General features: G+C 59.7%; 50 protein-coding genes, 1 tRNA gene and 7 pseudogenes (1 of these 58 only partly in view). 27 read left to right on the plus strand and 31 right to left on the minus strand.

Annotation, left to right across the window (positions count from 1 at the left end):
- The first annotated feature begins 154 nt into the window (after positions 1-154).
- The 3 genes from WG907_RS16400 (at position 155) to WG907_RS16410 (ending at position 3,592) form a co-directional block, all read left to right on the plus strand.
- Positions 155-937, plus strand: a complete 783-nt coding sequence (locus WG907_RS16400; RefSeq protein ID WP_340234489.1) for an SDR family NAD(P)-dependent oxidoreductase — start codon at positions 155-157, stop codon at positions 935-937.
- A 229-nt stretch (positions 938-1,166) separates the two neighbouring features.
- Positions 1,167-2,159, plus strand: a complete 993-nt coding sequence (locus WG907_RS16405) for a DUF7064 domain-containing protein (RefSeq protein ID WP_340234491.1) — start codon at positions 1,167-1,169, stop codon at positions 2,157-2,159.
- On the plus strand, positions 2,156-3,592 hold the full coding sequence (locus WG907_RS16410) for a phosphotransferase family protein (RefSeq protein WP_340234493.1): 1,437 nt from the start codon (positions 2,156-2,158) through the stop codon (positions 3,590-3,592). The genes WG907_RS16405 and WG907_RS16410 overlap by 4 nt, the downstream gene beginning before the upstream one ends.
- 435 nt (positions 3,593-4,027) lie before the next feature.
- Here WG907_RS16410 and WG907_RS16415 read toward each other — a convergent pair whose 3' ends face one another.
- Both WG907_RS16415 and WG907_RS16420 read right to left on the minus strand, forming a co-directional pair.
- Positions 4,028-4,636 carry a nuclear transport factor 2 family protein gene (locus WG907_RS16415; RefSeq protein ID WP_340234495.1) on the minus strand — a complete coding sequence of 203 codons (609 nt, stop codon included), beginning with the start codon at positions 4,634-4,636 and terminating at the stop codon, positions 4,028-4,030.
- Between the two features lie 18 nt (positions 4,637-4,654).
- Complete coding sequence (locus tag WG907_RS16420; RefSeq protein ID WP_340234497.1) at positions 4,655-6,328, minus strand: FAD-binding protein; 1,674 nt, start codon at positions 6,326-6,328, stop codon at positions 4,655-4,657.
- Positions 6,329-6,403: 75 nt separating this feature from the next.
- Between WG907_RS16420 and WG907_RS16425 the strand changes: the two genes are divergently transcribed.
- Positions 6,404-7,345: a tyrosine-protein phosphatase gene (locus tag WG907_RS16425; RefSeq protein WP_340234499.1), complete on the plus strand. Its 942-nt coding sequence runs from the start codon at positions 6,404-6,406 to the stop codon at positions 7,343-7,345.
- A gap of 559 nt (positions 7,346-7,904) precedes the next feature.
- On the opposite strand, the gene WG907_RS16430 is transcribed toward WG907_RS16425, so the two are convergent.
- Positions 7,905-8,639 carry an NADPH-dependent F420 reductase gene (locus tag WG907_RS16430; RefSeq protein WP_445326833.1) on the minus strand — a complete coding sequence of 245 codons (735 nt, stop codon included), beginning with the start codon at positions 8,637-8,639 and terminating at the stop codon, positions 7,905-7,907.
- A 190-nt stretch (positions 8,640-8,829) separates the two neighbouring features.
- Positions 8,830-9,843 (minus strand): LLM class flavin-dependent oxidoreductase, encoded by a 1,014-nt coding sequence (locus WG907_RS16435; protein ID WP_340234501.1) that lies wholly within the window; start codon positions 9,841-9,843, stop codon positions 8,830-8,832.
- 124 nt (positions 9,844-9,967) lie between these two features.
- Between WG907_RS16435 and WG907_RS16440 the strand changes: the two are divergent.
- A pseudogene (locus WG907_RS16440) lies at positions 9,968-10,273 on the plus strand (hypothetical protein); the annotation flags it as partial.
- Between the two features lie 185 nt (positions 10,274-10,458).
- Here WG907_RS16440 and WG907_RS16445 read toward each other — a convergent pair.
- From WG907_RS16445 to WG907_RS16455, 3 genes are all read right to left on the minus strand, one after another.
- Entirely contained in the window at positions 10,459-11,484 is a 1,026-nt protein-coding gene (locus WG907_RS16445; protein WP_340234503.1) for a DUF7064 domain-containing protein, read from the minus strand.
- A 343-nt stretch (positions 11,485-11,827) separates the two neighbouring features.
- Positions 11,828-12,943 carry an Rv3169 family protein gene (locus WG907_RS16450; RefSeq protein ID WP_340234505.1) on the minus strand — a complete coding sequence of 372 codons (1,116 nt, stop codon included), beginning with the start codon at positions 12,941-12,943 and terminating at the stop codon, positions 11,828-11,830.
- A 56-nt stretch (positions 12,944-12,999) separates the two neighbouring features.
- Positions 13,000-14,457: a phosphotransferase family protein gene (locus WG907_RS16455; protein ID WP_340234507.1), complete on the minus strand. Its 1,458-nt coding sequence runs from the start codon at positions 14,455-14,457 to the stop codon at positions 13,000-13,002.
- Between the two features lie 121 nt (positions 14,458-14,578).
- Between WG907_RS16455 and WG907_RS16460 the strand changes: the two genes are divergently transcribed.
- Positions 14,579-15,700 (plus strand): Lrp/AsnC family transcriptional regulator, encoded by a 1,122-nt coding sequence (locus WG907_RS16460; protein WP_340234509.1) that lies wholly within the window; start codon positions 14,579-14,581, stop codon positions 15,698-15,700.
- Positions 15,701-15,926: 226 nt separating this feature from the next.
- Here the strand turns inward: WG907_RS16460 and WG907_RS16465 are convergent.
- A pseudogene (locus WG907_RS16465) lies at positions 15,927-16,087 on the minus strand (integrase); the annotation flags it as partial.
- A 230-nt stretch (positions 16,088-16,317) separates the two neighbouring features.
- Positions 16,318-17,412 (minus strand): aromatic ring-hydroxylating oxygenase subunit alpha, encoded by a 1,095-nt coding sequence (locus tag WG907_RS16470; RefSeq protein WP_340234510.1) that lies wholly within the window; start codon positions 17,410-17,412, stop codon positions 16,318-16,320.
- Positions 17,413-17,805: 393 nt separating this feature from the next.
- On the opposite strand from WG907_RS16470, the pseudogene WG907_RS16475 reads away from it, so the two are divergent.
- Together WG907_RS16475 and WG907_RS16480 are read left to right on the plus strand one after the other, a co-directional pair.
- Positions 17,806-17,997 (plus strand): annotated as a pseudogene (locus WG907_RS16475) (TetR/AcrR family transcriptional regulator); the annotation flags it as partial.
- Between the two features lie 456 nt (positions 17,998-18,453).
- Positions 18,454-18,572: pseudogene (locus WG907_RS16480) on the plus strand (IS3 family transposase); the annotation flags it as partial.
- A 288-nt stretch (positions 18,573-18,860) separates the two neighbouring features.
- Here WG907_RS16480 and WG907_RS16485 read toward each other — a convergent pair.
- Together WG907_RS16485 and WG907_RS16490 are read right to left on the minus strand one after the other, a co-directional pair.
- A pseudogene (locus tag WG907_RS16485) lies at positions 18,861-18,998 on the minus strand (IS3 family transposase); the annotation flags it as partial.
- Between the two features lie 33 nt (positions 18,999-19,031).
- A pseudogene (locus WG907_RS16490) lies at positions 19,032-19,277 on the minus strand (transposase); the annotation flags it as partial.
- A gap of 297 nt (positions 19,278-19,574) precedes the next feature.
- Between WG907_RS16490 and WG907_RS16495 the strand changes: the two are divergent.
- The 9 genes from WG907_RS16495 (at position 19,575) to WG907_RS16535 (ending at position 28,479) form a co-directional block, all read left to right on the plus strand.
- Entirely contained in the window at positions 19,575-20,084 is a 510-nt protein-coding gene (locus tag WG907_RS16495) for an RNA polymerase sigma factor (protein ID WP_340234512.1), read from the plus strand.
- On the plus strand, positions 20,081-21,082 hold the full coding sequence (locus WG907_RS16500; protein WP_340234514.1) for a FecR family protein: 1,002 nt from the start codon (positions 20,081-20,083) through the stop codon (positions 21,080-21,082). Before WG907_RS16495 ends, WG907_RS16500 begins: the two co-directional genes overlap by 4 nt.
- A 247-nt stretch (positions 21,083-21,329) precedes the next feature.
- The gene (locus tag WG907_RS16505) at positions 21,330-23,801 is read left to right on the plus strand and encodes a TonB-dependent receptor (protein ID WP_340234515.1); all 2,472 of its coding nucleotides are present in this window, start codon (positions 21,330-21,332) and stop codon (positions 23,799-23,801) included.
- Positions 23,802-24,031: 230 nt separating this feature from the next.
- Positions 24,032-25,258, plus strand: a complete 1,227-nt coding sequence (locus tag WG907_RS16510; RefSeq protein ID WP_340234516.1) for an MFS transporter — start codon at positions 24,032-24,034, stop codon at positions 25,256-25,258.
- A gap of 46 nt (positions 25,259-25,304) precedes the next feature.
- On the plus strand, positions 25,305-26,216 hold the full coding sequence (locus WG907_RS16515) for an SMP-30/gluconolactonase/LRE family protein (RefSeq protein WP_340234517.1): 912 nt from the start codon (positions 25,305-25,307) through the stop codon (positions 26,214-26,216).
- 109 nt (positions 26,217-26,325) lie between these two features.
- Positions 26,326-27,483 carry a sulfotransferase family protein gene (locus WG907_RS16520; RefSeq protein WP_340234519.1) on the plus strand — a complete coding sequence of 386 codons (1,158 nt, stop codon included), beginning with the start codon at positions 26,326-26,328 and terminating at the stop codon, positions 27,481-27,483.
- Positions 27,484-27,597: 114 nt separating this feature from the next.
- Positions 27,598-27,735: a hypothetical protein gene (locus WG907_RS16525; RefSeq protein WP_340234521.1), complete on the plus strand. Its 138-nt coding sequence runs from the start codon at positions 27,598-27,600 to the stop codon at positions 27,733-27,735.
- A complete protein-coding gene (locus WG907_RS16530; protein ID WP_340234523.1) occupies positions 27,689-28,147 on the plus strand; it encodes an LLM class flavin-dependent oxidoreductase in 459 nt (152 codons plus the stop codon). Before WG907_RS16525 ends, WG907_RS16530 begins: the two co-directional genes overlap by 47 nt.
- A complete protein-coding gene (locus tag WG907_RS16535) occupies positions 28,105-28,479 on the plus strand; it encodes an LLM class oxidoreductase (RefSeq protein WP_340234525.1) in 375 nt (124 codons plus the stop codon). Before WG907_RS16530 ends, WG907_RS16535 begins: the two co-directional genes overlap by 43 nt.
- A gap of 65 nt (positions 28,480-28,544) precedes the next feature.
- Here WG907_RS16535 and WG907_RS16540 read toward each other — a convergent pair whose 3' ends face one another.
- From WG907_RS16540 to WG907_RS16595, 11 genes and pseudogenes are all read right to left on the minus strand, one after another.
- A complete protein-coding gene (locus tag WG907_RS16540) occupies positions 28,545-29,528 on the minus strand; it encodes an aldo/keto reductase (RefSeq protein ID WP_340234527.1) in 984 nt (327 codons plus the stop codon).
- A gap of 135 nt (positions 29,529-29,663) precedes the next feature.
- Positions 29,664-30,686 (minus strand): zinc-dependent alcohol dehydrogenase family protein, encoded by a 1,023-nt coding sequence (locus WG907_RS16545; RefSeq protein WP_340234528.1) that lies wholly within the window; start codon positions 30,684-30,686, stop codon positions 29,664-29,666.
- Positions 30,574-31,347: a glutathione S-transferase family protein gene (locus WG907_RS16550; RefSeq protein WP_340234529.1), complete on the minus strand. Its 774-nt coding sequence runs from the start codon at positions 31,345-31,347 to the stop codon at positions 30,574-30,576. Before WG907_RS16550 ends, WG907_RS16545 begins: the two co-directional genes overlap by 113 nt.
- 40 nt (positions 31,348-31,387) lie before the next feature.
- Positions 31,388-32,500, minus strand: a complete 1,113-nt coding sequence (locus WG907_RS16555; RefSeq protein WP_340234531.1) for an Rv3169 family protein — start codon at positions 32,498-32,500, stop codon at positions 31,388-31,390.
- Between the two features lie 53 nt (positions 32,501-32,553).
- Positions 32,554-34,032, minus strand: a complete 1,479-nt coding sequence (locus WG907_RS16560) for a phosphotransferase family protein (protein ID WP_340234533.1) — start codon at positions 34,030-34,032, stop codon at positions 32,554-32,556.
- Between the two features lie 74 nt (positions 34,033-34,106).
- Complete coding sequence (gene yghU, locus WG907_RS16565; protein WP_340234535.1) at positions 34,107-35,000, minus strand: glutathione-dependent disulfide-bond oxidoreductase; 894 nt, start codon at positions 34,998-35,000, stop codon at positions 34,107-34,109.
- Between the two features lie 475 nt (positions 35,001-35,475).
- Positions 35,476-36,019, minus strand: a pseudogene (locus WG907_RS18265) (tyrosine-type recombinase/integrase); the annotation flags it as partial.
- A 632-nt stretch (positions 36,020-36,651) separates the two neighbouring features.
- Positions 36,652-37,821 (minus strand): Fic family protein, encoded by a 1,170-nt coding sequence (locus WG907_RS16580; RefSeq protein ID WP_340234539.1) that lies wholly within the window; start codon positions 37,819-37,821, stop codon positions 36,652-36,654.
- 175 nt (positions 37,822-37,996) lie between these two features.
- On the minus strand, positions 37,997-38,353 hold the full coding sequence (locus WG907_RS16585) for a hypothetical protein (protein WP_340234540.1): 357 nt from the start codon (positions 38,351-38,353) through the stop codon (positions 37,997-37,999).
- Between the two features lie 153 nt (positions 38,354-38,506).
- The gene (locus WG907_RS16590) at positions 38,507-40,327 is read right to left on the minus strand and encodes a site-specific integrase (RefSeq protein WP_340234541.1); all 1,821 of its coding nucleotides are present in this window, start codon (positions 40,325-40,327) and stop codon (positions 38,507-38,509) included.
- A 62-nt stretch (positions 40,328-40,389) separates the two neighbouring features.
- Positions 40,390-40,476 (minus strand) — tRNA-Leu (locus WG907_RS16595).
- 139 nt (positions 40,477-40,615) lie between these two features.
- Between WG907_RS16595 and WG907_RS16600 the strand changes: the two genes are divergently transcribed.
- On the plus strand, positions 40,616-41,365 hold the full coding sequence (locus tag WG907_RS16600) for an alpha/beta hydrolase (RefSeq protein WP_340234542.1): 750 nt from the start codon (positions 40,616-40,618) through the stop codon (positions 41,363-41,365).
- On the plus strand, positions 41,365-42,267 hold the full coding sequence (locus WG907_RS16605) for a tetratricopeptide repeat protein (RefSeq protein WP_340234544.1): 903 nt from the start codon (positions 41,365-41,367) through the stop codon (positions 42,265-42,267). Before WG907_RS16600 ends, WG907_RS16605 begins: the two co-directional genes overlap by 1 nt.
- On the opposite strand, the gene WG907_RS16610 is transcribed toward WG907_RS16605, so the two are convergent.
- A complete protein-coding gene (locus WG907_RS16610) occupies positions 42,255-42,959 on the minus strand; it encodes an SIMPL domain-containing protein (RefSeq protein ID WP_340234546.1) in 705 nt (234 codons plus the stop codon). The genes WG907_RS16605 and WG907_RS16610 overlap by 13 nt on opposite strands.
- Positions 42,960-43,057: 98 nt before the next feature.
- Between WG907_RS16610 and WG907_RS16615 the strand changes: the two genes are divergently transcribed.
- The 3 genes from WG907_RS16615 to WG907_RS16625 are packed head-to-tail and all read left to right on the plus strand — an operon-like array spanning position 43,058 to position 44,678.
- Positions 43,058-43,492: a VOC family protein gene (locus WG907_RS16615; protein ID WP_340234548.1), complete on the plus strand. Its 435-nt coding sequence runs from the start codon at positions 43,058-43,060 to the stop codon at positions 43,490-43,492.
- 3 nt (positions 43,493-43,495) lie between these two features.
- Complete coding sequence (gene gloB, locus WG907_RS16620) at positions 43,496-44,230, plus strand: hydroxyacylglutathione hydrolase (RefSeq protein WP_340234550.1); 735 nt, start codon at positions 43,496-43,498, stop codon at positions 44,228-44,230.
- Positions 44,231-44,279: 49 nt separating this feature from the next.
- Positions 44,280-44,678: a hypothetical protein gene (locus tag WG907_RS16625; protein WP_340234629.1), complete on the plus strand. Its 399-nt coding sequence runs from the start codon at positions 44,280-44,282 to the stop codon at positions 44,676-44,678.
- 1 nt (position 44,679) lies between these two features.
- Here the strand turns inward: WG907_RS16625 and WG907_RS16630 are convergent, their stop codons facing one another.
- The 4 genes from WG907_RS16630 to ruvA form a co-directional block, all read right to left on the minus strand.
- Positions 44,680-46,458: an AMP-dependent synthetase/ligase gene (locus WG907_RS16630; protein WP_340234552.1), complete on the minus strand. Its 1,779-nt coding sequence runs from the start codon at positions 46,456-46,458 to the stop codon at positions 44,680-44,682.
- A 146-nt stretch (positions 46,459-46,604) separates the two neighbouring features.
- On the minus strand, positions 46,605-47,627 hold the full coding sequence (gene ruvB / locus WG907_RS16635) for a Holliday junction branch migration DNA helicase RuvB (protein ID WP_340234554.1): 1,023 nt from the start codon (positions 47,625-47,627) through the stop codon (positions 46,605-46,607).
- A gap of 37 nt (positions 47,628-47,664) precedes the next feature.
- The gene (locus tag WG907_RS16640; RefSeq protein ID WP_340234556.1) at positions 47,665-47,991 is read right to left on the minus strand and encodes a GIY-YIG nuclease family protein; all 327 of its coding nucleotides are present in this window, start codon (positions 47,989-47,991) and stop codon (positions 47,665-47,667) included.
- A 75-nt stretch (positions 47,992-48,066) separates the two neighbouring features.
- Complete coding sequence (gene ruvA / locus WG907_RS16645; RefSeq protein ID WP_340234557.1) at positions 48,067-48,672, minus strand: Holliday junction branch migration protein RuvA; 606 nt, start codon at positions 48,670-48,672, stop codon at positions 48,067-48,069.
- Positions 48,673-48,824: 152 nt separating this feature from the next.
- On the opposite strand from ruvA, the gene WG907_RS16650 reads away from it, so the two are divergent.
- Genes WG907_RS16650 through WG907_RS16660 form a run of 3 tightly spaced genes read left to right on the plus strand, consistent with a single transcriptional unit; the run spans position 48,825 to position 51,421 of the window.
- Entirely contained in the window at positions 48,825-49,391 is a 567-nt protein-coding gene (locus WG907_RS16650; RefSeq protein WP_340234559.1) for a peptidase S14, read from the plus strand.
- 40 nt (positions 49,392-49,431) lie between these two features.
- Entirely contained in the window at positions 49,432-50,064 is a 633-nt protein-coding gene (locus WG907_RS16655) for a DUF1345 domain-containing protein (RefSeq protein ID WP_340234561.1), read from the plus strand.
- A 58-nt stretch (positions 50,065-50,122) separates the two neighbouring features.
- Positions 50,123-51,421 (plus strand): methyltransferase family protein, encoded by a 1,299-nt coding sequence (locus WG907_RS16660; protein ID WP_340234563.1) that lies wholly within the window; start codon positions 50,123-50,125, stop codon positions 51,419-51,421.
- Between the two features lie 25 nt (positions 51,422-51,446).
- Here the strand turns inward: WG907_RS16660 and WG907_RS16665 are convergent, their stop codons facing one another.
- The 4 genes from WG907_RS16665 to WG907_RS16680 form a co-directional block, all read right to left on the minus strand.
- Positions 51,447-52,103, minus strand: a complete 657-nt coding sequence (locus WG907_RS16665; RefSeq protein ID WP_340234565.1) for a TetR/AcrR family transcriptional regulator — start codon at positions 52,101-52,103, stop codon at positions 51,447-51,449.
- A 39-nt stretch (positions 52,104-52,142) separates the two neighbouring features.
- Positions 52,143-53,480, minus strand: coding sequence for an NtaA/DmoA family FMN-dependent monooxygenase (locus WG907_RS16670; RefSeq protein WP_340234567.1), 1,338 nt, complete (start codon positions 53,478-53,480; stop codon positions 52,143-52,145).
- A 397-nt stretch (positions 53,481-53,877) separates the two neighbouring features.
- A complete protein-coding gene (locus WG907_RS16675) occupies positions 53,878-55,251 on the minus strand; it encodes a glutamate--cysteine ligase (RefSeq protein WP_340234569.1) in 1,374 nt (457 codons plus the stop codon).
- A 268-nt stretch (positions 55,252-55,519) separates the two neighbouring features.
- The gene (locus tag WG907_RS16680; protein ID WP_340234571.1) at positions 55,520-56,284 is read right to left on the minus strand and encodes a 16S rRNA (uracil(1498)-N(3))-methyltransferase; all 765 of its coding nucleotides are present in this window, start codon (positions 56,282-56,284) and stop codon (positions 55,520-55,522) included.
- 92 nt (positions 56,285-56,376) lie between these two features.
- Here WG907_RS16680 and ubiA point away from each other — a divergent pair, with 92 nt between their 5' ends.
- Complete coding sequence (gene ubiA / locus WG907_RS16685; RefSeq protein ID WP_340234573.1) at positions 56,377-57,279, plus strand: 4-hydroxybenzoate octaprenyltransferase; 903 nt, start codon at positions 56,377-56,379, stop codon at positions 57,277-57,279.
- Positions 57,276-57,671: the 5' end (the start) of a phospholipase D-like domain-containing protein gene (locus tag WG907_RS16690; RefSeq protein WP_340234575.1), read on the plus strand. 1,122 nt of this gene lie beyond the right edge of the window; the window shows 396 of its 1,518 coding nt (coding positions 1-396); the start codon lies at positions 57,276-57,278; its stop codon lies off the right edge, out of view. The genes ubiA and WG907_RS16690 overlap by 4 nt, the downstream gene beginning before the upstream one ends.

A 57,671-nucleotide genomic window follows, 5' to 3' on the forward strand; every position in this document is an offset into this window, starting at 1 on the left:
GCCAAGTCATGGGACATAGGAGAAACAATGTTTGACCTTAACGGCAGGGTGGCAATTATCACGGGCGGGGCAAGCGGTATCGGCGCCGCAGCAGTTCGGATGTTCCAGGAACTGGTGAGATTGTCCATCGTAGCGGTCCTCCGCAGGACAGAACGTGGTTAAAAACATAGATTGGAATAAAATGGGACTGCTCGAAGGCAAGGTTGCAATCGTCACAGGTGCGGGGTCCAATATGGGCGAGGCCGCTGCCGAACTGTTCGTCTCTGAGGGAGCAAAGGTGATCGTCGCTGATCACCACGTTGAGCGGGGCACGGCGGTCGCTGCCCGAATCGGAGCACTTTTCGTGCAGGTTGACGTCTCAAAATCCGCGGAAGTCGATTCACTTGTTCAGATTGCGATCGACAAGTTCGCGAAGCTGGACATCATGTTCAACAATGCCGGCATTGCGCGGTTATGCCCGGTCACCGATGTGGGCGACGAGGAATATCAGGCCATTATGGGGGTCAATGTAGGGGGAGTCTTTTTTGGCACCCGGGCGGCGGGCAGGATCATGCGGCAACAAGGCTTTGGGACGATTATCAATACGGCTTCCACCAATGCAATCCTCGGCGTTCCCGGGATGGCACTTTATTCGGCGTCGAAAGCGGCGGTAGTCTCCTTCACGAAAACGGTCGCGGTCGAACTCGCTCCGTTCGGCGTGCGGGTGAACGCCATTTGCCCCGGCGCCATTCCCTCCCCCATAATCATGGCCGATATGGGCGTAACGACTGAAGACCTTGCGGATTTCGACAAAAAATTGCCGATGGGCCGGGCAGGAAAGCCTCAGGAGGTCGCACGAGGAGCGCTGTACCTCGCGAGTGACCAATCATCATACGTCACAGGCCACGCGTTGGTTATTGACGGTGGTCTGACAGCTGCCGGCTTGCCCCCAGTCTGAAGATGTGAAGGCCACCAAGCTAGCTCAAGGCGGCGCGGGAAGCAATGGAGAGAGCATCCCAACTCTGCCTGTTATGCAGCAAAGACAGGCTGCAGCAAGGATCCATGACTTGGGCTAAAATCTAATGCCTATCTTTTGCCTCATAATTTCGCTGAGGCTAATATAGCCCGGTCGCCGACTATGACCCGATAATCTGGAGATGATGATGTCACTATTGAATAGCGGCCCGATGCATGTATATCCTGCCAAAGACGAACTTCCGCATGAGCCTGGGGCGCATGAGTACTGGCAGGAAAGTTTCGTCCTTTTCTTCGGTGATCTCAGGCAATCGGTTGGCGGATATCTCCGCCTAGGTCACGAACCGAATTTCAACGGAGGACAGGTTGCAACCTGGACCAATATCTGGTCACCTGCCGGCACGTTCCACAAGGCGGTCGATCTGCCCCTCCGGCCCGAAGACCGGCTCGAAAACGGCTTCGGCAGCGGCGACGACACGCTGCGATACGAATTCGATGGGCGGATCAGATGGACGATCCACGAGGAAGATTTGCAGGGCGTGCTGACAGTCGTCGAGGACGGGCCTGCCATCGACGGGTATGCGGGAGGCGACGGCAAGCATCTCGGCGAGTTCGTGACCAATCACGTCGATACGGGTGTTCGCGTCGTCGGGACACTGACGGTCAAGGGAACGACCTACGAGGTCGATGCCTATGGCATTCGCGACCATGGCTGGGGGATTCGCAAGTGGGATGACATGCGAGCGCTGCGATGGACGGTCGCAGCGTTCGACACCCGGGACCACTTCATCGCAGTCAGCTTCATTCTGGCCGATAATGCGCACACGACGTTCGGCTGGGTCGTTCGAGGGGATGAAGTGATCAAGACGAAGGATCTGGACATCATCGCGTTCATCAACTCGGACGGCGCGACCAATCGCGGCGGGATCACGCGGATGAATCTTCCGACGGGCGAGATCCTTGAAGCCCGGTTCGAACCCATTTTCCCAAGCATGGGCAGCTGGATCCATGGCGTCATGGGTTTCGACACGGCTTGTGTCGTCCGGTGGGGAGACAAGGTTGGTTTCGGGTGCTTCGAGACGGTCAACAATCTGCAAGGCGGGAAAGAGCACCCAGCGGTGTTCGACCGCGCCACGGTCGCTGACGGATGGTATCCGGGCGTCCTTCCGCTCGACTACGGGAAGCGACGGGAGCCGGCTGCGTGATTCCGGGCGATCTGAGCATCTTGCGCGCCATCAGGCGGGCCGTTGATGACCTGACGGCAGTCACCAGCGGAGAGCAGCGGGCGATGCTTGGCGCGATCGACGTGTCCCTCAACGAGCTGCTGCTCCGCCAGGACCGCAGCTTCTACCTGGACTATTACAGAAAAGGGTTTGAACTGGTTAACGACGGGATCCGCCTTGGCCTCGGACCAACGAGCGTCCTGGCGGACTGCCCACCGGAACTGGGAGCGGATCTCGCCAATGACGCGGTCGGACTCCACACCGAACGGGTTACCGGGATACTCGAAACATTCACGGCCGCGGCGCAAGAAATCGGACCGGCAAAATTCAAAGCCTATCTCGACAATATTACCTTTTGGGAGATCGAGCTGTTCCAGCACCGGCAGCGCAGTGAGAGATCGGTGGTCGGCACAGCACCTCTGAACTTCACTAAGGCGGCTCTGATTTCCTATCTCCAGCAGCGTTTTCCGGACGCGGGACCTGTCGAGGTCACGACGTTCACGCGCATATTCGGTGGCTATTCGAAACTGACGATCATGTTTTCGACGGATGTCGAGCTGTCTGGTGGCACGGAGTTCGTCATCCGCGCCGAACAGGCCTCGATCATCCCCCATGCCGGCGGCTCGTCGGAAAATGAATTCGCCGTCATGCGCTACGCCTACGAGCACGGCATTCGCATACCCGAGCCGCTCTGGGTCGAGCTCGACGCCGGCAAAATGGGTGCCCGCTTCGTCGTCTCGCGAAGGGCGAGAGGCGCCGTGTTCGGAACGACGATCGGCGCCTCATCTCGCCTTGAAGAGGGGGCGCTGCGGGACCTGGTGCGCGAACTCGTCAAGATTCACAGCGTGGAAGTGGACGGCGCCAATTCCTGGGTCCGCAAATCGCATCTGGCAAAATGGGCGTCCTTCCCGAACCTGAGGGAAAACGTCCTGTTCAAATTCGACTATTGGAAGGATATCATCGCGCGGTCCCCGCATAGTCACTCTCCGCTCATCGAGAGATGTGCCGGCTGGCTTCAGCAGAATGTGCCCGAAACGGACGACCGCCCATCGCTAGTCCATGGCGACTATGGTCTGCACAATATCCTCATAGAAAAAGGCGCCGTCACGGCGGTGCTCGATTGGGAAGTGACACATTTCGGGGATAGAGCGCAAGACCTTATCTACTTTATCATTTGTCTTACCGGCGCAGCAACGCCGGAAGAGATTCTAGAAATGTACGTCGAAGAGGGGGGAATGCCCGTTTCCCAGGAGCGCCTTCGCTTCTATGACGTTTATTACAGCTATAACATACTCATCGTCTGTAACATTGCCTTAGCGCGGCTGAACGCCGGGGCGGAGAATTTACTCCTCGCGGAGCTGGGATTAAAGGCGATGCACTTCTACGCGGAGAGAGCAAGAAACGTAATGATCTAGAGCGTGATCCGTTCATACTGAATCGGATCACGCTCTGATAATTGTTTTATTTCCGCATTTTCCGAGCCAGCAGATGTTAGCGTCTGCTTCGAAAATGCTCTAGTCGGTCCGGAAAGAAACCTCTGGATGCCGCTTCAAGCGACTTGAAAGGCGGAAGTGCGAAGGGTCTACGGACGGCGTGGCGGGGAGACGGCGGATCAGGCTGCTCGGGCCGGTTGCGGATCTGCTGCCAATCCATGGCATGAGTTCGTCCCAGCGTGCAGCAGGCCAGTTGCCAGCGATCTTGCCGCGGCTTAGCGAACGACTTTCCGATCATGAAGGCGACGCGATAACCCTTCATTTCTCGCACCTTCAGCCCACGCCGATAGCGACCCGCCCACGCACAATCCGTCCAAGGGACGAGAGCATTGTTCGCCTGTCGGATAGCCACAGGTTTTACACATCAAAGGAATAGGTTAGTTCCAGCCGACGAGAAGCAATGCGCCAGCCTGCTCCCGTGCGACTATATTCATCCACATAATAATGACCGTGAACTTCGATTGCACCAATACCATTTTCGTCGGGTAGCCGCCGCATGGGATTGTAGCACATCACGCGCCCGGTCGCTCTGTCGCCATCTATCTTAAAGTAATGGTTAGCCATGAGATGATGTGAATTGCCATATGCGGCCATACCTGGTCTGACCCATGCCAGCATTGCATCGACATCGCCGACCGGGCCGCCGATTGCGCTAAAATCTATTGTGCCGTCCGGTGCGAAAACGTCATTGACCAGCGCCTCGAAGTCGCACGAGTCGACTGCTCGCGCATAGCAGTGGGCGAGATCTTGAAGTTCAAGGCGATCAGATATTGTCTGCAAGTTAAGCATCGTTGCTGTCCTTCTATTACCGCCGTCGATCCCTACCATGATGAACCGATGCTTGGTGAGGCCCTGACCGACACTCGTCATTCCTTTAGATGAAGATGACTGATCCAGAATTTCTTCGAATCGAAATCTCGGATGAGATATTGAAATTTTACCAATTACTATATCGGCAAATGTCACTCTCGCATATCTGCCGCATCATACAACCCCATCGGCCGTCCTGCCGGTTTCGTTGGATGAACGCACCCCCGCCGCAGCGTGCCTGCCCGCGCGACGCCCCGAAAACACGCCATCCGCGAGAGAAAGGCCGCTTATATAGCCGTTGGAATGAAGCCCGACCGCAGACATGCCCGCCGCGTGGAGCCCTGTCACCTCGCTCCCGTCCGCGCGCGTTACAGCGCCAGTCTCCTCATTCACGGTGAGCCCACCAAGCGTCATGAAAATGGTAAGGGAGTAGCGATTCCACATCGACATGTTGACCGCGTAGTAGGGACCGTCGCCCAGCAGGTCACGACAGTCGTTCACCTTACCCAGTTCATCGGGACGGTTTTCGACGATTGCGCGGTCATGCTCCATTGCAGTCTCGACGAGTGCCGCAGGATCGATCCCGCACGCGGCTGCCAGGCGGTCGAGCCGCCGGTGCCTCTTGGTGCCGCCCAGTATCAGATTGAGCAGGGCCTGTCCGCCGAAAAACTTCAGCATATACCAGCCGCTGAAGAGACTCTGCCGGATTGTCCGGCGGAAGTCCCTCGCGGAGAAGATGAGCCAGGCCGTCCCCTCGCTCTGTTTGCTGATCGCGCTACCTACGACCGCGATGTAGGCATCCTCGTTGACGAACCTGCGCCCCTGCTCGTTGACGAGCACCCCGCGAACCTGGGCAGCGGGGGGAGCGAGGACACGATTGACGAGGAACGAGTCCATGTAGCCGGTCGCGCCGCCGACCGACACTCCCAGTTCGATGCCGCTACCGTCGCTGCCCGGCATCGCCAGCCGCTGCAGGAGGGGATAATTAGCTGCCAGGCCCGGATTGTATCGCGCGACCTGTTCGCGGTTGAAGGGGAAACCACCGGTCGCCAGAACGACCCCGCTTCGCGCCCGGATCAGTAGCGCACGTCCCTCCTTCGTTTCCAGATCATGGAGCGCAGCAAGAAGCTTCTCATACGTTCGGTTGCGGAACGGGACATAGGGGCTGATCTTGCGATAAAGCTTTTCGTGCCTCTCGTGGAAGCTTGGCGGCAGACTGATGACCTCGACGCCCACCACGCGGCCGGCCTTATCGACAATCAGCCGATTGGCCTTTTCATGCCGGCGCACATCCACGCCCAGGCGATCCACGGACCCAGCCATTGCAGCGAAATAAGGGACGCCGCCATAGCCCGGACCGAATACTCTGTGACCGCGCGGCATTGGCGGCGTCTTCGCCGCGAAGCGGGATGTTTTCTCGTTGCCCGAAAAATACAGGAACTTGCCCTCGGGCGGAAAAGTCGTCTTCTCCTTGTAGACGCTCGATGCGAACCGCACGCCGTGGCTTATGAGCCAATCGAGGTCGGCGGCGCTGCCATCACAAAAGCGGCGCAGTGTCTCCGGTCTCACGGCATCGCCCACCTCCATCGCAAGATAGGCGCACATCTTTTCGCTGTCGTCGTCATATCCCGCCTCCTTCTGGAAGCGTGTACCCCCGGCGTAGATAATCCCGCCACTGTAGCGCGTCGCTCCGCCGCCGCCGAAACGCTCGACGACAACCACCTCGGCTCCCTGTTCGCGCGCGTCGAGCGCCGCCGCCGCTCCCGCTCCGCCATAGCCGATCACCACGACATCGGCGGAACAGTTCCAATTCAACGCATTCACGTCATCGACAACGACGGGGTCCATATCTCTAAATCCATAGCTCCAAGAACATATATCTGTTGCCGCACGCACCGGTTTTTGGTCATAAACCGCAACCCATTGGCTATCGACATGGGAGCTTGCACAGGGACGCTGGTACGTCAAATTGTGAGGTCGACCATTCTCATTTTCTGTGCCATCGCAACAGCGCGCGGGAGACGCATCGCAGGTGGCGAGTCGCGACAAATTTACCACGAGATGAGCGGGCGCAAACGCATGATGAGCAAAGTCCAAGGCACCGCGTTTCCGCAGTTCGAGGCCATCCTCAACTTTCGCGATTTCGGCGGGCTGCCCACGCGCGCCGGGCATGTGCGACGGGGCATGTTGTTTCGCTCCGCTGCGCACGATATCTCCACCGAGGCGGATCTGGCGCTGATCGCCAGCCTCAATTTGGGACTGGTAGTCGATCTTCGCCGGCCCAGCGAACGGGCCACGGCACCGTCACGTTGGCCTGTAAACTTTCAGGCACGGGTCATTGAAAATGCCGATCCCGAAGATGTAGAGCCGCCGCATATGGCCGCCATGTTCGGGGATCCCAGTCCCGAGGCTATCCGGCAGAAGATAATTGCTTATTATCGCGGCGCTGCGTTCGATCCCCATCATCTGTCGGTTTTCCGCGCCGCGTTCGAGCATATGGCGGCTAACGATGCTCCAGTTCTTATTCACTGCGCAGCGGGCAAGGATCGCACGGGCTTGTTTGCGAGCCTGATCCTCCAAGCGCTCGGCGTCAGCCATGAAGATCTGCTTGCCGACTATCTGCTGACCAATTCGGCCGGTCTGCATGACAGGCACGGCCCCGTTGCCGAGACGATGGCGCGGGCCGGCGGCTTGGACGTTCTGCCAGCGGAATCGCGCCAGGCAATGCTGGCAGCCGACCCTGCCTATCTGGCTGCATCCTGGGAGTCGATTGACGAGCGCTGCGGATCGATAGACGTCTATCTTGAGACACTTGGCCTCGATAGCGCCCGCCGCGAAAGGCTGGTGCGCCTATTTACGGAATGAAGGTTGGGCGATGCTGGGTTGAAAACATTCCGCGAGATACTAACCCATCTTCTGCACGGCCGTTGCCTGCGCACCGGCCAGCATAACAGCTGCCTTCGAGATCGCACCATAGTGGACGGTCAGGGCCTGCCCGCGACGGTCTGATGATCAGACTCCCAATCATGGCCGCGTCCCCCCCTCCATTCCGATGACAGCAGGTTCTTGGACGGCAGCTTCCGGCTGCTTCAGTGCTGGCAGGTCGATCAAGACGGCGATCGCCGAGACGAGCTATCATCGAACCCGGTTCATTTGTCCACGCCGCCTAGGCAAACCGTCCATGGCAACAATCTCACTCATGATCATCAGGCACATTGTAGCGTCAGTTCAGCACCATAGTCGCGGTCCAGATGAGCCCGCCTGGTAAAGGAGGCGCCACATACCGATTGCTGGCTTGGCTCCGTGCTCCCGCCGCCGAGCAGCACCGTTTCGAACGACCACAAATGTTGTGATCATAGACTGCAGCGGGTCCGGCCTGCTCTAGTCACAGATTCGCCCAAAGAGCAGGCCGGCGGCGAGTTGGTCAGCGCGTCATGGAGCGGTTGATCGCTATGATGTCATCGTGCGACAACTCGGCATAGCGGGGGAAGACCTCCTTGAGGATGGCCTCGCGATTATGTGCCCTCTTTTCCCTGTTAGCGCTATCGAGGGCCGACGGGAGTTCATCGATCGTCAGTTCGGTGCAGTAGGCCGGGGTGCCTGTTTGCTGCCGCCAGGAGTCCACTAGCGACCCCGAGTCGAAAGCATCAAAACCGGTAGCGTCCACCAGTTCCATTGCGATGCGCTTTGCCGCAGCGTCGTCCCCAGCCACCGGCACGGCGATCCGCCCCTCTGCGCCCGCCGGCTTGCCCTTATTTACAAGCGTGCCGGCCAGCACGGCATTCCATGCCTTCACAAGGGGACGACCGATCTGCTTGCTAACCCACAGGCTCTCCGCTTCGCCACCGTCGATCCCTTCTATCTCACCGTCCCGGAAAGGGTAATAGTTGGAAGTGTCTATCACCACGACATTCGACGGTACGCCGGAAAGGAGGCTGGCGAGAGCCGCATAGCTCAGGAATGGAATGGAAAGGATGATGACGTCTACATTCTGAACGGCCTCTTCCTTGTGCACCGCCGTAACGCCCTGCGCCTGTGCGAGCTCGCTCAGCGTTTCCGGGCCCTTCGAGTTGGCGATCTTTACGTCATGTCCCGCAGCAGCCAGTTTTCGCGCGATCGTCGCGCCGATGCTGCCAGCGCCAATAATTCCGATTTTCATATCTGTACTCTCGTGTTTTAGGATCGAAAACGAATCTAGATGTCAATTAGACGGCTCCCGCGCCGCGCGCCAACAGCTTTTCCCGATGATCTAGGTCGAGCAGGCGGTCCATGCTGCCCTCAAAATGTCCGAATTGGCAGCCGTCCTTGTTCCACATACCGCGCAGCCCCGTAGGGGATGCCGTAAGCCGTCATTCAACCTCCGTCGATCGCGAATCATCAGCCTGAAGCTCAGGGATAATCCTGTCGGCAATGAGTTCGAGGCTGCGCCAGGAAAAATCCGGGTCTATGCCCGATATCAGCGGATTGACGACCACGTGACGGCCCAGATCCCGTTGCTCACGGCAGTAAGCCAGGCCGTCTTCCGGGGTAAGAACCATGTAGCTGCCCGCTTCACGGAGCGCTTCCGACGATTGGGCCTGTTGCTGGTGCAATGCCTGGCCGGTCTTGGCAGCGTTGGCTGCATAGGAATTGGTTTCGTAAAGTGCGAAGGGCGCGAGCGTTGCCCAAGCTTTTTCGGGATCCTCCGCGATATGGATCACCGTTGCCCCGGGCCCATGAAGCACCCGGCCGGGAACTTTGCCCAGTTCAGCGCAGCGGCGCCTATATTCCGCCACGAAGTCTGCGCGATACACCATGGGATAGTAGCCATCGCCATATTCTGCGGCGCGCCGCGCTGCGGCCAGAACCCCGCCGCCGATGAAGAGCCTGGGTCCTCCCTCTTGCACCGCAGAGGGGGTCACGCGGATCGTCCGGTCGTCATATTCGAATGTTTCGCCTTTCAGCGCCCGTCTCAGCGCTTCCAGCTTGCGATTCATGAGTTGGCCGCGATCCTTCAGCGATACACCAAACATCTCGAATTCTGCTGGCATGTAGCCTAGCCCGAGCACGACATCGAGCCGCCCGTTGCTGACGATGTCGACCATGATGCAATCCTCGGCAATCCTGATCGGGTCGTGCAACGGCAAGATGATCGCCGATGGTTGAAGCCGGATGTTGGACGTCCGGCTGGCCATGGCCGCCGCGATGATGAGCGGTGATGGATTGACATTGTCGGGCGTGCCATGATGTTCGGTCAGCTCGACCTTGCTGAAACCCCGCTTGTCCGCCCATTCCACCTGCTCGAGCGCGGCGCGGGTCAGGTCGGCAGAGCCTCGTCCGAAAGACGGGCTTCTCAGATCATATCTCAGCCAAAATTCCAGCATGGTGCATACTCCAGTCGCCGCCCCGTGTTAGCCGGTGCTGGCTATCACTACATATAAGCGGAAAAACGATCGATATAGGGCGCAAAGGCTGCGCGTATTTCCGCATCGCTCCTGCCGATCTCTTGAGGCGTTCCTCGCCAGGGGCATGTTCAGCAGCAACATCCATCAGAAGCGGTTGCCCAGACGCCCACTGCCCGAACGGGTGGCCAGGGCCAATGCACGGCGCTCAAAGGTCCGCGCTGCCGTAGAGCATGTCTTCGCCGGGCAGAAGCACCGGATGGGCCTTGTCGTCCGAACCATCGGTATCGCCAGAGCCCGCATCAAGATCGGCATGGCGAATTTGGTCTATAACTTCCAGCGCCTCGCATGGCTCGAAGGCAGGCTGCGCCTGCTTGATGCGAAAACGGCCCCAGATCGGGCATCGGAATGACAAGAGTCCATCAAAACCGCCGGAAAACGCGCCTTTGTCAGGCCGCCTCCACTTCTCAATGCGACATCACGCCAAAATTAACCGGTTCTTCGAGGCGTCCAGCTTTTCCGACGGATTTTCCCGGGTGAAGGAAGGTTTCGTCAGATGAAGTGGAAGCGGTTTTCGGTAGCAGATCCTCACGATATTCACACCCGGCCCCGGAAGGCGCGGATGTAATCTGGCCGCAGTCCGCGCTGCAGCTCGCCATAGGAAATGCGACCTTCGCACTCCCAGCGCACCGAGCAGATGACCGCCTCGAGCGTGGGCCACGGGTACCAGGGACAGGCCGCAAGGATCGTGCCCTTCATCTCGTAGGTTCGACCATTAGCGTCCGTCAGCACCATTTCCACGGTTTCGGGAAAGAGCGTGCCTGCCGTACGCTGGCTGCGCTTGTGTGAGGAGACCAGCGGGGTCAGCGCGCCGTCGCGCCACACCCAGCCGAGCTTGAGGGGATCGCCGGGCGACGCCTCGATGACGCCCTTCCAGTCCGGGTCGGAGTCCAGATTGTCCTGCGCGGTGCAGCCGAAGCTGAAGTCGTCGCCAAAGACGCCCGTCATCCAGTCGATCGGCGGCATGCCCCCCGGCTGCAACGTGTCCCGCCGCAGCTCTGACCAGGTGCGGTCGCGGACGTTGAACCCCTCGACGGGGTAGGTCTTGCCTCCCAGCGTCAGCTCGCCCGTGGTGCGCATCGCTTGCTCAAGGTGGTGGCCGTTAGCGAGAACCATTGCCGGCATCACCGCTTCAAAGGAGATGTCGAGCGCGTTCCCCCGGCTCGTGTCCGCGTAGCGCAGCCGGTGTCTGCGCATCGGCTCCTGCGTCGTGACGTGATAGCCGTTGGGCAGCTCGTAGTCGTGGAGGTCTCCGGCCAGGCAGTCATCGGAGGCGAAGGTTATCATATCGAACAGCTCCGCCTCCAGGGGGCCACGCTTGACCCCGCGCCAGGCAAAGACGCCGCCGCTCACGACGCCGAGGTTCGGGTGATGCCAGAGATATGTCAGGCCGTGGATATGCTCTTCGGGGACGCTGAATCCGAAATATTGCGTTTCCGTGAGCGCCGGGTCGGTCTCGCCCTCGCGCGCCTCCGGGTGCAGCAGGTCGCAGGCGGGCGTGGGTTCGCTGAACGATCGGTTCTGCTGTTCCCAGAAAACTTGCTGCTGCGTATCCGTGGACATGTCTCTCTCCTCTCGACCTAGATGCGCCACCGCAGCCGCGGCGGAAGCATGCAGTGCTCGATCACGCCGTAGCCGCGTCACCCGTGTTTTCAATCATCGACTTCTTTGCGCAGGCGCTGCCTGCCAATAGAACGGTTTTAAGAACAAATTATCTCAGGCACATCTTTATTTCCTTTTCACAAACTCGGCTTTTCGCCATTATTTCGCAGTAATTTACGGCTCCATCTATGAAACAATATTCAATATTACGATTATCTATATTTTATTGACCATGAACTTTGTGCAAAGGCTAGAATTTCTAGCAGAAAGACAATATTGTCGAAATGTTGTCCTCCTGTGATAATCAATCCTCCAGTGTCGGATTATAAACCCATCCTTCACGCGGGCCGCAGACATTGTTCACCAAGCCGACGCCCTGTTCGCCGTTCAAGGTCAGTTCCACCAGACGATCCTGGATGTCGAAATGCCAGCGATCATCATCGCTGCTACGTTCGCGCCGGAGCGTTTCCAGCGTGCTGTTCTTGTTGAAATCCCACGTCTCGCCCTCGATCAGCAGCGGGCCGCGGTCGAGGCCATGGCGGTCGTCATAACCCTGGCCGGCATTGTAGAAGGGCTGCTGGATACCCTTGGCCTCCAGCCGCCAGATCTTGCCATGCTCGTCGATGAACTCCCATTCCGCGCGGCTCCACAGGCGCGTGCTGCCAGGCGCGGTGGTATCCTCGTCGAAATGGAAATTATGTTGCGCCTTGACCAGCCGGGTCACGCGCCCATCATCGTGCATGATCGCGCCGTCTTCCAGCAGGTAGTTATTGCCCTCGACTGGCACGTGGAAGAAGGTAAAATTGAAGCTGAAATCGTCGAAATGCCCCATGATCCAGAAATAGGCTTCGACATGGCGCATCAAGCCCTTGCCGCGCACGCCCCAGGTGCGATCGCGCACGCCGACGTAATTGTCGAGGGCAATGGTTTCGCCCTCGATCGTGATCGACCCGTCGAAATGCGCCATCTGGGTAAAATGGGTCATCGGATGGCTGGGAACGTCCAGCTTGTTGTAGAGAAATGGCTGCGCTCTGGCGGTCACATCGATCGAACCAGTAATGCCATGGGGATTGTCGCCGAGCGAAAAGCGGTGCCGTTTCATCGGCTCGATCGTCTCGATTTTCAGCGGGCCGACGACGCTGTTGTTGCGATCCGTCCCGTCGCCGTCATGCGAAATATGCCGCGACGCGCGGAAATTATACTGCACCCCGTCGCGGATCACGCAGAAGGAGCCATCGATCACGCCATGGCCGCTGACATTGGGATAAGTGCCGAGGCCGGCGGCAACATAGGTGCGGCCATCCTGCCCATGGCACCCGAACCAGGTGCGGTCCATAAAGCTTTCGCTTTTGTTGGCGACGGTATCGAGCGTATCGCCGGTCTGGTGAATGAAATAATCGTCCCATTGCGTCAGTGCCATCTTCAATCCTCTCAATTTCCATAACTATTTTAGAAGGCGCAACGGCCATCCCGCTACTATGTCTGGAGCCGGACGGCGTCGGCCTTTTCGATCGCCTGCGCCATGCGCGCGGCGGGTGTCTGGACGAACGAGCCAAGCACCAGCAATTCGGGATGGACGCCGGACAGCGAGTAGAAGCGGAACTCCGATTCCAGCATGACGACGTACATGATGAAAAATCGGAAGACGTTGCAATATTCGAGCTGGAATTGCGTCGGCGCTTTCCCGCCGGCATCGACATAATGGCGCATGAATATCTCTGCTTCTTCCTCGCTCGAAAGCGACGTGAGCAGCCCCAGGAGATCTTCCGCTCGATCGCCCAGATGCGACAATTCCCAGTCGAGCACGCCGCTGATCTGATCACCCTGCATCATGATATTGTGCAGGGCATAGTCGCCGTGGACGAGGACCGGCGGCTCTTCATTGTGCGGCAGATTGGCGCGCAGCCAGTGCAATGTCGCCTCGACCGTCGGCGAGGCGAGGCCGGTGGAGCGCCACAGTCTGATCCAGCGGTCCAGATAAGCGCTCACCGCATCGCGGGTCGGAACGCCGACGAGATCGGCATCTATCAGGCTCTGGCGCAGATCGGCATCGTCCGCGTCGAGCGGCAGGGCATGGATGCTGGCCAGCTGAATCGCCAGGGCGCGAAGCTGTGCCGGGCCGAGCCGCTCCGCCGAAACCACCGTGCCGAAATTGCTGCCCTCCAGCTTGCGCGTGACGAGGAACTGCGCGCCATATTTTTCGACGTCGCGTTCCAGCCAGACCGGCTCGGCCACGGCGGCGCCATGCCGATGCAGATAGCGCAGGAGGAAATATTCACCGTCGATATCGCGCCCCTCGATGCCGAGCGGCAAGCCGGTGCTGACGCGCGAGACCAGGTCCCACCGATCGCCTTCGGCGTCGGCAAGCGTGAACAAGGTGGTCTCATTTGAAAAGCCGCCGATGAGCGGGGTGAACGCGACGATCTCGGCATTCTCGAACGCACCGCCCTGCGCCCGGGCGGACTCCTGAAGCCTCTGCCGGAAATCACGACCCCCGCTTGCCGTGACTTCTCCCGGAGACGGAAGCTTGAGCAGGTCGCATTCCCACGCGGAAATTTCTGTGATGACAGGCTGGAGCGCCCCGGCCGGGTCCATCGGATAGCCGGATCGGGCGACCAATGAGGACAGGATTTTTTTCAATGCGACGAGACCGGCCTGGATTGCCGCATAATCATTCCCGCTGGGCGGCGGGCTGCGTAATTGCGCTGCTTCGTCGGCATCGGGACCCACCAGTTCGGCAAGGCGCTGTGCCAGCGCGAGGCCTGTCGCATAGAGACGGGCAGCCTTTGCAGGATCCTCGCGGCGAAGCAGTTCGCCTGCGATCGTGGTCGCCGCCATATGATCCATATCCGAAAGCGGAATATCAAAGCGGCTCGCCATGCGATCGACGGATTTTGTCAGAGCATCGATCAGGCGACGCGTGTCCAGGTTCATGACACTTTTCCAATATGCGCGCCCATACCGGGCCGCCATCCTCATCCCGACGGATTAGCCCGCCTTGATCAGGCATTGATCTTCCCCATTATTTTTGTCAACTTAATATTGCACTCTTGCCATGAAACTTGTCAAAAACAGGAAAAATGGGCAATATTACGCTACTATATATTGCTTATTGGGTCCAATAAGTGCTTCGCATTGCGCGCTGCCCGCAACCCGCTATCGAGTAGCCTTCGAAGGAGAGACAATGGCTGGCAAAAGCGTGCAAAATCTGGTGTTGACGGATCTGGATCGTGTTATTCTCGACGCGCTTACCGCCGACCCCCTCGCCAGCGCACGCGCTGTTGCGGAAACTTTGGGTGCGCCGGTGGCACAGGTGACGGGGCGTATGCGCGCCCTCGATCGCCGCCGCGTGTCACATGTTCTCGCAGTGCTCGATCTTGCGGCTGCTGGAGAGCAGATTTGCTTCGTGTCGATCGAGATAAGAGGCCGCGCTCTTCAATCCGCAGCCGCTGATATCGGAACGATAGCCGAGGTCATGCTGATTAGCACGTTGGTCGATGGCCATTACGACCTGCTGCTGATGATCCGCTTCGGTACGCTCGCGTCACTGCATGACCTCGTGAAAAACCGGATCTGTACGATCGAAGGGATATATCGCGTCACGGTTTCGACGGTGCTCGATATCCCCTCCTTCCAGGCGCACTATGTATTGTTCGACTCTTCGCCGGAACCCGAGGCCGATTTCGCCGAGACGATGCGCGAGGTAGCAGAGGTCTTTGCCGGGCAGGTCGACGAACTCGATTGTCAGATCATTACAGAACTGCTCGGCAACGCCCGGCAGTCAATCAATATGATCGCCCGCAAATATCAGATCAACGCCAGCACCATCCGCTACCGCGTCCGCAGCCTGGAAAGCCGGGGCCTGATGCGTTTCATTACCGTGCTCGATCCGCAGGCGCTCGGCATCCAGGTCTTCGCACTGGTTGAGATAGAAGCTAGGGCAAACTGCCTGGCCGATGTGGTGGCCAGTCTGCGGGGGCGTTCCTGGTTGCCCCAAATCTTCATCACGACGGGGACTGCGCCGATCAAAGGCATAATGCACGGCGCGGACCTGGATGCGATCAAGCGGATCAAGAACGAGGAGCTGACCCAGATCGAGGGGATCATCGACGTCACCGTCACGACGCTTTCCGGCGCGTACAAGAATGACGTACGATGGGGCAACAAATACACCTAGTCGTGGTAGAAACTCGTAACAAACTCGCACCGGCGATCGACACCCTGCAATGAGTACAGGGCAAGCGCGACCTTGATATTGGTTATCGTCGGCGCGACTAAATGCTACGTAGGACTAGCGAGGCATCGCCACATCTCTAACCGGAAACTGCCGCGGATTCGACTAGCTATCCACATTCAGTTCCGGTCGCCCGGCGGGCTGCTAACCAATCCTTTTTTTCATTGAACTCATTGAGCCCGACCCGGGTCGAGTATGCGCTGATCCCCTTGAGCAAACGATCCAGATCGTCTGCCGTCAGATTCGCCCACGCACCACCGTCGAATGCCCGTTGAATCGTCGATCGGAGATCGGTCCGACCGTTGTCGGATGAAGCGCCCGCTCCCCAACAGGACACCCAGGGGACGATCCGGACGATCTCACCCCAGTGCTCGCGGATATCCGGGGAACGATCCCACATGAATATGTTGAACACGACACCAAAAGCCATCAGGTCGCCGCAAATCATCGACCAAAATGCCGGATCGCCCGGCCAACGATGGCGCGTTCTCTCTCGCAGAGATTCAGATCCGTGCATTACACATTATCTGGTGGATGGAGCGACGCGATCGGCGGCACCGCTAATAATCAAACTGAAGCCCAGATCCCACAGGCTCGGGGCGTGGCGACATCCTACTTTGGCGTTCGTGCGAGGGATCATCGCCCAAGGCTTGGCGCAAGGTCTGATGGAGGTGGTGAATGGCGATTTCGTTGCGTCCGACTGTGAGATGATCCTGCGCACCCGAGAGCAATGTTTCCTGCGTGGACTGGACGACCGGATAATCTTCCTCTCGAACGGTCTTGTGGGTCATCATGGACCAGTGCCGCGTCTCTTCCTCAATCGGCGTTCCGATGAAGTCGGTGCTCACGACAGTACGCGAGATGGTTATCGACGTTTCCGGGCTGTCGCCGGGCAGAACCTGATTGATAAAGATCCGTTCTACAGGCTCAACTCCGGCTTCCCGTTCGCTCGAGAAGGCCGTGTCGCTTGCAAAAGCAAAGAAAGTAGTGGGGAAGCAGGTGAAAGCGAGTTGTACATAACGCTTCAGATCATCTATCGATGAGGGATCGCATTTATCGATACCCAGAACCGGCGTCAGGAACTGGCTGTGAAGACCTAGCTTGTCAAACTTCAGTACATTGGGAATGACAAAGCTGCCGAAGCTCTTGGCGTGCAGGCTGATGAAATGATAGGATTCGCAATAGCCTTCGAACGCCAGCTTCCAGTTCGCCGCCGGCAGTTCGATCTGGTTTACGACCTGGAAGCGATCCAGGCGACATTTCGCCAGTAGATCCGTCATTTGCGGCCCCAGATATTCGTCGAGGTCCAGCGATACGCCGGGGGTGAGCATGCCCCAGATCAAGCCAGCCCGTTCCTCTACGGCCAGTTCGGTGAGGCCATAGCCGCTCTTGTCGACGTTTCCGAATATCCCGTTTTCGGGCAACGCCAGAAGTTTTCCATCCAGCCCATATGTCCAGGCATGGTAGACACAGGTAAAGCGCGGTTGCTTCCCCTTTCCTTCCTCGACCACTTTGGCGCCGCGGTGTCGGCAGGCATTGATCAACAGCCGCACCTCGCCCGATTTCAAACGCGTCAGGAGCATCGGCACGCCGAGCCGGGTCATTGCCCAATAGCTGCCAGGCTCGGGCAGTTCGCTCGACAGCGCGAGCATCATGGGTGTCGTTCGAAGGAATTTGACTTCGCGTTCCCAACGCTCGCGATCGGTATAATCGGTCACGGGGACCTTGAGGATATCGGGCGCGAGTGTCGGCTCCTTGCGCGCGACCAACTCCATGATCTCATCATAATGGGAGCGCAACTCAGCGTGCTCGAAACCAATCATTTCAGACCTCATCCTCATTTTTGAACACCGCGTTCATGGCGCGTCGGAGTGCCGACAGGCGACTGTTTTACGAGCCGCCAGCGTCAAAATTACACAGATGCCGCGCCCAGTCAACAAAATAGAGTGATCGTTCACTTCCTGTTTCCATATTTTATTTGTGGGTGAGATGTGCAAGGTTTTCAGGCCACAAATTTTGTCACAGAGCGTGGCACGGAAAAGGCGATAATGACACGATCAGCGGAAGTGACGTCGCGACGGGAAGACCGGGCGAGCAGCCGTCGAAACCAAATTCTCAATGCCGCCCGCCGCTGCGTCATCGCAGAGGGGTTCCACGGAGCGTCTATAAGCCGCATCTGCGCGGAAGCGTCGATAACCGTCGGGCACCTATATAAAATTTTCGAGAGCAAAGAAGCGATCATGGTCGCTATCACTGAGCGTGATTTTGAAGAATTTATGTTGCACATCACGCATCCCGACAGTCTCGAGGGTCTGAATATCGATGGGCTCATTGATCGATACCTAAATGATGTGCAGTGGCTGCTTGACTTTGACCGGGCAGCACTCGCCCAAGAAGTTCTGGCCGAGGCGGCGCGCAATCCTAAAGTCGCCGAACTAGTGGCACGCGTCGATAGCCAATTTCGTGATGCAATCCGCAAGATTGTGGAGTCGGCGCTTGATGGCCTTAGCGAAAGGGAAATCAATGGGCGCATCGAAACTCTCCTCGTGATGACCCGGGCTTTGTCGCTGCATGCGAGTACCCATCCGGCCAGCGACCCGGGAATTATTGCCCCCGGGTTCGAGATCGCGCTGCGGGCAGTGTTGTCGCCGCCGTCGCAACCGATTGATGCTACACATGCTGGCCTAAGGGCCGAGCAGGTGCAGCGCATGGAAGACCTGGAGAGAGAGAACCAGCAGCTTCGCCGAATAATCTCCGACCTGACGCTGGAAAAGCTGATCCTGCAAGAATCAGCGCGAGAAAACTCCTGAGTCCGCGTACGATGGCACACGCCACGATCATGTGCGCCGGGAGCTTACCAATCCGAAAGTAACATGTGTGCGGCGCTGGATCTTCGATCGAGCACCGTGGTCCCCCTAGCATCCCCTTATTGCAGCACGCCTTTATTGCAGCACGGATGATGCGCAATCAGAACTCCGGAACCAAACATCTAAACAGGACCGCAGCTACGCATTATAGAGTGATCGATCACTTTACTAATGGGGTATCAGAGATTGGGCACGAGCCGGGGGGGCAAACCGGTTATCTCGCGCCCTTTTCCTCACCGGATGCGCTCACGCTTGAGCGAGGAGAAGAAGCTCTCGGCGACGGCGTCATCATGGCAGTTACCACGCCGGCTCATCGAATGCTCAAGATTGTGAGCCCGGATGAAGGCCGCCCAGTCCATGCTGGCGAACTGCGAGTCCGGAACGAAGTGACCGCAGGTCAAATAGGCGGTGGCTTTTTTTAGGATGTCGCGCTCCTCGGTCACGCTGGCCAGTTCGCGCTTTAACTGGCGGATCTCAGCGTCCTTGCCCGTATCACCAGACACTTGCCTGCCCAGCTGGCGCTTCCAGGCATAGAGCGAGTGCTGCCTGACGCCGAGCCGCTGGAAAACCTCCGCTACCGGATAACCCCGTTCGGTGATTTGGGCCACCGCATCACGCTTGAATTCATCGCTAAAATTGGGCTTCCCCATCATCGCCTCCTGTCCTCAAAATTAGGATCGAAGGCGTCCAGAAATAGGGGCTATTCAAATACAGCAGTGCTGGTCCCTGGCCGCGCGATCATAAACCTGGTTGCAGGTGGGCCCGCCGTGCATCGCCAGGGGGTGGCATCGCCCACGTTACCGGGCTACCGATCGACCAAGTGCCGCAAGGGTCACCGTCCAGCGTCAGTTTTGACGCAGCGATTTACGAAAGAAGTAGCTTTTCCGCTGTCCCTTGAGCGATCTGATGCGTATTATTCTATGTGCTACAACTCAAGAGGGTGAGCGCCAATGGATGCAGTCGAGGATATTGATTGTCAGGTCGACCTGTACCGACGTTGGCGTTCGCCGCTGATGGCCTTTTTCCGCCGCAGGGTCGATAACCAAGCGGAAGCTGAAGACCTGACTCAAGAAGTGTTCGTGCGGATTTTCAGGAGCAGCGACGGTACGGTTCCAGCCGATGTCTATGTTTTCCAAATCGCCGCCAACCTACTGACGGATCGAAGCCGGCGCGCACGTGTGCGAAACCGGTTCCGCGACCAAATATTGTTGGATCTGGATCGGGAAGTCGAGCCCATCGACCCCCACCGTATTGCAGCGAGCCGTGAGCGTATGAGGGCTTTCACCAGCGCAGTATCCGAACTGCCCGATCGCACGCGCACTATATTCATTCTTTATAAGTTAGAAAATATGAGCCAGGAAACGATCGGGAGAACCTATGGCATCTCGGCCAGCGCCGTGAAGCAGCATGTCGCCAAAGCTATGGCAGTGATGATCTCGAAAATGAGAGATGCGTCATGAATATGCTTGGCATAGAGCCTTTGCCCAATCGAGACGAGCAGGCCGCAATTTGGTATCTGAACATCGTGCAGGAGGAGCTTTCGGACGATGATCAGAAAGAATTCGAAATCTGGTTGTCCCATCCTGAAAATTTGAAGGCGTTCGAGGAAGCAGCCAGGCTGTGGAATGATGCCGATAGGGCGTCTGAGATGCCCGAGGTAATCCAGTTGCGCTCGGCGGCATTGCAGGATTTCAACCATTTCTCCCAGCGTTGGCCAAGGCGTCTATCGAGACCGGTCTATTTGTGGGGATCAATCGCTGCGACGTTGCTAGCCATCGTCGGCTCGACAGCCCTTTTATTACACCAGCCAGTGCAACGATATCAGACCGGTATCGGTGGAGGCAGAGTCGTTGTGCTGGATGATGGATCCTCGCTGGCACTGGACGCGGATACTGAGGTTGAGGTGCGGATGGGTCGCAATCGGCGTGAATTGACGCTCACGCATGGCCGCGCCGAGTTCGACGTCGCCAAGGATCCGTTGCGCCCCTTCACCGTGGCCGCGGCCGGAAAATTGGTGGTGGCGACAGGCACGGCATTCAGCGTCGAATTGCTGCGCAATGAATTTCTGGCCACATTATATCACGGCAACGTCGCGGTTCTGAACGAACAAGACGAAAAGCCCTTGATCCCGTCGCCGCTTCGGCCTGGCCAGCAACTAGCTGTGTCGCTGGGAGATAAAGCAAAGACTGTCATAACCTCGGTCGATCCAGCGAATGCGATGGCTTGGAGGACCGGTCAGCTCAGCTTCGAAAACGAGCCTATTGCCAGCGCGGTAGAGCGTATGAACCGGTACAGTCGCAAGAAGCTTGTCATCGCCAGTTCGGTAGCCGGTCTGCGCGTCAACGGCGTTTTCGAAGCAGGTGATGCAAACGCTTTTGTCGAAGCGGTCACCGCCCTTAGCCCATTGCAGGCCGTATATGGCGATGGACAGATCACCCTTGTCAGAAAACAAAAATGACAACTTCCAATATGCCGTTCGGACCGCATTGGATGCTCTAAGAAAAGGTGTAATACACTACATTCCGGGACAGGATCGCCGTTCCCCCCAGGTTGTGACTCGGTAAACCACTCCGATACGGGGCAGGCTATGGGCACCTTGTCCTTTTAACGGAGAATGGCCGTAAATTTTCTTACGCGCCATCTGTCCCCGCCGCTGCATGGCGCGTCTTACTCTCTACAAAAAAGAATTTGGAGAGGGAAAAGCAATGATTGGAAGATTCCAAGGATTCCGCCTTAGCTGCGGACCTTCCATTGCCGCATCGGCGATTTTTCTTGCGAGCATGCCGGCTTACGCAGAAGAGGCAGCCTATAGTCTGAATATCCCGGCGCAGGACCTTGATCGCGCGCTCAGGACACTGGCACGTGCCACGCACATGCAAATTACTTTTGACGCAGCATTGCTGTCGGGCAAACGGACGCAAGCTCTGAAGGGCAGTTATACGCCCCGTACGGCGCTTGGCCTCCTGTTGAAAGACACTGGTCTTGTCGGACAAACGGGCAGTTCGGGGCTGATCATTATCCGGCCCGCACCGGCTCATGTGCCGGCTGCGCTCTCAGCGCCCGCAGCGGGCCGGGCGAGGGCAGCGCAGCCGAGTAATAATGTCCCGCATCTATCCCCTGCAGCAGATGACGCGCAGACGTCGAACATCGCTGACATTATCGTTACCGCTCAAAAACGCGCCGAACGTCTTCAGGATGTTCCGATTTCAGTTTCTGCGTTCAATGCGCAACAGTTGCAAACGCAGCAAATAAATACCACTTCCGATCTTGCTCAGATGACACCTAGCCTGACGATGAGCGAACAGTCGAACGTTGTGCTTCCCTTCATCCGGGGCGTTGGATCAACGGCGATCATTCCTGGCGAGGTAGGTAGCATATCTACCTATATCGACGGCGTCTTCATGCCGTCCCCCTTCGGTGCCTCGTACGAATTGGCAAATATTGAATCTGTGCAGGTGCTAAAAGGTCCGCAAGGAACGCTTTTCGGGCGCAATACTGCTGGCGGCGCGATAATATTGAACACCGATCAGCCAGGGTTCACCTGGAAAGGCAAGCTGTCTGCCCAATATGGCAATTACGATTCTCGCAAGGTGGGCGCCTACGTGAACGGCCCGGTTTCGGACCGGGTGGCGATATCGCTGCTTGGCAGCTACGAAAAGGATGACGGTTACCTTCATGATATCATCCACAATGAGCGAACCGGCGAACTGGAGAGGACGATGGCTCGCGGCTCTATCCTGTTTCGGGCGACCGATAACCTCACATTGACGATAAACGCCGATTACGCGAAGAACGATGATAATAGCGGAATTTCGCAGCAGCCACGCAATGGCTATCAGGGAAAGACGGCGATCACTCCTAATCCGACCGGATTTTATGATGTCGCGTTAAACACCGAGGCTTCGGCCAGGATCAAGCAATATGGCGGATCGTTGCACATCGACTGGGACGCTGGCCCCGTACGCGTCGTATCCATAACAGCAAAAAGAAAAAACCGCTACGCCGTGCGGGACTATGACACTGACGTCACGCCGATCAAATATCAAACCATATCATTTGACGAGTATAGCGACAATTTTTCTCAGGAACTGCAGATTATATCGAATGGCGATGGGGCATTCAAATGGGTCGTTGGCGGGTTCTATTCAAATCAGGATGCTGGCTGGAACGATCTCAGTTTTAATGGCGCGATCTTCAGGACAAATACCAATGCAAAGGCGTTGGCGGTGTTCGCGGATGGCACATACACATTGGGCGACTTCAAATTCACTGGAGGTATACGCTATAATATAGACAGGCTAACATATACGGGGTCGCTAAATGGCGTTTTGAGAGCTGACGATTTCAAGAAGAAATATACGTCGGCAACGCCTCGCGCTGTCCTGAGCTATCACCCCAGCCGCGATGTTTTGGCCTATGCGAGCTACTCGAAGGGTTTCAAGAGCGGCACGTTCAGCCAGACGGCTTTTTCGCGCACACCCATCGACCCCGAACGGATCAATGCCTACGAACTTGGTCTGAAGCTCCAGCCCGTACCGTGGCTGACGGCCAACGCTGCCGTCTATCTCTATGATATCAAAGGTTTGGTCGTTCAGTCTCAGGACCCCGTTACCAATCTCCAGGTTTTACAAAATGCTGCATCGGCGCGGACGAAAGGCTTCGAATTCGAAGCGACAATCCGGCCGATCCCGCGGCTTGATATAAATGCGGGCGTTTCCTACCTTGACGCTAAATACAGGGATTTCGACAAGGCACAGGCATTCGTGCCGAGGGCAGCGGGACTCCCGCCGCTGACCCCCGATGGGACCGGCAATATGTCGGTGTCCGTGAATGCGTCTGGCAACAGGGTCGTTCGATCGCCGAAATGGACATTTAACGTCGGCGCTTCCTGGACGATCGATTTGCCATCTGGTGGGTCGGTCGTGCCCTCTGCCCATCTTTTCCACACATCGGCCTTCTTCTTCGACGCCATCAACCGGCTGAAGCAGGACGCCTACACTTTGGTCAACGCACAGATCGAATGGCGACTGCCCGGTGACAGGTTCACCATTGCTGCATATGGCAAAAATCTTGGTGGCACCAAATATCTGGACTCCTTCGGCGCTTCGACTTTTACCGACCGCGCGGTGCCCGGCAGCCCGCGGACATATGGGGTCAGGGTTGGCTACAAATTTTGATGCATCATGTCCTGACTTCCATGCCGTTTTTCAGAGTGGAGGTCAGAAATAGCTTTCATCTAATATGGTGCGATGATGGCTAATGCGGGCACTGATTATGCATTTCCCCAGCGATGAAAGCAAATGCCTTTCCCGTTTATCCGTGCGGATTTAAGAGGATTTCAAATATGCCTGTACGTCGATCTTTGCCACGGTGGATGGTGATCGGCATATGCTTTCTTGGCTGCAACATGACCATGGGCTTCGCTTTTGGCTCATTTGGTCCGCTACTGGCCAGTACAGAGCAGCATTTTGGGATAAACCGCCCTGCTGCGTCCCTGGGTATGGCCTTCGTCACCCTGGCCGTAGGTGGCCTCGCCCCCTTTCTCGGCAATGTCATGCAGATAGTCCCGGTGCGCTACGCGATGGCTGGTGGCTGCTTGCTGAGTGCAGTAGGTTATTTTGGACTGGCGACGCTAAACTATTATCCGCTGGCTCTGTTCATGTTTATATTGACCGGCGCTGGCATCTCGTTGAGCGGCATCATCGGGCCGCTGACCGTCATCAGCCGCTGGTATAAGGATGGTCGCGGTGCCGCGCTATCGATCGCAGAACTGCCCATCTTCATACTGGTCATGCCCTTTGTCATCGGTAGCGTCCTTCCGCAGGTCGGACGATCGGTAATACTTGCGACTATAGCGGTCATCTTTGTCGCGATCGCGCCGCTGTTTCTGCTCTTGCGCGACCCATTACACGACAGGTTCAGCACAACCGGCGACGGCGCGGTAACGAGTTCGCGGGTGATCGTCGACGACGCAGGCGGCCCTGTACTCACCAACCTCCAAATTCTCTCCATGCGTCCTTTCTGGCTTCTTTCGCTGGCCATGGGCATCATGTCGGGGGCCAGTCTGGCCTTCTATGTGCACATCGTCGCTTTTGCCATGGACCGGGGCATGACCCTGCTGGCGGCCGGCGGTATGCTCTCAGCCTATGGCGCTGCCGGGCTGGTCGGCGTGCTTTTGTGGGGCCGCATCGCAGACTGGCGCGGTCCGCCGCAGACGCTCGCGCTGACGAGCTTTCTTCTGACGCTTCTTTGGCTTGCCATGCTAATGGTCCCGACCGGAGGCCTGTACCTGGTTGCGGCGGGTTTGGGCTTGTGCGCTACACCTATGCTCACGCTTCACGGTGCCGCGCTAAGTGGGCTTATTCCGTCGAACAGCGCCAGTCGCGCAATGGGCCTGAGCTACGGCATAAAGTTGCCTTTTCTGTTCGTTGCCGCACCCGCTATCGCGTTCATCTTCGAATCCACCGGCGGCTATACGGTGCCATTTGGCGTCATCGCTGCGATCATGGCCCTGTGCTGCATCCTTTTTATCGCTCTTTCGGTGGCAGCCGGCCAGCAACACAATTCCAGGGCATCTCAAGGACGTCGCCTTGAGCCCGCGCTCTCACGGGAAAAGCTCCGTGCCAAGACTTAGCGTTAGGCATCTAACGCCACGGGTTGACCATATTTGGAGTATAATGATGGAACATGACGTTGTTACCGACGGGCTTTGCTTTCCCGAAGGCCCGGTATGGATGCTGGACGGCAGCATTATCCTGGTCGAGGTGGGCGCAGGCCGTGTCACCCGGGTTTGGCCCGATGGGCGCAAGGAAACCGTCGCCGAGCCAGGAGGGGGCCCTAGTGGGGCTGCGATAGGTCCCGATGGCTTTCTCTACGTAGTCAATAATGGGGGCTTCGTCTGCCACGAACGCGATGGGCTGACGATACCCGGCGAAGCCTTGCCGGGTTACAAGTCCGGGTGGCTCGACCGGATCGACATCGGGACGGGGAAGGTCGAGCGGCTTTACGACAATTGTGAGGGCCACCCCCTTTCTGCACCCAACGATATCATATTCGACTATCAGGGTGGCATCTGGTTCACGGATTTCGGCAAGCACCATAGCCATAATATCGGGTATGGAGGACTTTTCTATGCCAAGCCGGACGGCTCCTCGATCAGGCGCGCGGTGGCTGGCCCGCATTATAATGGCATTGGTCTGTCGCCTGATAGGAACACCCTCTATACCGCCCCATCTTACGAGTCATTGCTGGTCGCCTTCGACATAAAAGGACCGGGCGAACTGGCACCGACAGCAGGGTTCGTGATGGGTCGGCCTGTTGGTCAATTTGCCCCCCATCAAATGCCGGACTCCTTCGCGGTCCTCGCTAACGGGCATGTTGCCGTGGCGACGACGGTGGCGAAGTCGGGGATTGCATCGGTCGATCCGGCAACCGGGCAGATCATCAACTATCCTCTGGATGACATGGTCGTTACCAACATATGCTTTGGCGGCGAGGACATGCGCGACGCCTGGATTACGCTGGGAACGACCGGGCGTCTCGTCAAGACCCGCTGGGACACACCAGGATTACGGCTGGCGCACTATAGCTGAAGTCTTGATTGGCTTAGCAATGGACCTTGCTCTTATATCAATTGCAACGGCCTCCCGCATCATTCAAGTGGATACGCAATAAGTCGCTGGCCTTGAGGAGAGAATGGTAATGAAAGTGCTCGACGCACAGGAACTATTGCAAACCGCTCAGGATCGGACCGGCCTGTCCGACTTTGGACCGGGCGATTTCCGCGAAGGCCTCGACATGCTCGTGAAGGGTGTCAATGCCGAGGTCGGCGTCCGCCCCGATCGCGTCGAGCATCTGCGGGAGAACGTCTTGCGCCTGTTGATCAACCGGCTGTGGTTCCAAAAAGACCTCGCTGAGCATCCCGAAATTCTCGACGAGATCATCGACGCACCGATCATCATTACGTCGATGCCGCGCACCGGCAGTACGAAATTGCAACGGCTGCTGGGCGCATCGGGGGATTTCCAGCTCGTCGAATATTGGAAGGGGCATATGTTCGCCCGCATTCCCGGTGCGCCTGACGGCGGACGCGAGCAACGCATTGCCGAGACGCGGGCCTATGAGAAGTGGCTGTACGAGGTGTCCCCCGACATGATCACCGGCCATCCCGTCTTTACCGACGAGGCCGAGGAGGAGATGCAGCTTCTCGAATATTCTTTCCGAACGGGGGCGATGATGGTCATCGGTTCACCCTCCTTTTGGGGATGGCTATTGAGCGCCGATCCGACGCCGGCTTATGACTATCTGAAGACGCAGCTGCAATATCTGCAATGGCAGAACCCGGCGGACCGCAAGAAACCCTGGCTGCTCAAGACGCCCATTCATTTCGGGATGGAAAAGCAGCTGAACCGGATTTTTGACAACCCTCGCTTCATCGTCACCCATCGCGATCCGACCAAATGCGTGCCCTCGATCGCGGGCGTCGCCTATAACTGGCATTTGCTATATGCGGACGCCGAACCCGATCTCAGCGGGGGCGAGGCGCTGACAGCCTATTATGGCCAGTCTGTGGACGATCATCTCGCCTGGCGCGATGATGATCCGAATCTGCATATCCTCGACATCGGTTTTTCCGATATCACCTCGAATGATGACGCGGTCGTCCGCAGAATTTACGAGGCGTTCGGTCTGGCGCTCACGGAGAAAAGCCTGCAGGGGATGCGCGAATGGTCGGAGCGCAATCCGCGCAACAAACATGGTGGCTATTCCTATTCGGCCGAGAAATTCGGTACGACCGATGACGCGATCCGCAATCGGTTTTCCACCTATTACGATCGTTTCGCGCCATTGCTGACGTGAACATCGCTTTCCACGATGGGGCCTTGGATAGTCATGTCGTCTACGAGAGCGATAGGCAGACCTCGTCGAGAGGCTTCGCTCCAAGCACCTTAGGATATGATGGGAGATATATATATGAGCAGTAACGGCCCCGATATTGGCATTGCCACCGCTTGCACCAAGGATACCATCGCGCCAGCGGTCCTTGGCCAATGGGCCGAAGCCAATGGCTTTGAATCGCTCTGGTTCGGCGAACATTCCATATCCCCGTAGGTCTGAAATCCGAGCGTCGCACCTACAAGGAGGTGCCGGAAAGCTTCAAGGAGATGTACGATCCGCTGCTTTCGCACATGGCCGTGGCGGCGGTCACGAAGACACGGAAGCTGGTCAACTCGATCTCGATTATCACCGAGCATCACCCGATCAGTCTGGCGACCAGGATCGCAACGCTCGATCATTTTTCGGACGTCGTTTCATCCTCGGCGCGGGCGCCGGCTGGAGCGCGGAAGAAATGGCCGACTATGGCATTGCGTTCGAAGACCGCTGGAAGTGGGTGCGCGAATGCGTGCTGGCGATGCGCCAGATCTGGGGCAACGAAATTGCCGAGTTCGACGGCGAAATGGTCAAGTTCCCGCCGATGTGGTGCGGACCCAAGCCAGTCAAGGGCGGCAAGCTGCTGTCCTGATCGGCGCTTACACCAAATTCGCCTTCCCCCGCATCGCCGAATATGCCGACGGGTGGATTCCGGTCGACCAGAATGACGCCATGCCGGCCGCCGTGGCCGATCTGCGCGCCTATATGGCAAGCAAGGGCCGGTCCTTCGAAGAGCTGGACCATACGGTCATCACCCATCATCTGGGCATGTTCGAAGGCAATCCCGATCGCCTCAAGCAGCGGATCGGGGAACTGCACGCGATGGGTTTCAACCGCGTCCTGCTCCAGCTTCCCTCCGAAAGCGCAGACACCCAGTGGCGGACGCTGGAAACCCTGCACAAGGTCGCACAAGCCTTCACCTAGAGGCGGTCCGCCCCCACGTAAACTTTGCGGTAGCAGGGCCTCCGGGCCCGACCGCGCGTCGGTCCCTAACTATTGTCGACAGTCGCTCGCATGGCTTCGGTGTAGCGATTGCCTCGCACCGGGTGACTTGCGAGCAAATCACGAAGGGCGCCTAAGTCCGCTTCGGTCAATTCAACATCGGCACCTCCGGCATTTTCCTCCATGCGATGCCGTTTGGTTGTGCCAGGAATCGGGACGATCGCCGGGTCCTGCGAAAGTAGCCATGCCAAAGCGATCTGCGCCGGCGTGGCCCGCCTGACCTCTGCTATTTCCCCGATACGCTTGACCAGGTCAGCATTAGCTTCGCGCGCGTCGCCCTGAAACCGCGGCAGTGCGTTGCGGATGTCTCCATCCTTAAACGGTGTGTCGTGATCGATCTTGCCAGTAAGGAAGCCCCTGCCGAGCGGGGCAAAGGGAACGAGACCGATACCCAGGTCTCTTAGCGCAGGAATGGTCTCCGCCTCCAGTTCGCGTGTGAACATGGAATATTCACTCTGGAGCGCGGCAACGGGCTGTACCGCATGCGCGCGACGGATGTTGGCAACACTTGCCTCGGACATTCCAAAATGGCGGACCTTGCCTTGAGAAATTAGGTCTCTGACAGTCCCTGCGACATCCTCGATGGGGACGTTGGGATCGATACGATGCTGGTAGAACAAATCTATGACATCGGTCCCCATTCTCGTCAGCGATTGCTCAGCAACCAGGCGGATACGGGCGGGACTGCTATCCAGTCCGATTGCAGGGTTCCCATCTCTAAAGCCGAACTTCGTGGCAATGATGACGTTTTCGCGAAAGGGTGCCACTGCTTCCCCCAGCAGCTCTTCGTTCGCCGCACCATAGGCTTCGGCGCTGTCGAAGAACGTGATGCCGCGACAATAGGCTGCACGGATCAATGCGATTGCATCCGGCTTATCGGCTGCTGGACCGTAGCCAACCGTTAGACCCATGCAACCAAAGCCGATTGCGGAAACCTCAGGTCCATTCGCTCCCAAAACACGTTTTTTCATCTCGCTCCCTTTCTGCCCAAGAGGCGGAAGTCATTCGATTCTATGTGAAAATGCACGACTGCCCGTTTAAGTCCAAGACGATCCAGCGCGGTCAGAGCGGGTACGCGCGTTTGCCCGGTGCGGGCCATATGCGCGCTATTTGCTTACTTCAATGACCACTTTCCCGATATGCTTGCCGCTTTCGATGCGGCGGTACGCCTCCCTATACTCGGCAAAGGGAAACACACTGTCGATGACTGGCCTGATTTCATGCTGGGCCATCGCGGCGAGGAGAGATTCGAAATGTGTCCGTGGCCCGATGGCTGTACCGGCCAGGGTGAGTGACCTGGACAGGATGTCGATCGGCGGCAGTCCTCCACCAAAGCCGCTGGTGAAGCCGACCACCGCGATGTCGCCGCCGATCCTGGTCGATGCCGCCGACTTTACGATCGTTTTCTCCCCGGCAATGTCGACCACCTTGTCAACGCCCCTGCCGTTGGTGAGGGCAAGGATCTCGCGATCCCAATCAGGAAACGTGCGGTAGTTCACCACCGCTTCCGCCCCAAGCTCTTTGAGCTTATCGGCCTTTTCATCGGTCGACGTGATCGCCAGGACGCGGGCACCGAACATCCGCGCCACCTGGAGCGAAAACAATGCGACGCCGCCCGTACCTTGGACCAGTACCGTCTGGCCCGGCTGAAGGGGCGATGACAGATTGAGACCCATCCAGGCGGTCACGCCCCCGCACGGCAGCGATGCCGCCTCGATGAAAGACATATAGGAGGGCATTTGAACGATGGCGCTTTCGTGCAACAGAATATGTTCGGCCAGCATCCCGTCTCTGGTGATGTCGATACTATCCAGTCGATACGCTGGCATCGGACGTCCGCCGATCCACTGAGGGCTGCAGCCTGCCGTTACCCGATCCCCTATTCTAGCACGGGTAACGCCGTCCCCGATCGCAACGACCTCGCCCGCTCCGTCGACAGCGGAACGCCGTTTTTCAGCGTCGATCCGCCAAACTTGCCGTCCGGTATAGCCAGCACGATTGTCCAGCATCCTTCTGTCAGAATGCGATGGGAATGCGGAAATGTTCCCGCACCACGTAATTACGGTGATCGAGCAGTATTTGCGGTAGTGGAGTTTCAAGAAGCCGTTGCGCAATAACACCGGTTTCACGAACGAAGTCCGGCATCGTGCACAGATCTTCTGCCATGGGCACGAGAAGATTGCTAAAAGCGGCCCAGTATATATCCGCTGCCGTCAGATTATCGCCCATGAAATATCGCTTGCCTTCGATAGCCTGGCGATCAAGCACCCCGGCTAACGAACTGATGATCGCCGACACCCTCCGCCGGGCATAATCATTGGACACAGGCGATCTATATTTTGCGCGCAGCGCGTTGCTACGCTCATCCCCGGTCGTGTCGTTCGCACTCAATAGTAATAGACGGATATTCCATCCAAAGCCATCCTCGCTGCAAATCTCATGACATAGTCCGAACATGGTCATTCGCTCGTCTTCATCGGCAGGGATAAGCGGTGGCTCCGGTCGCAGTTGTTCCGCGAGCGCCAACATTTCGGACCAGTGTGGGCGCGGTCTGTCATCATTGAACATCGCTACCGGCGCGGATGTCTGTCCGGTCCACTCTTTAAGCAGTAGATTGGCGCCGCCAGGCTCGTGCGGAACGGCAATATACTCTATGCCTTTCATGTCGAGTATCGCTTTGATGGCAATCCCCCACACCCCTGGCACCCCACGAACAAACGCAATTCGCAGTCCCGCCATCGCTCTGGCTTGTTCGACTGGAACATAATCGAGGAAAGCATCACTCGTCATCGCCTATTCCTTCGAACTAAGAAATTGAACGCTTCCAGCTTCAATCAACCAAAGTAGGAACATAGGCCCAGCCTTCGCGTGAGCCGCAGACATTGTTGACCAGCCCGACGCCTTTGACGCCGTCCAATGTCAACTCGGCAAGGCGGTCGTGAATGTCGAAGTGCCAGCGATCGTCATCCCCGCTGCGCCGGAGCGACTTGAGTGTGTCGGGCTGGTTGAAGTCCCAGCTCTCACCTTCCACCAGCAACGGCCCGCGGTCCAGCCCATGGCGATCATCATAGCCGTTGCCCGCACTGTAGAAGGGCATCTGGATGCCCTTGGCCTCCAGCGTCCAGATCTTGCCATGCTCGTCGGTAAACTCCCACTCGGCCCTGCTCCACAAGCGCGTACTGCCGGGGGCAGTCGTGTCCTCATCGAAGTGGGACCGATGTCGTGCCTTGACCAGCCGGGTTTCGCGCCCATCGTCGTGCATGATCGCGCCGTCCGCGAGCAGGAAGTCATTATCGGCAACGGGCACGTGGAAGAAGGTGAAGTTCAGGCTGCAATTGTCGAAATGCCCCATGATCCAGAAATAGGCCTCTACATGGCGCATCAGTCCCTTGCCGCGAACGCCCCAGCTGCGGTCCCGTACGCCGACATAGCGGTTCAGCTTGATGGTCTCGTCCCCGATCGTGATCGATCCATCAAAATAGCCCATCTGGGTGAAGTGGGTCACCGGGTGGCTGGGCACATCGAGTTTGTTATAGAGGAACGGCGCTGCCCTCGCGGTGAAATCGATCGATCCGGAAAGGCCATGGGGATTTTCCCCTAGCGTAAAGCGTTGCCTCTTCATCGGTTCGATGATCTCGATCGACAGCGGGCCGACAGTGCTATTGCTGCGATCAGTCTCGTTTCCCTCATGCGAGATATGCCTGGACGCGCGGAAATTATGCTGCACGCCATCGCGGATGACGCAGAACGACCCATCGATTATCCCGTGACCGCTGGCATTGGGATAGGTGCCAAGGCCGGCAGCGATATAGGTCCGGCCGTCCTGCCCATGACAGCCAAACCAGCAGCGATCCATAAAATGCTCGCTTATGTCGGCCACAGTATCAATCGTGTCGCCTGTCTGATGGATGAAGTAATCATCCCATTGAGTAAGCGCCATCATACTACCTTTCCAGATTATATGATCATGTCAGCCCTGCGATTGGGCTGCCGTCATTATTGGTGAGATTTGGCTTTCTCCGCGTCCTCGATGGCTTGCGCCATTCGTTGAGCAGGATGTTGAATATAAGAGCCCAATACCAGAAACTCGATATGGACGTCCGGAAGAGAATAGAATCTCAATTGTGACTCAAGTGTTACGACATACAGCATGAAATATCGGAATATATTGCAATATTCCCGCTCGAACACGGTTATCGGCCGCCCGCCAGCTTCGATATAAAAACGCATGAATTCTTCGGCATCCTCCTCGTTCGAAAAGGATGCGAGAAGCCCGGAAATATCTTCAGCCGGATTGCCGAGGTGCGACATTTCCCAGTCCAGCACGCCGCTAATCTCATCGCCCTGCATCATGATATTGTGCAGCGCATAGTCGCCATGCACCAGGACCGCGGCATCCTCAACCCCGGGTATATTGGCCCGTAGCCAATTCAGCGTCGCCTCTATGGTCGGTGAGTTTTCGAGACCTGTAGACCGCCAGAGCCTAATCCAGCGCTCAAGATAGTTGCTGAGACCTTCGGTCATCGAACCGCCGGCCAGTTCCATATCGATGTGGCTGCGCTGGAGGTCGGGATGAGCTTCGTTCAGAGGCAGAGTGTGGATTTTCGCGAGTTGGATTGCCAGAGCCTGCATCTGCGACGAGTTCAGGCGCTGGGCCTCGACCACCGTTCCGAAATTCTCGCCCTCGACTTTGCGCGTCACCAGAAATTTCGTGCCGTCTCTTTCGACATTGCGTTCGAGCCACATCGGCTCGGCGACGGATACCCCACCCTGATAGAGATATCGAAGAAGATGAAATTCCCCTGCTATGTCGCGCCCGTCGATACCGAAAACCAAACCCGTGTTCGCGCGCGCCACCAGGTCCCAGATCCGTCCGTTCTTGTCTGCGAGCTTGAACAAGGTCGTTTCGTTGGTAAAGCCGCCGGTCAGCCTTGTAGTCTCCACCACTTGCGCACCCTCGAACGCCCCCGCTTGTGCTCTCGCGGAGCTTTCAAGCATCTGCGGAAAGTCGTAGCGCTTCTGCGTCTTCGGAGCAGACGAGGGCGCAACTTTGTGATGATCCCCTTCCCAGCTGCATAGCGATGATATGACGTTGGCCAAGCCGGCATTCGGATCGGACGGATAGCCCGAACGGGAGATGAGGGATGACAAAATCTCCTTCAATTCGACGAGAAGATCCTGCGAAGAAGCGAAATTAGCCGATTCCTCGATCGACTGTGGCAATCGGTGGAGCCGCGCGATATCCGCTGCTGCCACGCCATCTTGGCGGAGCATCTCGGCAAGGCGCAGGGCCAGAGCATATCCTGTGGAATAGAACGCTTTGACTGCATCAGTTTCCTCGCGCCGGAGCAACTCGACAACCGCTGTGGTCAGCGCAGCATGATTCATATCCGAGGCAGGAATCCCATAGCGGCTGGCCATGCGCACCATCGATTCCCCGATGGCGGCGAGCAGTCGTCGCTTGTCGGAATCCATGAATTACTCTCCAGTTCCGCTGCGCAAACGGATGTGTGAGGCGAATTCCTGTGCCGATCCTAATGTTGGCATCATTATCGTCTCTCAACCCGATCGACGTCATCGCGCTCGATTTTGTCTTGTGTCCGGGTCTCGAAATCCTGAGCGTCGTGCCGTTCGCGGAGTTGGCCCGATGGTTCGCCGTAGGTGCGATTGACCATGCAGCCGCGGCGGACCGCCGCCCGCACCCCGATCATCTCGGCCCAACGCTGGACGTGACGATAGTCCTTTACGCTGAGGAACTCGCCCGCGTCGTACATTTGCCCCCTGGCAAGGCTGCCGTACCAGGGCCAGATCGCTATGTCGGCGATCGTATATTCCGGCCCGGCGATATATTCGCTCTCCGCGAGCCTGCGGTTGAGCACATCCAGCTGTCTTTTCACTTCCAGCGCATATCGGTCTATCGCATATTCAATTTTCGTGGGCGCATAGACGTAGAAATGGCCGAAGCCCCCGCCGAGGAAAGGCGCGCTCGCAACTTGCCAGAACAGCCAAGACAGACATTCCGCGCGCGCAGCTCCTCCGGCAGGAAGGAATACGCCGAATTTTTCGGCCAGATAAACGAGTATCGCCCCGGATTCAAAGATGCGCACGGCCGCACTGCCGCTGCGATCGACGAGGGCCGGGATCTTCGAATTGGGATTGATATCGACGAATCCGCTGGTGAACTGGTCGCCTTCGCTGATGTCAATGAACCAGGCATCATATTCCGCTTCATCGATACCAAGCGCGAGGAGTTCCTCAAGCAGGATCGTGACCTTCTGACCATTTTGAGTCGCGAGTGAATAAAGCTGTAGCGGATGGTCCCCGACCGGCAGCTGCCGCTCACTGGTGGGGCCGGAAATCGGCCGGTTGAATCTGGTGAACTTGCCGCTGCTTTCATGTTCCCAAACCCATATTGCGGGTGGTACATAGTCATCGCTGGTCATGGCTGACTCCTGCTTTCATGCCTAAAAGATGAAACCGCACTAGATTTGGCAGGTGCCGTTAGGGCGTCTAAGTGGCCACAACCGCCGTCCACAATCACAGATCGCCACTTGCGATCTCTAGAACGAACATTGCTCAATTGAGGAGGAGGGGAATACCGAGATCATGCGCCAGGAATGTTCAAAAATATAACTTTTTGGCATAAGCTGGTGCGGAGGCAAAAATATCGATGATGCGGCAAGGGAAGTCCCGCAGCGGAGGCGGAAACCTGCAATATCCCGATCATTGATTTCTCCTCTCCAGCTTCTTTTGTGATGGGTAAGACGCGCCATGGAACAGCAGGGACAGACAGCGCGTGAAAAATTCCTCATCGCGATCTGGTAGCTTGTCTCGCCCGTCTTGATCCAAGAATGCTTATTGGCCCAGAATTGGTCATTGGACGGCTAGGGCACTGGCGAGCGCCAGTGCCCCCGAGGCTTAGGCTCGAGACCTTTTCGCCGCCTGAAAATCAGGCCGCAGCAGCGTTCCACCATCGCGCAACTGGTCGAGATAGTCCGACCAGTGCTGCATCATCACCACGCGCTCGTCCCAGTATTCGCCGCGTGCGTAGGCGCGCCGGACCTGGTTGGTATCGACATGCGCGAGTTGTCGCTCGATCGCAGCCGGATTCCACTCGCCCATCTCGTTGAGCAATGTGGCGGCCATCGCCCGAAAGCCATGCGCTGTCATCTGGTCGGTCGTGTAGCCGAGCTTGCGCAGCCCTTGGTTGACGGCGTTCTCCGACATCGCCTTACGCGGCTTGCGAAGCACGGGAACAGATACTTCCACCAGTGGGTGTGCTCGTGAAGCTCCTTTAGCATCGCGATCACCTGACGTGATAGCGGCACCCGGTGCGGCCGGCGCATCTTCATTCGCTCCGCCGGGATGAACCAGATCGCCTCGTCGAAATCGATGTCGGTCCATTCCGCCTCAGTTCCCCAGGACGCAGCAGCACATGCGGGGACAGGCGCATGGCCATCACTTCTTGATGAAAAACCCGGTTCACTTCTCAGCAGCAATCAACACCCATAGATTTCGAACGGGAAGCTCGTGAAGCTTAAATGAGCCTATCCCGGTGTCCACCAAACCGGCAGCAGGCCACTGATAGACGGGCGTTCTGCAATCAAGCCTGTTACAAGGAGCTGTACAGCCCAGCCAACATCGCTCGAACGGTCGGCCTAATGGCAGGCTATCCCATAGCCGCAATCGGGCCGTTCATTGCACTATTCAAGGTCTATGAGCATTTCGGCTGGACAGGTTTCGGCCTTCTCGCCGGTATCTTAGCGTTTGCCATCACCTGTGTTGTGGTCTCGTGGCCTATTTGTAGGTGGGTGGAAGGCTGATCGTCCAACAGCCAATTCTATCGCCCATCAGCAGCTTAAGACCCGCAAGGCACCTCAAGCGCCGCTGCGTACCTCTCCCTGTCCCCGAGCAATGTGGCCCGATCGGCCAGAACGCGCTTAACGGCCTCAAAGAGCTCATCGCCCGCCCCGCCCTGCTGTTCGGTGACGAGAGGTGACGGAGCGACCTTATCGACTTCGCAGGGCTGTGGGAGCGGAATGTAAACCGGGAGGGCTGGCGGGGCTTGGGGGGGGGGGGGGGCAGGAATGTAGCTCAGAGGGCTTTATGTGCCTCATCTTGTGGAGCAGAGACGTGCATGATACCTGTTGCAATGTAGGTTTTTGGATAAAATCCAGGCACTTCCACCAATATCTCCAATTCTACTAGCTTATCGATGGCCGATTTAGCTGTTGGATATGAAACTCCAAGCTTTTGTTGGGCGTCGCTCACGTTAATAGCAGGCTGCTCGAACAGAAGGTCTACGAGCGCAGCAGCGCTACCAGACCTTTGGGATGTCCTAGCCTTCTCTCTATAATTATCCTGTAAATTTAACAGCCTATCAATTGTTGATACGGCATCATTGCAGGCCTTACATACTGCACTAAAGAAGAATTGTACCCAAGGCGCCCATTCTCCTTTTGACGAAACATTATACATTAGATCAATATATCTATCCTTATCAGTTTCTAGTGCAGGACTTATATAAAGTACTGGCATATCCAATAGGCCATTCTTTATGGCCATGATAGATACAATCATTCGGCCAACGCGCCCATTACCATCGGCGAACGGATGAATTGTCTCCACTTGATAGTGGACCAACGCCAAATCTATCAAAGCGGCCGAGACGGTTATGTCTTCACGATTGATGTAAGCTTCGAGCGCGTTCATGCACTCCTGAGTTTCCTTGGGAGGCGGAGGCACGAAACGGGCATTATCGATAATGCGGCCGCCAATCCAATTTTGTTCCGTTTTATATTCTCCCGGCCGCTTTTGAGCTCCTCGTGCGTTGCTGAGCCCGCTGAGCAGCACCTCGTGCGCTTTCTGGATCACGCGGTGGCAAATGGGCAAAGTATCAAGCATCTGCAGTGATGTATTTAATGCGCGAATGTAATTACGGACTTCTCGGGTTTCGTCGCTATCGTCACGGTCGATGCCAGCCTCCGCGAGAATGAGATTGTCCGCCGTTGTGAAAGTGCCCTCCATTGCTGATGAAGTGAGAGCCTCCTTCCTTTGGAGCGGACGAATAAGGATATGGGGGTTTGAAAGGCGACGACAGGCACCCCGCAGCTCTCCTATCGCCTGGGTTGCCTGTACCAGCGAATCCGCAACGACATTCATGTCTAAGGTGGGCGGAAGCGGTGCGGGTACAAATGCCATCTGCCCGTTTATCGTCGGCACAAGGGTGCCAGGAGCGAAGTCGTAAAAGTGGGCCGGATTCATTGTGCGTACCTTTAAAGCGGATTGTAGCTTTCAAAAAAGGGGTAGCAATTTTTAAAGTGCGCCGTCCACTTTAAAGGCATAAATCCACATATAGCGCCACGGCGCAGCTAGCCCACCAGATGCAGATTAAAGCCAACGGGCGCTCGGGCGCGATAGAGCTACGGGTCCTGCCTGCTCAGCGGACCCCTAGCGTCTCAAGGACTAACTGCCGCATAGCCCTTCCATGCTGCGACAGGGTGATAAGCTTCTCACGCTCGTCCAAGGGGTTGCCCTGCCTGTATAGAAGCCTGAAACCTTCCCGTTTGTAGCGGTTGCGTTCAGCCAAATCCATGAGATGCCGGGACGCTGTAGTCATGCTGGCCCCCAACAGATTGGCATATTCATTCACGGGCTTGCCCTCCTCCAGAGCAACCGCGAGATACGCTTGGACGATCTGGCTGGGCACGTTCCTGCCCATAATCGTGCGGAGGTGCCTCAAGGCTCGCGCAAAGCGCTCCAGAGCCTCGCGTTCGGCAGAAGACAGGGTGTCCATAATGTGCCCCTTCAAATGATATCCGATGCTCAGAGAAGCTTGCGGCGGCTATGAGTGCTGATAGGCTGTTACCGCTGCGGAGCTGAGTTTGGCCTCCCCTGGTGGCACAGGGGTGAGGGTGCAGGTAACGATCCCTGGGAGCTCCGCAGCGCCCTACGCTGCGCTTCGATCGCTTACGGGGGTTCGCCAGGGCTTTACGTGGGAAAGGTCCAGTCCCTCATAAACGAGCTGATCGATATACAGACCGAGAGACTTTCGGCTCCCATAGTCCTGATTGGCCGTTGCGCCTGATCGGTAATGGCCTTGAATATACTCGCGGGCCTCCTCCAGGATACCACAGGCGCGGGCCGCCGTGGTCCAATTGTGACGAAACTCTCTGGAGGCCCTTCGCCCCTGTCCGGCCGGAAGGATGCCCTTTTGCTGGAGCAGCCCGTTCCACCATTCAGAGAATCCCTGAAACAGGAGCTTTCGGTCGCCCTTGGTGCGTAGAAGCGGGAACAGCGCCGTTTCGCCGGATGCCTTGATGTGCCGGACATAGGCGATGAAATTCAGGTCAATGAGTGTCTGCGGGACAGGGAATTCCCTACGGCCGCTTTTCGTGCCCTTAGACGTTTTCAGGCGTCGAGGACCTTTATACGGATGATCGCCTTCGTCTGTGATCCTGATGAACCAGCGGCCTTCGTCGCGGGACTCCTGGAAGATGTCGTGGATCATAAGCTGCGCCAGTTCCTCCGGCCGGGCACCAGTCCACAGTAGCAAGAGCGGAAGCCAATAGGACGCTTCGCCCTTTCCGCGCGTGGGCCGCTCGCCAGCCGTGAAGATGCGGAGCGAGAATATCGCGTGCAGTTCATCAAGCGAGAGCTGCTGCGCCTCTTCGGGCTTATCGGCCACAAGGTACTTTCGGGCCTTGAAGGGGTTGGGCAGCTCCTCCGGGATAAGGCCGTCCTCATACTGAGCTTTGGTCCACAGCGCGGCGAGCGCGCCCAAGTGCGTCATGATCGTTTTGGCCGACATGCGCGGAACGCCCTCAACGCCCTTGTAGAGCTCGACTACCTCTTGAAGTGGAATGCTCCGCTGCGCGGTGGGAAGCTTCGCTGGACGCTCGGCAAGAACTTTGAGCCAGTCAGTTACAGCAGCCTTGGAAATCCTGGCGGGCGCGGGGCGGCCGAAATGCTCGCGGAAGAAACGCAGCGCTGTCCGTGCCGCTTGCTTAGTGGCTGGGCCGACCTTGCGTAGCTGATTATTCAGAATGCTTTCGGCGATATCCTCAAAGCTGATGTCATTCGCAGCGCTGGCACGGCTGGTTTCCTCCCAAGTCGAGTAATCGGGCGGTGGTGGCGGCGGAGGCACCGCAGAGCCACCAAGCAGGGCTCGGGCAATCGGCTCGTATTCAATGGCGACGGCGTTGAGGGCCTTGCACAGGCGCTCGAAGCCCTGCCAGTCCGTTGGGTCCCGCACGACACGCTGCGCCTTCAGGAACCGCTCAGCAGGCTTCGACCACTCTTCCATGATTTCGTCGGTGTCGCCCTCGCCATGCCAGCGGACGAAATCGGACAGCTTCTCGTCCCAGAACACGCGGGATGGATTGGCAAAGTCATCGCCGCGACGCCGAAGCGCCTCCATGTCCTCAAGTTGCCATTCGTGCTTGAAGATGGCGGCCAGCCTCCCGACCTGATTCGGTGACAAAGCGTCATAGGCTGCTGTCTGCCGCTTACGCGCCACAGCGACGTTCGCCTCCCACTCAGCGTTAGCCTCGCGCCATATGTCCAATGCTGAGCTCTCTGCGAGCGTTTTGGCCTGGAGGCTCCGCTTCAGCTCCGTGGGTGCTTGGGTTTTGCCTGCGGGGACATCAAGAAACGGCAGCAGCTCAGGCGGATACGGCCGTCGATACGACAGCCGACCAGTTTTTTTGTCTTTTAGGACGTGAGCCAAGAGTTGCCCCATCGCGCGATTGTACCCTTCCTTGTACCGCATTTTCAGCCGGAAGAGTCAATTTTTCGCGGAAATCTAAGGCTTTCAAAACCTTAGAGAACAAATGGTGCCCAGAAGAGGACTCGAACCTCCACGACCTTGCGATCGCCAGCACCTGAAGCTGGTGCGTCTACCAATTCCGCCATCTGGGCACGGGGTAGGACGGCGCGATTAGCTGGTGGTCCTGGGGCTGTCAATTGTGGCGCGCATTATTTTACTGCCGCGCCGCGTGCGAAGGCTTAAGGCGCGAAGTCGGAGCGTGGCTGAGCCCTGGCCATGCAGGAGATGATGGTGGACCACCAAGATTTGCCCCCTGCCGCCCTGTTCACGCGACCGGACGGGCTGCGGCTGGCCTTTCGTCACCGGCACGGGGCCGGACCGACGCTGCTGTTCCTGCCCGGTTACATGTCCGACATGGAAGGGGGCAAGGCGGTCGCGCTCGATCGCTGGGCGGCGGAAAAGGGCCACGCCATGCTGCGGTTCGACTATGCCGGCACGGGCTCCAGCGAAGGGCGGTTCGAGGATGGCACGCTGGCGGGCTGGCGCGATGATGCGCTGCTGCTGCTCGACGCGCTGACCGACGGTCCGGTCGTGCTGGTGGGGTCGTCCATGGGCGGCTGGCTCGCGCTGCTGATCGCGCTCGCCCGGCCGGATCGCATCGCCGCGATCGTCGGCGTCGCCGCCGCGCCCGACTTCACCGAATGGGGCTTTACCGACGCCGACAAGGCGCTGCTCATGACCGAAGGCCGCATCGTCGATCCGTCCGATGGCGGACCTCGAATCACCACGGTCGGATTTTGGCAGTCGGGTCAGGCCCTGCGTCTGCTGGCGGCGCAGATCGCGGTCGATGTGCCGGTGCGCCTTCTCCAGGGTCAGGCCGATGATGTGGTGCCATGGGATATTGCGCCGCGGATCGCGGAGCGACTGCGTTCATCCGATGTGCAGACGCTGCTGATTAAGGATGGCGACCATCGCCTTTCGCGCGATGCCGACATCGCCCTGCTGATCGGCACCGTCGCCCGCTTGCTGGACAGCCACTAATGCCCCTTCTCCTGCCACTGCTGCTTCTGGCGCAGGCCTATGATCCCGAGATCGAGGCGGTGATGAACCGCAGCGCCAGACGCCGCCAGGAAGCCGCCGCCGAGGCGCAAAGTCAGGCGCACAGCCAAGCCCAGGCCACCCGGGCGACCCCGGCGCGCGCCGACGGGCGTATTCCGGTGCCGGAAAAATTCGCCGCACCCTTTCAGGCCTGCCTCGACGAAGCCAACCAGTCGCCCGAAAAAGGCGTCGCCTTTGCCGAAAAATGGCGGATCGACGGGGGAAGCTTCTACGCCCGCAACTGCATGGGCTATGCCTATGCGCGCGGCGAGCGCTGGACGCCCGCTGTCGTCGCGTTCGAACAGGGCGCGGACGAGGCCGAGCGCGGCGGCGAGCCGGTGCAGGGTGCGCGGCTTTGGGCGCAGGCCGGCAATGCTGCGCTGGCGGGCGGAAACCCGGCCAAGGCGCGCGACGATTTCGACGCGGCGCTGGCGCGAGGCTTGCCCGATGGGCTTGAGAAGGGCGAGGTCCATCTCGATCGCGCTCGCGCGCTGGTGGCGCTGGACGACAGGAGCAGCGCGCGCCAGTCGCTCGATGTCGCGCTGGAACAGGCGCCACAGGACCCGCTCGCCTGGCTGCTGTCGGCAACGCTCGCCCGCCGCACGGGGGAAATGGTGCTGGCGCAGGCGCATATCGCGCGCGCGGTGCAATTGTCCGCCGACGACGCCTCGGTCGCGCTGGAGGAGGGCAATATCGCTGTCCTCACCGATCATGACGATATCGCCCGCGCCGCGTGGAGCCGAGCCGTCAAACTCGCCCCGGCCTCGCCCGCCGGCAAGGCGGCGGCGGATAATCTCAGCCGCCTGCCCGCTGCGCCCGCCGCTACGCCGGCTCAGTCGAGGTAGAAGTCTACCGTCGTAACGACCCGCACCTTTTTATAAGGCGTGTCGGCCGACCCGTCGCTCTCGCCGTCGCGCGCGTCGATCGAGAAATAGCCCTGCGTCGCGCTTTTGATGCCGGCGACGCGCGCCCCGCTGTCATGGGCGAACTGTTCGGCGGCGGCCCGCGCGTCACGCGTGGCGGCGGCGACCATCGGCGGCTTCACGTCATTGAGCTTCGTGAAGCTGTAGCGCATCCCCGACCCCTCCTGAAGCGTCACGCCGCGCCGCACGAGATCGAATTGTTGCGCCACCGCGCGCTGAGCCCGGACGATGTCGGTGGTGCGCAACAGCATGCGCTGGGTGATGGTGATCGTGTTGACGCCATTATTGATATATTGGTTCACCCCCGCGCCCACCGGGGTCAGCTCGTCCGGCTTGAAGCCCAAGCTCGCGAAATAGGCTTTGAGCTGGCTGGTATTATTGTCGATCTCGGTCCGCACGGCGGGCAGGTCGAAGCCGGTCGCGGCATAGCTGATCGACCAGGTGGCGAGATCGGCCGTGACATTTTTCTCGGCGAGACCCCGCACGGTGACCGACCGGTCCGCCGCCCTGGCGCGCTTGAGCCCGTCGCCCAGCAGATAGCCGCCACTCACCAGCCCCACCGCCAACAGCCCCGCACAGCCGAGCAGCACCTTATCCCTGATGTCCAGACCCATGTTCCTCTTCCTTCGCCCGACAGCCAGCCCTATGTTGGTCTGAGCTTTGCCGTCATGCAGATGAACCGTTGCTTTATGGCGACGAATGGAGCCGAAACGTGACCAAATATCTCCATACCATGATCCGGGTGACGGACGTCGACAAGACCGTGGCGTTCTTCGAACTGATCGGTCTGCGCGAACAGCGGCGGTTCGACAGCGAGGGCGGCCGGTTCACACTGGTCTTTCTCGCCGCCCCGGGCGACGAGGACGCGCAGGTCGAGCTGACCTACAACTGGCCCGCGCAGGACGGCAGCCCCGCCGAACACTATGGCGAAGGGCGCAATTTCGGCCATCTCGCCTATCGCGTCGACAATATCTACGCGACCTGCCAGCGGCTGATGGACGCGGGCGTCACGATCAACCGCCCGCCGCGCGACGGCCATATGGCGTTCGTGCGCTCGCCCGACAATATCTCGGTCGAACTGCTTCAGGACGGGCGGCTCGAACCTGCAGAACCCTGGGCGTCGATGCCCAATATCGGGGTCTGGTAGATCATGCTGGAAGTCGTCCGCATCCCCGTGCTCAGCGACAATTATGTCTGGCTGATCCACGACGACGCCAGCGGCGAGACCGTGGCGGTCGACCCTGCCGTCGCGGAGCCGGTGCTGGCGGCGGCGGCCGAGCGCGGCTGGACGATCGGCCAGATCTGGAACACCCACTGGCATGGCGATCATGTCGGCGGCAACGCCGCGATCAAGGCGGCGGCACAGGCATGGGGCGGCTGCATCATCACCGGCCCGGCGGCGGAGGCGGAAAAGATCGGCTCGCTCGATCGGCTGGTGGATGGGGGCGACAGCGTCCGCATCGGCGATCATGTGGCGCAGGTGCTCGCGGTGCCGGCGCATACGGCTGGCCATATCGCCTATCATCTGGCCGACGACGCGATCATCTTCGTGGGCGACACGCTCTTTGCCATGGGCTGCGGCCGCCTGTTCGAGGGTACGGCGGCCCAGATGTTCGCCAATATGGCCCTGTTCCGGGAACTGCCCGACGAGACGACCGTCTATTGCGCACATGAATATACGCAATCCAACGGCCACTTCGCCCTGACCGTTGAACCGGATAACGCAGCGCTGCGGCAACGGGTGCAGGCGGTCGACGCCGCCCGCGCGCTGGGGCAGGCGACGGTGCCGACGACGATCGGGCTGGAGCGCGAGACGAATATCTTCCTGCGCGCCGCCAATGTCGATGAACTGGCGGCGCGGCGCGCGGCCAAGGATGCTGCCTGACGGTCGTCACGCCCCGGCGCCGTCTGTCTTACGGAGAAAGACCATGACCATGCGCCCCTGGATGTTGATGACGCCGCTGCTGCTGGCGGGATGCGCCGGTGCCTACCAGCCCGAACCGCTGACGCAGAAACAGGCGGCGAAGCTCGAAAAGGCGCTCGCCGGGCTGACGCCGGGGGACAAGGTCAGCTGCATCAACCGCTCCGCCTCTTCCAGCCTTACCGTCATCAGCGGCAATGTGCTGTTGTACCGCTCAAGTGGCCGGCTGATCTATCGCAACGACCTGATCGGGTCCTGCTCGGGCCTCAATCGCGGCGATACGCTGATCACGCAAAGCTCCGGCTTGCAACTCTGTCGCGGCGACATGGCCCGCAGCGCGGACCTGACGGTCGGGATTCCCACCGGCGCCTGCGCCCTCGGCGACTTCACCCCCTATCGCAAGCCGCGCTAATTTACCCCTTGTACAGTGCGTCCAGCCGCTCGCGATAGCGCTTGCCGATGACATGCCGCCGGATCTTCATCGACGGCGTCATTTCCTCATTCTCGATGGTGAAGGGCTCATCCGCCAGGATGAAACGCCGCACCCGCTCGATCACCGACAGATCGGCATTGACCCGGTCGACGGCGGCGCGCAGCGCGGCGATGTAGCCAGGATCGCTCGCGACATCCTCGACGTCCCGCGCCTGCACGCTCGCCCACTCGCGCGTCCACTCCGCATCGGGCACGATCAGTCCGACGAGATGCGGCCGCCGGTCGCCATGCACCATCGCCTGGCCGATTTCGGGTTGCAGCGTCAATATGCCCTCGACCTTTTGTGGCGACACATTGTCGCCCTTGTCGTTGACGATCAGGTCCTTTTTGCGATCGGTGATGCGGATGCGCCCGCGTCCGTCGATCTCGCCGATATCCCCGGTATGGAGCCAGCCATTTTTGAGCGCTTTTTCCGTCTCGGCCGGGTTACGCCAATAGCCATGCATCACCAGCTCGCCGCGTACGAGAATCTCGCCATCCTCGGCGATCCTGACCTCGACACCATCGAGCGGCGGTCCCACCGTATCCATCGCGATCCCCGCGCGCGGGCGATTGCAGCTGATGACCGGGCCTGCCTCGGTCTGGCCATAGCCCTGCAACAATGTCAGCCCCAGCGCGTCGAAGAACAGGCCGACATCGGGATTGAGCGGCGCCCCGCCCGACACCATCGCCTTCATCCGCCCGCCAAATCGGCTGGCGACCTTGGGCTTCAATGTCCGGTCGAGCAGTGCCTTCATCGGCAGGTCGAGGATCGACCGCTCGCCGCGCTGCGCCTTTGCCCCGATCCGCAGCGCCTGCCCCAGCAGATAGGTGGGAAATCTGCCCTGCTTCTCGATCGACTTGATGACCCGCGCGCGTAGCACCTCGAACAGCCGGGGGACGACCACCATGATCGTCGGCCGCACCTCCTCGATATTGGAGGCGAGCTTTTCGAGCCCTTCGGAATAATAAATCTGTCCCGCCAGCATGATCGGCAAAAACTGGCCGCCGCTATGTTCATAGGCATGGCTGAGCGGCAGGAAGGACAGGAACACCTCGTCCTTCCAGCCGAAATCCTCGGCCACCAGCCGCCCGGCGCCCTCGACATTGCTCAGGATCGCGCCATGATGCTGCATTACGCCCCGCGGCGCGCCGCCGGTGCCGCTGGTGTAGATGATGCAGGCCAGATCCTCGCGCCGCGCCGACTGCTCCATTGCACAGGCTTGCGGGTCGGTCGGATAATGCGCGATCAGCTCGGCCCACACATAGCAGGGGCACTGGCCCTGCATGCCGCGCAACGGCTCCATGCCGATCACGAACTGCGCCTGCGACCGCAGCACCGCCGGCATCAGGGTGGTGGCGAGCCTGGCGGTCGACACGATCACCGCGCGCGCGCCACTGTCGGTCAGCACATGCTGATGATCGCGCGTGGTGTTGGTGGTATAGGTCGGCACCGTGACGCATCCCGCCGCCATGATGGCAAGGTCCGCGATGCAGAATTCCGGCCGGTTTTCACTGACCAGCATCACCGGCTCGCCAGGCCGCAGTCCCTGTGCCCGCAGCGCGCTGGCGAGCGCGGCCACCTGCGCCGCCGTCTCCACCCAGCTGATCGATTGCCACGCGCCTGCCGTTTTGCGCCACAGAAAGGGGGTGTCGCCCTGCTCCTTCGCGCGCTCGAAAAACATGGTCACCAGATTGGGATAACGCTCGATCGCCCTCAAACTCGCTGCTCCTTGGCGTGCGGCGCATCTTCCGCGCGCCTCCTTATCGGCGAACTATAGCCGCGCGATTGCGTAACGGCCATGAATTTTGCTTGATTTTTATGGGCTTTCCCGGCGCGACGCGAGCGCCCGCTCTTGCCCGATGCCTAGTCGAACAGCCCGTCCTGCGAACCGGCAGGCGGATTGAGGCCCAGATGCTTCCACCCCGGCCCGTTGAGGCAGCGCCCGCGCGCGGTGCGGGCGATCAGGCCTAGCTGGATCAGATAGGGCTCGATCACTTCCTCGACCGTGTCGCGCGGTTCCGACAGGCCAGCCGCCAGCGTTTCCACCCCCACCGGCCCGCCGCGATAAATGTCCGCGATCATGTGGAGATAGCGCCGGTCCATCAGGTCGAGCCCCAGCTGGTCCACCTCCAGCCGTGCCAGCGCGCCATCGGCGACTTGCGCGTCCACGGTCGGCGCGCCCGCGACATTGGCGAAATCGCGCACCCGCCGCAGCAGCCGGCCGGCAATGCGCGGCGTGCCCCGCGAACGGCGCGCAATCTCGACCGCGCCGTCGGACGTGATGGCAAGGCCGAGCAGCCGCGCCGCGCGCCGCACCACCAGCTCCAGCTCGTCCACCGTGTAGAATTGCAACCGCACCGGAATCCCGAACCGGTCGCGCAGCGGCGTCGTCAACAGCCCCTGCCGCGTGGTCGCCCCGACCAGCGTGAAATGCGGCAGGTCGATCCGCACGCTGCGCGCCGACGGCCCCTCGCCGATCATCAGGTCGAGCGCACGATCCTCCATAGCCGGATACAGCACTTCCTCCACCGCCGGGTTCAGCCGATGGATCTCGTCCACGAACAGCACGTCGCCTTCGTCCAGATTGGTGAGCAACGCCGCCAGATCGCCCGATTTGGCGATGACCGGCCCGGATGTCGCGCGAAAGCCCACGCCGAGCTCCTTGGCGACGATCTGCGCCAGCGTCGTCTTGCCGAGCCCCGGCGGCCCGAAGAACAGCACATGGTCTAGCGCCTCGCCGCGCTGCTTCGCCGCCTCGATGAAGACGCGCAGATTGCCCTTCGCCGCCTGCTGCCCGATAAACTCGTCGAGGCTCTTGGGCCGCAACGCCGCGTCGGCATCCTCGGCGCGCCGGGCGGGGGTGATGAGGCGATCGTCGTCGCTCATGCCGCTGTCACGCCCGCTTCGTCATGCTGAACTTGTTTCAGCATCCATCGCACCGCTCGGCGACCGGTAAGGGGGGAAGTCCCAGTCCCACCGCAAGATCGATCCAGCCCGGATTCTCGGACTCGATCAAATTGATCTTCCATTGCCGCCGCCAGCGCTTCAACTGCTTTTCGCGCAGGATCGCCTGCTCCATCCACTCGCACATTTCGAACCGTACCAGCATGCGAACACCATATCGGTTGGTAAATCCCGGCAGGCTGCCGTCGCGATGCTGTGTCAGCCTGCCGATCAGGTTGGACGTCACGCCAATGTAAAGCGTCCCATAGGATTTGCTCGCAAGGATGTAGACGCACGGCTCTTTCATCCCATTTTTCCTCCAGCGCCAGACCCTTGCTGGATGCTGAAACAAGTTCAGCATGACGAGTACCGGAAAAACCGCTCATTTCGCCGCCTTGCGCAGCGCCAGCCGCACCAGCGCGTCAAGGCTCGCATCCTCGCCGATCTCGGCTTCCGCCGCCGCCACCGCGGCGCTCGCCTCGACCGGCCTGAAGCCCAGATTCTGGAGCGCCGATAGCGCATCCGCGCCGTGGCTGCCCACCGGCGCGATCACTATGCCCGCCGCAACCGCACTGCCCGCAGGGGCGACGCCCACCTTGTCCTTCAATTCGCGCACGATCCGCTCGGCCAGTTTGGGGCCGACGCCGTTCGCCCGCGTCACCATCGTCTTGTCGCCCATCGCCACGGCGCGGTGCACCTCCGCCGGTTCCAGCGCGGACAATATCGCCAGCGCCACCCGCGCGCCCACGCCCTGCACCGCCGTCAGCAGCCGGAACCAGTCGCGTTCCTCCGCGCTGGCAAAGCCCATCAACCGTATCGAATCTTCAGCCACCAGCATTTCGGTGTGGATCGTCACCGCCTCGCCCACCGGCCCCAGTGCCGACAGCGTACGGGACGATGCGCCGACCAGATAGCCGACCCCACCCACGTCGATGATCGCATGGTCGAGGCCCGTGCTGTCCAGCCTTCCTTTGAGTTTCGCGATCATGTCACTGGCCCTATGGTCATGGTCTGTTCTTTACAGACTGTAGCGCGCCGCGCCAGCCTTAAAGAAATCGGCGCGGCCCGGCACCAAATCCCGTTCCATGCGTAATGCTGGCCAACCTCAAGCCGATGGCTGCCCCGAACAGAAAGACGCCCATGCTTCCCCTGCTGACTGCCCGTGACTTCCAGTTCCCCGCCATTTCGCTCGCCGGCACGGTCGACCATGGCATGTATCTGCATTTCAGGAACATGCTTGCCACTGCGCCGCCGGAAGGTCTCGTCGCAATCGAAATATCGACGCTGGGTGGCGATCCCGAAATCGCGCGCATGATGGGCGAGGATATCCGCTTTCATTCCGATCTCTATCCGGGTCGCCGGCTGGTGTTCCTCGGCAAGACCGCGGTCTATTCCGCCGGCGCGACCTTCATGGGCTTTTTCGCGGTCGAAAACCGCTATCTGACGCGCGGCACCCGCGTCATGATCCACGAACGCATCATTACCAAGGACATTCGCCTGCAAGGCCCGCTTTCAACCTGCGTCGCCTCGCTCAAGGCCGTGCTGAACGAGATCGAGGCGTCGATCGCGATCCAGAATGAGGGGTTCGCCAATATCGTGCTGGGATCGCAGGTTACGATGGACGACGTGCTCGCCCGGTCGACCGAAAACTGGTATCTCGAAGCGAACGAGGCCGCCGCCATGGGGCTGGTCGCGGCAGTGCTGTAAGAAGGCTTGCGGCGCGCGGCGATTGCGCCTTTGATACGCCATGGCCAACACCGCCCGAACCCCGATCTTCCCCTGGCGCTACGGCATGTTCCTGGCGCTGCTCGCGAGCGCCGCGCCGCTCGCGTTGCTGCTGCCCTGGCATGAAGCGGTCATGGCGGGGTTCGATATCGCCGCGATTGCCTTCCTCGTGACGGTCGCGCCGCTGATCGAGGCCGACCCGGACGCCATGCGGCGCAAGGCCGCCGCCAACGACGCCAATCGCGGCCTTATGCTGCTTTTGACCGGCATCGTCAGCCTGGTCGTGCTGGTCGCGGTGGGCATGGCGGTGGCGCAGCATGGCGGCCCCGACGCCGCCAGCATCGCCCTGCTGCTCGCGACCCTGCTGCTGGCCTGGATCTTCTCCAACCTCGTCTATGCGATGCACTATGCGCATATTTTCTATCTGGCCGGGAAAGAAGGCAAGGATAGCGGCGGCATCGCCTTTCCCGACACGGACGAGCCGGCCTATTGGGATTTCCTCTATTTTTCCTTCACGCTGGGCATGACGTTCCAGACATCGGACGTAGATGTCACCACCATGTCGGTCCGGCGCGTCGTCCTGTTCCACTGCCTGGCCGCCTTCATCTTCAACCTCGGCGTGCTGGCCTTCACCATCAACGTGCTGGGCGGTTAAGGGTCGCAACGGAGGCGATTCATGGCTTGCTTACCAATTTCGCGGTAAAGCCTCGGCCATGACGCAGCCCGCCGATCCCTGCCCGAAATCCGCCGTCGGCCATGGCGTGGGCATCGCCGGGCTTGCCGGCCTTGCGCTGTGGACGCTCGCCGCCCGCCATTTCGGCATGGACGGTCCCCATGCCGGGCTCGCCGCCGTGGTCGCCTGCGGCGTGCCGATGGTGCTGTGGTCGCTGCTCGTCGACAAGGTGCATCGCAACCCCTCGACCGGTATCGACTGGACCGCCCCCGCCCGCCCGCTGCGAAGCGTGCGGGACATCAGCATCGTCAAGATCGCCGGCCTGTGGGCGACCTGGCTCGGCATCGCGATCTGCTATTGCATCGCGCGCTGGTACTGGGACGGCAATTACCGTTTTTCGATGAACCTGTTCATGGCGGCGGCACCCTGGCTGCTGCTGCTGTCCGTCCCCTATATCCTCTGGCTGGACCGGCGGCTGGTCGAACCGCGCGACGCCAGCTTCCACTTCGGCCAGTGGGTGATCGGCGGCGCGGCGGGATCGCCTGACCCGGCGCAGGTCGCGCACCACGCCCGCGCCTGGGCGGTAAAGGGCTTCTTCCTCGCCTTCATGCTGTCGATCGTGCCGGGCAATTTCGCCAGCGTCGTCGACTGGCGGATCGAGGATGCCTTTGCCCATCCGGTTGCGATGGCGGGCTTCCTGATCGCGGTCATGTTCATGATCGACGTGTGCATGGCGACGGTCGGCTATCTGCTGACCTTCAAGCCACTCGATTCGCACATCCGCACCGCCAATCCCTATCTTTCGGGCTGGGTCGCGGCGCTGATCTGCTACCCGCCCTTCGTGCTGATGGGCGGCGGCGGCCCGCTCGACTATCATGCCGGCGGCGCGGAATGGGATGTCTGGACTCAGGGCATGCCGGCGCTGCAATGGCTGCTCGGCGGCTGGCTGGTGCTGCTGACCGGGCTTTACGCCTGGGCGACGGTGGCCTTCGGCATCCGCTTTTCCAACCTCACCCATCGCGGCATATTGACCCACGGCCCCTATCGCTGGACCCGCCACCCCGCCTATCTGGCCAAAAACCTCTTCTGGTGGTTCTCGTCCCTGCCCTTCCTCGCGACCAGCGGTTCGATGGTCGACATCGTGCGCAACTGCGCGCTGCTGGCGATCACCAACGCCGTCTATTACTGGCGGGCAAAGACCGAGGAAAAGCATCTGTCGGCCGATCCCGACTATCGCGCCTATAGCGACTGGATGGACCGCCACGGCCCCGTCCCGCGCCTGTTCGCGTGGGTGACGGGCCGCAAGCATGAACCCGCGTCGCTTGCGCCAGCGGAATGATCCGCACTCGCCGATCCCGCTGCGCCTAGGCGGAAAGCGCCTTCACCTTCATCAGCGTATCTTCGGACGGCATGGCGGAAATGCTCGCGGCGATCATGTCGACCAGATTGGCTATATGCAGTTCGCACAGGGCATGGCCTTCCCGGAAGGACAGGGCCTCGACCCGCGACAAGCCCCAGACCACATCGCGCCGTAAAATATCCCTGCGCACTTTCAACACGGCGGGATCGACATGAGGGATGTTTTGCAGCAGGTCATTGGTTTCAAACAGCGCCGATGAACGGGCTTCGAACTCGTCGGCAAGATACTGGAATTTCTCGATCGCCCATAACTGGGAAATGAAACGCACCCAGTAGCAGTTGCGCCAGTTGAGAAATATCTCGTCGGCCATCGGAAAAATGAAGATGGAAGCGATGGTGCGGGGCGAAATCACGCTGCCCTCGGCGCGCTTGGCATCTTCGAGCAGCCTTCTGCGCCGCGCGTTCAATGCCGGTATGCGGTGACCCAGAATGGCGCGGATCAAGCCTTCCCGCGTCCCGAAATGATAGTTCGCGGCGGACTCGTTGCGCTGGCCTGCGTCGATGGCGATCTGCCGCATCGACGTGCCTTCCATGCCATGGGTCGCGAAATGGCGCTCCGCCGTCACGATCATCGCTTCTCTTGCCGGCAACGGTCCGCTCATTGCCTTCTTAGCCTTTCCCCTGGCATGCGCGCCGCCGCGCTACGATGGCCGCGCCTTCCATTCGGGTCGTTTGAGCCCAAGATGGTCGCGAAGCGTGTTGCCCTCATAGTCCTGACGGAACAGGCCCCGGCGTTGCAGTTCCGGGACGACGAGGCGGCCAAAGTCGCGCATGCCCGATTCCAGCGGAAACATCAGCATGAAGCCATCGGTCACGCCCGCGGCGAACCATTCTTCCATGACGTCGGCAACCTCGGCGGGCGATCCATGGACCGTCTTGGACGAACGGCTCTGGCAGAACTCGAAATAAAGTTCCCTTACCGTCATTGGCCTTTGCGTGAGCCACTCACGCAGCACCGCATCCCCTGACTTGCTCGAATTGGCTTCGGCAGGCAATCTGTCGACGGTGACATAATCGTCGATGTCGAGGTCCATGACATCGGTTTCGAGATCATAGGAAACCGTGTGCTTCATCAGTTCGGGATGCAGTCGCTGCTGCATGTCTTCGAACGCGTCGATCGCTTCCTGCGTCGTTTCGCGAACGACGACCACCAGCGCGCTCAGTACGCGCATTTCGTCACGCTCGCGGCCATAATGGGCCATCCGACCCTTGATATCCTCGTAGAACGCTCCGGCTTTCTCCACCGTGCCGTTGATCGAGAAAATCACCTCGCCGAACCTTGCCGCAAAATCCTTGCCGGGGCCCGACGACCCGGCCTGAACCAGCACCGGGTGGCCCTGCGGCGTTCGCCCCAGCGGCATCGGCCCGCGAACCTTATAATATTCGCCTTCATGATAAAGCGGGTGAATCTTCGCGGGATCGAAATAATGGCCCGATTGGGGATCACGACAGAAAGCATCATCTTCGTAACTGTCCCAAAGCCCCAGCACTACGTCGGTAAATTCGTGTGCGCGCTTGTATCGATCGGAATGCGCGATCGAATCATGGCCGTAATTGGGGGCTGCCATCGGATGCCGTCCCGTCACGACATTCCAGCCAAAACGTCCTCCGCTGATATGATCGACGGACGACGCCAGCCGGGCCAGATTGAACGGTTCCCAAAAGCTGGTGCAGGCCGTGGAAACCAGGCCGATTTTCGACGTCAGTTGCGAAAGCGCGGCCATCTGTGTGAAGGGTTCGAGCATATTGGCATATGTCAGTTGCCGCGAAACGGCATCGATCGGCCCCGGCCGGATCGACGCGGCGTCGGCCTGAAAAATGAAATCGAGTTTGGCCGCCTCGGCTTCCTGCGCCATTTTCGCGAAGTGCCGGATGTCGTGCGCCGTATCCGGCTGATCGGCAGACACCTGCCAGCCGGCGTGATGAGTCCCTGCCGGCTCCATCAGCCAGCCGATGACCATTTGACGGTTTTCAGACATCCTGGACTCCATTCGACACGTGATGCGCCAGCACGATCGACTCAGGCGCTTTATTTTTCAATGACGGTCATTAATGTACGTCATTAAATTTTGCCCGCAACTGCTATTTCAGGCTGTATAAGGCATGGGAACGGCGCGACGCGGGTCGAGCGCCGCCGACAAGGCATCACAAATGCCGTCTATCACTGGCGGAAAAAGACCGAGGAAAAGCCTCTGTCGGCCGATCCCGATTATCGCGCCCATGGCGCCTGGATGAACGGGCACGGCCCGTCCGGTGCCTGTTCGCAGATGGTGAACCGACCGAGTAACGCATGCTTCTCCTGCGAAAGCAGGAGTCCAATGTCAGGCCAGTGACTTTGAACCCCGGATTCCCGCGTTCGCAGGAACACCGCTCATCCTAAAAACTCTCTTCGGTATAGACCCGGCTGACATCGCCCTGCCACTCGCCATGATAGCGTTCCAGCAGCCGTTCGGCATGGGTCTTGCCCGACGATACCACCTCGTCCAGCGCGGACAGATAGCCGGTCTCATTATCGCCCGCACTGTTCAGCCGGCCACGCGCCGCAAGCCCAGCCCGCGCGATGTCGAGCACTTCGCCCGCAATGTCGCGCAACCTCCGGCCGCCGCCGATGGGCGCGTCGAGGCCGAGCTTCGGCACGGAATCGCGCAGCGCCTGCCGCTCGTCCATGCTCCAGCCCTTGACCAGATCCCACGCCGCATCGAGCGCACCCTGGTCGTAGAGCAGGCCCACCCACAGCGCCGGCAGCGCGCAGATCCGGTTCCACGGCCCGCCGTCCGACCCGCGCATTTCGAGGAAGCTTTTCAGCCGCACCTCGGGGAAAGCGGTGGACAGATGGTCCTCCCAATCCTTCTCCGTCGGCGTTTCGCCGGGCAGGACCGCCAGTTCGCCCCTGAGGAAATCGCGGAAACTGTGCCCCGCCGCATCGATATATTTGCCGTCGCGATAGACGAAATACATCGGCACATCGAGAGCATAGTCGGCATAGCGTTCATAGCCAAAGCCATCCTCGAACACGAAGGGCAGCATGCCGGTGCGGCCGGGGTCGGTGTCCGACCAGATATGGCTGCGATAGGATAGATAGCCGTTGGGCTTACCTTCGGTGAAGGGCGAATTGGCGAACAGCGCCGTGCCGAGCGGCTGGAGCGCAAGGCTGGTGCGGAACTTCTTCACCATGTCCGCCTCGCTGCCATAATCCAGGTTGGTCTGGATGGTGCAGGTGCGCAGCATCATGTCGAGGCCCATCGATCCCACGCGCGGCATGTGCCGCAGCATGATCTCATACCGGCCCTTGGGCATGATCGGCAGTTCCGCGCGGGTCTTGTCGGGCCACATGCCAAGGCCCAGGAACCCCAGGCCCAATTGCTCGCCGACATATTTGACCTGTTCCAGATGACGGCCGGTCTCGGCGCAGGTCTGATGCAGATTGTCGAGCGGCGCGCCCGACAATTCGAGCTGCCCGGCAGGCTCCAGGCTGATCGTGCCGTCGACCCCGGACAGGGCAATGATATTCTCGCCTTCATAGACAGGCTGCCAGCCATAGCGGGTCAGGCCGATCAGCAGCGTGTGGATGCCCGATTTTTCCTCATAGGACGGGGCGTGATGATCGCTCGTCGCATAGACGAATTTCTCATGCTCGGTGCCGATCCGCCAGCGATCCTTGGGCTTTTCACCCTTGGCGAAGGACGCGATCAACTGGTCGCGGCTCTCGATGAGGGGGTCGCGTTCCCCGGAGTCTGTCCTAGTGCTCATGCCCCGCCTTAGCGATTCCCCGTCGCGCGTCAAAGCCGAGCGCGCGCGGCACAGATAGGAAGCCCCCTGTCATGCCGCAATCCGATTTCGGAATGAAACGGACAATCGGGCGCGACGGCCGGCGATAAATGCGCCTGTCCTATTGCCGATGCGCGATGCTAGACGGAACGCCATCGCTCTTTCTCATCGTGATGCCCCTTCTGCCAATTTGTAATTATATTACCGGTTCGCGACATAAATGGGCGAAATATGCGGGAAATATGCGAAGTTAAGCGGTCGGCGGCGGCCCGCGCCAGTCGCCATTGATCGTCATCCACGCCGCCGTCGCGGCGATCGCCGCCGTCTCCGCCCGCAATATCCGTGGGCCAAGCGACACCGGCACCGCCTCCGCCACGGCGCGGATCGCTTCGCGCTCCGCAGGATCGAACCCGCCCTCCGGCCCGATCAGGAAGGCAGCCGGTCCGCGATGCCTTTCGAGCGCATCCCCCAGCGGCGCGCCACCGGTTTCGTCGGCGAAAAACAGGTGCCGCCCCGCCGGCCAGCCCTTGAGCAGCGCGTCCAGCTTCACCATCGCGCCCAGTTCTGGCAGCGCCGTTCGTCCGCATTGCTCCGCCGCCTCGACCAGATGGGCATGGAGCCGGTCGAAATTGAGCTTGTCCACCACCGCCCGCCGCGTCAGCACCGGCTGCAATTTCGCCACGCCAAGCTCGCACGCCTTTTCCGCGATCAGGTCGATCCGCCCCTTGCGGATCGGCGCGCAACACAGCCAGAAATCGGGCACGGCCTCGGGCGGCCTGGTCCGGCTGATGCAATCGAGCATCAGGTCGCGCTTGCGCACATCGCGCACCCGCGCCGCCCATTCGCCCGACCGCCCGTCGAACAGCAGCACTATGTCGTCCGCCTTCACCCGCATCACGCTGATCAGATAATGGGCGGGGTTGCCGTCGACCGGCACCGCGACGCCTTCGCCCAACTGGGTTTCGACATGCAGCCGCGGCGCGCTTTGCGGGGGCCAGGCGGGGGTGGCGGTCATCGTCGCACTCTTTCATTCAGCTTGTCGAAATGCCATTTCACTCTTTAGGGAAGTCGTGGGCCGCGACAAGCGTGACTCGATCGGAGTTGAAGTTGAGCCAAGCCATCGTCCCCGACAGCCAGGCGCACGGCCTGCTCGCTCTGCTGCCGGATCTGCCCTGCAATCTCGCGCTGCTGGCGCGGCTCGACCGGCCGATCGGCTGGTGGCTGCTCTACTGGCCGGGCGCCTGGGCGGTCGCGCTGGCGAGCGGTGCCGGGGATCGCTGGCCGCTCTTCTTCTGGCTGCTGCTGGGCAGCATCGCGATGCGCGGCGCCGGCTGCGTCTTCAACGATATCGTCGACCGCGATCTCGACGCTAAAGTGGCGCGCACCGCCTCCCGCCCGCTGGCGAGCGGCGCCGTCGCGCTCGCGACCGCTTGGGGCTGGCTCGTGGCGCTATGCCTCGTCGGCCTCGTCGTCCTGCTCCAGCTGCATCGTCCGGCCCAACTGGTCGCGCTCGCCAGCCTCGCACTGGTTGCCGCCTACCCGTTCATGAAGCGCATCACCGGCTGGCCGCAGGTCTGGCTCGGCCTCGTCTTCTCCTGGGCCGCGCTGGTCGGCTGGACCGAGGTGGCGGGCGACCTGACGATGCCGGGGCTGCTGCTCTACGCCGGCTCGATCTTCTGGGTGATCGGCTACGACACGATCTACGCGCTTCAGGACCGGGAGGACGATGCACTGATCGGCATCGGATCGAGCGCGCTGTCCATGGGTCGCCATGTCCGCGCCGGGGTAGCGCTCTGCTATGCGCTCGCGCTCGCGCTCTGGGCCGCCGCGCTCTGGCAGGTCCGGCCGCAGTGGCTTGCCATGCTCGCGCTGCTGCCGATGGCGGGCCACCTGCTCTGGCAAGTGGCGACCCTGCGCGAGGGCGGCGTTGACCCGCTGGCGAAATTCCGATCCAATCGCTTTGCCGGCTTCCTGATGCTGCTCGCCTGCCTCGTCGTGGGTGCAGCATGAGCGTGTCCGTGCCCGGCCCCATTCCCGGCGACGATTGCTGGCGGATCGAACAGGCGACCCGCGCCAGCGTCATCATCGACGCCGACGCCTATTTCCGCCACGCCCGCGCAGCCATGCTCAAGGCGAAACAGCGGATCATGCTCATCGGCTGGGATTTCGACGCGCGCATCACCCTGATCCGAGAGGATGAGGCGGACGACGGCGCCCCGGTCATCATCGGCGATTTCATAAGCTGGCTGGTCGATCGCAATCCCGACCTCGAAATCTACCTGCTGCGCTGGGACATCGGCGCGATGAAGTCGATGATCCGTCCGACCAATCTCGTCACGACGCTCAAATGGATGTGGCATCCGCGCGTGACGGTGAAGCTCGACAGCCATCATCCCCCCGCC

This window comes from Sphingobium fluminis (assembly GCF_037723805.1).
Lineage (GTDB): Bacteria > Pseudomonadota > Alphaproteobacteria > Sphingomonadales > Sphingomonadaceae > Sphingobium.

What these genes read in the sequence shown, in the direction of transcription:
- WG907_RS16445 (WP_340234503.1), bottom strand. Translation starts at nt 11,484, where the DNA reads ATGTCCACGGATACGCAGCAGCAAGTTTTCTGGGAACAGCAGAACCGA.
- gloB (WP_340234550.1), top strand. Translation starts at nt 43,496, where the DNA reads ATGCTGGAAGTCGTCCGCATCCCCGTGCTCAGCGACAATTATGTCTGG.
- WG907_RS16495 (WP_340234512.1), top strand. Translation starts at nt 19,575, where the DNA reads ATGGATGCAGTCGAGGATATTGATTGTCAGGTCGACCTGTACCGACGT.
- yghU (WP_340234535.1), bottom strand. Translation starts at nt 35,000, where the DNA reads ATGACCAGCGATGACTATGTACCACCCGCAATATGGGTTTGGGAACAT.
- WG907_RS16610 (WP_340234546.1), bottom strand. Translation starts at nt 42,959, where the DNA reads ATGGGTCTGGACATCAGGGATAAGGTGCTGCTCGGCTGTGCGGGGCTG.
- WG907_RS16550 (WP_340234529.1), bottom strand. Translation starts at nt 31,347, where the DNA reads ATGACGAGTGATGCTTTCCTCGATTATGTTCCAGTCGAACAAGCCAGA.
- WG907_RS16470 (WP_340234510.1), bottom strand. Translation starts at nt 17,412, where the DNA reads ATGATGCTCGCGCTGTCGAGCGAACTGCCCGAGCCTGGCAGCTATTGG.
- WG907_RS16605 (WP_340234544.1), top strand. Translation starts at nt 41,365, where the DNA reads ATGCCCCTTCTCCTGCCACTGCTGCTTCTGGCGCAGGCCTATGATCCC.
- WG907_RS16510 (WP_340234516.1), top strand. Translation starts at nt 24,032, where the DNA reads ATGACCATGGGCTTCGCTTTTGGCTCATTTGGTCCGCTACTGGCCAGT.
- WG907_RS16505 (WP_340234515.1), top strand. Translation starts at nt 21,330, where the DNA reads ATGATTGGAAGATTCCAAGGATTCCGCCTTAGCTGCGGACCTTCCATT.
- WG907_RS16520 (WP_340234519.1), top strand. Translation starts at nt 26,326, where the DNA reads ATGAAAGTGCTCGACGCACAGGAACTATTGCAAACCGCTCAGGATCGG.
- WG907_RS16590 (WP_340234541.1), bottom strand. Translation starts at nt 40,327, where the DNA reads ATGCGGTACAAGGAAGGGTACAATCGCGCGATGGGGCAACTCTTGGCT.
- ruvB (WP_340234554.1), bottom strand. Translation starts at nt 47,627, where the DNA reads ATGAGCGACGACGATCGCCTCATCACCCCCGCCCGGCGCGCCGAGGAT.
- WG907_RS16680 (WP_340234571.1), bottom strand. Translation starts at nt 56,284, where the DNA reads ATGACCGCCACCCCCGCCTGGCCCCCGCAAAGCGCGCCGCGGCTGCAT.
- WG907_RS16515 (WP_340234517.1), top strand. Translation starts at nt 25,305, where the DNA reads ATGGAACATGACGTTGTTACCGACGGGCTTTGCTTTCCCGAAGGCCCG.
- WG907_RS16500 (WP_340234514.1), top strand. Translation starts at nt 20,081, where the DNA reads ATGAATATGCTTGGCATAGAGCCTTTGCCCAATCGAGACGAGCAGGCC.
- WG907_RS16665 (WP_340234565.1), bottom strand. Translation starts at nt 52,103, where the DNA reads ATGAGCGGACCGTTGCCGGCAAGAGAAGCGATGATCGTGACGGCGGAG.
- WG907_RS16660 (WP_340234563.1), top strand. Translation starts at nt 50,123, where the DNA reads ATGACGCAGCCCGCCGATCCCTGCCCGAAATCCGCCGTCGGCCATGGC.
- WG907_RS16585 (WP_340234540.1), bottom strand. Translation starts at nt 38,353, where the DNA reads ATGGACACCCTGTCTTCTGCCGAACGCGAGGCTCTGGAGCGCTTTGCG.
- WG907_RS16640 (WP_340234556.1), bottom strand. Translation starts at nt 47,991, where the DNA reads ATGAAAGAGCCGTGCGTCTACATCCTTGCGAGCAAATCCTATGGGACG.
- WG907_RS16670 (WP_340234567.1), bottom strand. Translation starts at nt 53,480, where the DNA reads ATGTCTGAAAACCGTCAAATGGTCATCGGCTGGCTGATGGAGCCGGCA.
- WG907_RS16420 (WP_340234497.1), bottom strand. Translation starts at nt 6,328, where the DNA reads ATGGACCCCGTCGTTGTCGATGACGTGAATGCGTTGAATTGGAACTGT.
- WG907_RS16625 (WP_340234629.1), top strand. Translation starts at nt 44,280, where the DNA reads ATGCGCCCCTGGATGTTGATGACGCCGCTGCTGCTGGCGGGATGCGCC.
- WG907_RS16460 (WP_340234509.1), top strand. Translation starts at nt 14,579, where the DNA reads ATGAAACTTGTCAAAAACAGGAAAAATGGGCAATATTACGCTACTATA.
- WG907_RS16405 (WP_340234491.1), top strand. Translation starts at nt 1,167, where the DNA reads ATGCATGTATATCCTGCCAAAGACGAACTTCCGCATGAGCCTGGGGCG.
- WG907_RS16555 (WP_340234531.1), bottom strand. Translation starts at nt 32,500, where the DNA reads ATGATGGCGCTTACTCAATGGGATGATTACTTCATCCATCAGACAGGC.
- WG907_RS16655 (WP_340234561.1), top strand. Translation starts at nt 49,432, where the DNA reads ATGGCCAACACCGCCCGAACCCCGATCTTCCCCTGGCGCTACGGCATG.
- WG907_RS16435 (WP_340234501.1), bottom strand. Translation starts at nt 9,843, where the DNA reads ATGCTGGAATTTTGGCTGAGATATGATCTGAGAAGCCCGTCTTTCGGA.
- WG907_RS16430 (WP_445326833.1), bottom strand. Translation starts at nt 8,639, where the DNA reads ATGAAAATCGGAATTATTGGCGCTGGCAGCATCGGCGCGACGATCGCG.
- WG907_RS16540 (WP_340234527.1), bottom strand. Translation starts at nt 29,528, where the DNA reads ATGAAAAAACGTGTTTTGGGAGCGAATGGACCTGAGGTTTCCGCAATC.
- WG907_RS16450 (WP_340234505.1), bottom strand. Translation starts at nt 12,943, where the DNA reads ATGGCACTGACGCAATGGGACGATTATTTCATTCACCAGACCGGCGAT.
- WG907_RS16580 (WP_340234539.1), bottom strand. Translation starts at nt 37,821, where the DNA reads ATGAATCCGGCCCACTTTTACGACTTCGCTCCTGGCACCCTTGTGCCG.
- WG907_RS16675 (WP_340234569.1), bottom strand. Translation starts at nt 55,251, where the DNA reads ATGAGCACTAGGACAGACTCCGGGGAACGCGACCCCCTCATCGAGAGC.
- WG907_RS16455 (WP_340234507.1), bottom strand. Translation starts at nt 14,457, where the DNA reads ATGAACCTGGACACGCGTCGCCTGATCGATGCTCTGACAAAATCCGTC.
- WG907_RS16525 (WP_340234521.1), top strand. Translation starts at nt 27,598, where the DNA reads ATGAGCAGTAACGGCCCCGATATTGGCATTGCCACCGCTTGCACCAAG.
- WG907_RS16650 (WP_340234559.1), top strand. Translation starts at nt 48,825, where the DNA reads ATGCTTCCCCTGCTGACTGCCCGTGACTTCCAGTTCCCCGCCATTTCG.
- ruvA (WP_340234557.1), bottom strand. Translation starts at nt 48,672, where the DNA reads ATGATCGCGAAACTCAAAGGAAGGCTGGACAGCACGGGCCTCGACCAT.
- WG907_RS16560 (WP_340234533.1), bottom strand. Translation starts at nt 34,032, where the DNA reads ATGGATTCCGACAAGCGACGACTGCTCGCCGCCATCGGGGAATCGATG.
- WG907_RS16530 (WP_340234523.1), top strand. Translation starts at nt 27,689, where the DNA reads ATGGCTTTGAATCGCTCTGGTTCGGCGAACATTCCATATCCCCGTAGG.